General features: G+C 58.4%; 46 protein-coding genes (1 of these 46 cut by a window edge). 22 read left to right on the top strand and 24 right to left on the bottom strand.

Annotated features, from left to right (window positions below; all coding sequences use genetic code 11):
- The first annotated feature begins 587 nt into the window (after window positions 1-587).
- The 4 genes from benA (at window position 588) to D8U18_RS05105 (ending at window position 4,322) form a co-directional block, all read left to right on the top strand.
- Window positions 588-1,952 carry a benzoate 1,2-dioxygenase large subunit gene (benA, locus tag D8U18_RS05120; protein WP_056856911.1) on the top strand — a complete coding sequence of 455 codons (1,365 nt, stop codon included), beginning with the start codon at window positions 588-590 and terminating at the stop codon, window positions 1,950-1,952.
- A complete protein-coding gene (benB, locus tag D8U18_RS05115) occupies window positions 1,949-2,437 on the top strand; it encodes a benzoate 1,2-dioxygenase small subunit (RefSeq protein WP_130906583.1) in 489 nt (162 codons plus the stop codon). The genes benA and benB overlap by 4 nt, the downstream gene beginning before the upstream one ends.
- A 10-nt stretch (window positions 2,438-2,447) precedes the next feature.
- The gene (gene benC / locus D8U18_RS05110; protein ID WP_130904604.1) at window positions 2,448-3,461 is read left to right on the top strand and encodes a benzoate 1,2-dioxygenase electron transfer component BenC; all 1,014 of its coding nucleotides are present in this window, start codon (window positions 2,448-2,450) and stop codon (window positions 3,459-3,461) included.
- Between the two features lie 87 nt (window positions 3,462-3,548).
- The gene (locus D8U18_RS05105) at window positions 3,549-4,322 is read left to right on the top strand and encodes a 1,6-dihydroxycyclohexa-2,4-diene-1-carboxylate dehydrogenase (protein WP_130904603.1); all 774 of its coding nucleotides are present in this window, start codon (window positions 3,549-3,551) and stop codon (window positions 4,320-4,322) included.
- A gap of 11 nt (window positions 4,323-4,333) precedes the next feature.
- On the opposite strand, the gene D8U18_RS05100 is transcribed toward D8U18_RS05105, so the two are convergent.
- Window positions 4,334-4,696, bottom strand: a complete 363-nt coding sequence (locus D8U18_RS05100; RefSeq protein WP_056856691.1) for an NUDIX hydrolase — start codon at window positions 4,694-4,696, stop codon at window positions 4,334-4,336.
- A gap of 214 nt (window positions 4,697-4,910) precedes the next feature.
- Between D8U18_RS05100 and D8U18_RS05095 the strand changes: the two genes are divergently transcribed.
- The gene (locus D8U18_RS05095) at window positions 4,911-5,102 is read left to right on the top strand and encodes an SPOR domain-containing protein (RefSeq protein ID WP_056856690.1); all 192 of its coding nucleotides are present in this window, start codon (window positions 4,911-4,913) and stop codon (window positions 5,100-5,102) included.
- A gap of 79 nt (window positions 5,103-5,181) precedes the next feature.
- On the opposite strand, the gene D8U18_RS05090 is transcribed toward D8U18_RS05095, so the two are convergent.
- Complete coding sequence (locus D8U18_RS05090) at window positions 5,182-5,421, bottom strand: hypothetical protein (protein ID WP_056856689.1); 240 nt, start codon at window positions 5,419-5,421, stop codon at window positions 5,182-5,184.
- A 167-nt stretch (window positions 5,422-5,588) separates the two neighbouring features.
- Between D8U18_RS05090 and D8U18_RS05085 the strand changes: the two genes are divergently transcribed.
- Entirely contained in the window at window positions 5,589-5,807 is a 219-nt protein-coding gene (locus D8U18_RS05085; protein ID WP_056856688.1) for a hypothetical protein, read from the top strand.
- A gap of 86 nt (window positions 5,808-5,893) precedes the next feature.
- On the top strand, window positions 5,894-6,238 hold the full coding sequence (locus D8U18_RS05080; protein WP_056856687.1) for a hypothetical protein: 345 nt from the start codon (window positions 5,894-5,896) through the stop codon (window positions 6,236-6,238).
- A gap of 3 nt (window positions 6,239-6,241) precedes the next feature.
- Here D8U18_RS05080 and D8U18_RS05075 read toward each other — a convergent pair whose 3' ends face one another.
- Window positions 6,242-6,811: an Rrf2 family transcriptional regulator gene (locus tag D8U18_RS05075; RefSeq protein WP_130904602.1), complete on the bottom strand. Its 570-nt coding sequence runs from the start codon at window positions 6,809-6,811 to the stop codon at window positions 6,242-6,244.
- A gap of 289 nt (window positions 6,812-7,100) precedes the next feature.
- Between D8U18_RS05075 and D8U18_RS05070 the strand changes: the two genes are divergently transcribed.
- The 4 genes from D8U18_RS05070 (at window position 7,101) to D8U18_RS05055 (ending at window position 11,673) form a co-directional block, all read left to right on the top strand.
- Window positions 7,101-8,303, top strand: a complete 1,203-nt coding sequence (locus tag D8U18_RS05070; protein ID WP_131107173.1) for an NAD(P)/FAD-dependent oxidoreductase — start codon at window positions 7,101-7,103, stop codon at window positions 8,301-8,303.
- Window positions 8,304-8,440: 137 nt separating this feature from the next.
- Window positions 8,441-9,730 (top strand): FAD-binding oxidoreductase, encoded by a 1,290-nt coding sequence (locus D8U18_RS05065; RefSeq protein ID WP_131107172.1) that lies wholly within the window; start codon window positions 8,441-8,443, stop codon window positions 9,728-9,730.
- 18 nt (window positions 9,731-9,748) lie between these two features.
- Complete coding sequence (locus D8U18_RS05060) at window positions 9,749-10,303, top strand: XRE family transcriptional regulator (RefSeq protein WP_056856683.1); 555 nt, start codon at window positions 9,749-9,751, stop codon at window positions 10,301-10,303.
- 23 nt (window positions 10,304-10,326) lie between these two features.
- The gene (locus tag D8U18_RS05055) at window positions 10,327-11,673 is read left to right on the top strand and encodes a glutamine synthetase family protein (RefSeq protein ID WP_130904599.1); all 1,347 of its coding nucleotides are present in this window, start codon (window positions 10,327-10,329) and stop codon (window positions 11,671-11,673) included.
- Window positions 11,674-11,907: 234 nt separating this feature from the next.
- Here the strand turns inward: D8U18_RS05055 and tssA are convergent, their stop codons facing one another.
- The 15 genes from tssA to D8U18_RS04980 form a co-directional block, all read right to left on the bottom strand.
- On the bottom strand, window positions 11,908-13,005 hold the full coding sequence (gene tssA, locus D8U18_RS05050) for a type VI secretion system protein TssA (protein WP_056856681.1): 1,098 nt from the start codon (window positions 13,003-13,005) through the stop codon (window positions 11,908-11,910).
- A gap of 94 nt (window positions 13,006-13,099) precedes the next feature.
- Window positions 13,100-13,618 (bottom strand): type VI secretion system tube protein Hcp, encoded by a 519-nt coding sequence (locus D8U18_RS05045; protein WP_007978712.1) that lies wholly within the window; start codon window positions 13,616-13,618, stop codon window positions 13,100-13,102.
- 151 nt (window positions 13,619-13,769) lie between these two features.
- Window positions 13,770-16,250: a type VI secretion system membrane subunit TssM gene (tssM, locus tag D8U18_RS05040; RefSeq protein WP_130904597.1), complete on the bottom strand. Its 2,481-nt coding sequence runs from the start codon at window positions 16,248-16,250 to the stop codon at window positions 13,770-13,772.
- Window positions 16,247-17,173, bottom strand: a complete 927-nt coding sequence (gene tagF, locus D8U18_RS05035) for a type VI secretion system-associated protein TagF (protein WP_056856679.1) — start codon at window positions 17,171-17,173, stop codon at window positions 16,247-16,249. The genes tssM and tagF overlap by 4 nt, the downstream gene beginning before the upstream one ends.
- 31 nt (window positions 17,174-17,204) lie before the next feature.
- Window positions 17,205-21,083: a type VI secretion protein IcmF/TssM N-terminal domain-containing protein gene (locus D8U18_RS05030; protein ID WP_131107171.1), complete on the bottom strand. Its 3,879-nt coding sequence runs from the start codon at window positions 21,081-21,083 to the stop codon at window positions 17,205-17,207.
- Window positions 21,084-21,113: 30 nt separating this feature from the next.
- Entirely contained in the window at window positions 21,114-21,827 is a 714-nt protein-coding gene (icmH, locus tag D8U18_RS05025; RefSeq protein ID WP_056856677.1) for a type IVB secretion system protein IcmH/DotU, read from the bottom strand.
- Window positions 21,824-23,167, bottom strand: coding sequence for a type VI secretion system baseplate subunit TssK (tssK, locus tag D8U18_RS05020; protein WP_131107170.1), 1,344 nt, complete (start codon window positions 23,165-23,167; stop codon window positions 21,824-21,826). Before tssK ends, icmH begins: the two co-directional genes overlap by 4 nt.
- Window positions 23,164-23,919, bottom strand: a complete 756-nt coding sequence (gene tssJ, locus D8U18_RS05015) for a type VI secretion system lipoprotein TssJ (RefSeq protein WP_131107169.1) — start codon at window positions 23,917-23,919, stop codon at window positions 23,164-23,166. Before tssJ ends, tssK begins: the two co-directional genes overlap by 4 nt.
- A gap of 23 nt (window positions 23,920-23,942) precedes the next feature.
- Window positions 23,943-26,546 carry a type VI secretion system ATPase TssH gene (gene tssH / locus D8U18_RS05010; protein WP_131107168.1) on the bottom strand — a complete coding sequence of 868 codons (2,604 nt, stop codon included), beginning with the start codon at window positions 26,544-26,546 and terminating at the stop codon, window positions 23,943-23,945.
- Complete coding sequence (gene tssG, locus D8U18_RS05005; RefSeq protein ID WP_131107167.1) at window positions 26,543-27,613, bottom strand: type VI secretion system baseplate subunit TssG; 1,071 nt, start codon at window positions 27,611-27,613, stop codon at window positions 26,543-26,545. Before tssG ends, tssH begins: the two co-directional genes overlap by 4 nt.
- Window positions 27,577-29,409 (bottom strand): type VI secretion system baseplate subunit TssF, encoded by a 1,833-nt coding sequence (gene tssF, locus D8U18_RS05000; protein ID WP_131107166.1) that lies wholly within the window; start codon window positions 29,407-29,409, stop codon window positions 27,577-27,579. The genes tssG and tssF overlap by 37 nt, the downstream gene beginning before the upstream one ends.
- A complete protein-coding gene (gene tssE / locus D8U18_RS04995; protein ID WP_056856672.1) occupies window positions 29,409-29,891 on the bottom strand; it encodes a type VI secretion system baseplate subunit TssE in 483 nt (160 codons plus the stop codon). Before tssE ends, tssF begins: the two co-directional genes overlap by 1 nt.
- A 25-nt stretch (window positions 29,892-29,916) precedes the next feature.
- The gene (gene tssC / locus D8U18_RS04990) at window positions 29,917-31,419 is read right to left on the bottom strand and encodes a type VI secretion system contractile sheath large subunit (protein WP_056856671.1); all 1,503 of its coding nucleotides are present in this window, start codon (window positions 31,417-31,419) and stop codon (window positions 29,917-29,919) included.
- 10 nt (window positions 31,420-31,429) lie between these two features.
- Complete coding sequence (gene tssB / locus D8U18_RS04985) at window positions 31,430-31,963, bottom strand: type VI secretion system contractile sheath small subunit (protein ID WP_056856670.1); 534 nt, start codon at window positions 31,961-31,963, stop codon at window positions 31,430-31,432.
- A gap of 68 nt (window positions 31,964-32,031) precedes the next feature.
- A complete protein-coding gene (locus D8U18_RS04980; RefSeq protein WP_131107177.1) occupies window positions 32,032-32,784 on the bottom strand; it encodes a hypothetical protein in 753 nt (250 codons plus the stop codon).
- A 697-nt stretch (window positions 32,785-33,481) separates the two neighbouring features.
- Between D8U18_RS04980 and D8U18_RS04975 the strand changes: the two genes are divergently transcribed.
- From D8U18_RS04975 to D8U18_RS04970, 3 genes are all read left to right on the top strand, one after another.
- The gene (locus D8U18_RS04975; RefSeq protein WP_131107165.1) at window positions 33,482-35,647 is read left to right on the top strand and encodes a M48 family metallopeptidase; all 2,166 of its coding nucleotides are present in this window, start codon (window positions 33,482-33,484) and stop codon (window positions 35,645-35,647) included.
- A gap of 80 nt (window positions 35,648-35,727) precedes the next feature.
- Window positions 35,728-35,862: a hypothetical protein gene (locus D8U18_RS29210; protein ID WP_277752462.1), complete on the top strand. Its 135-nt coding sequence runs from the start codon at window positions 35,728-35,730 to the stop codon at window positions 35,860-35,862.
- A 5-nt stretch (window positions 35,863-35,867) separates the two neighbouring features.
- On the top strand, window positions 35,868-36,341 hold the full coding sequence (locus D8U18_RS04970; RefSeq protein WP_131107164.1) for a hypothetical protein: 474 nt from the start codon (window positions 35,868-35,870) through the stop codon (window positions 36,339-36,341).
- A 579-nt stretch (window positions 36,342-36,920) separates the two neighbouring features.
- On the opposite strand, the gene D8U18_RS04960 is transcribed toward D8U18_RS04970, so the two are convergent.
- From D8U18_RS04960 to D8U18_RS04950, 3 genes are all read right to left on the bottom strand, one after another.
- The gene (locus D8U18_RS04960; protein ID WP_241664290.1) at window positions 36,921-37,325 is read right to left on the bottom strand and encodes a hypothetical protein; all 405 of its coding nucleotides are present in this window, start codon (window positions 37,323-37,325) and stop codon (window positions 36,921-36,923) included.
- Between the two features lie 136 nt (window positions 37,326-37,461).
- Entirely contained in the window at window positions 37,462-37,791 is a 330-nt protein-coding gene (locus D8U18_RS04955) for a hypothetical protein (protein ID WP_131107163.1), read from the bottom strand.
- Window positions 37,792-37,799: 8 nt separating this feature from the next.
- The gene (locus tag D8U18_RS04950; protein ID WP_131107162.1) at window positions 37,800-39,260 is read right to left on the bottom strand and encodes a DUF6861 domain-containing protein; all 1,461 of its coding nucleotides are present in this window, start codon (window positions 39,258-39,260) and stop codon (window positions 37,800-37,802) included.
- Window positions 39,261-39,970: 710 nt separating this feature from the next.
- On the opposite strand from D8U18_RS04950, the gene tssI reads away from it, so the two are divergent.
- The 7 genes from tssI (at window position 39,971) to D8U18_RS04915 (ending at window position 49,613) form a co-directional block, all read left to right on the top strand.
- Window positions 39,971-41,821, top strand: a complete 1,851-nt coding sequence (tssI, locus tag D8U18_RS04945) for a type VI secretion system Vgr family protein (protein ID WP_131107161.1) — start codon at window positions 39,971-39,973, stop codon at window positions 41,819-41,821.
- Window positions 41,822-41,832: 11 nt separating this feature from the next.
- Entirely contained in the window at window positions 41,833-42,417 is a 585-nt protein-coding gene (locus tag D8U18_RS04940; RefSeq protein WP_131107160.1) for a hypothetical protein, read from the top strand.
- Between the two features lie 39 nt (window positions 42,418-42,456).
- The gene (locus D8U18_RS04935) at window positions 42,457-42,924 is read left to right on the top strand and encodes a DUF1795 domain-containing protein (RefSeq protein ID WP_131107159.1); all 468 of its coding nucleotides are present in this window, start codon (window positions 42,457-42,459) and stop codon (window positions 42,922-42,924) included.
- A 3-nt stretch (window positions 42,925-42,927) separates the two neighbouring features.
- On the top strand, window positions 42,928-47,139 hold the full coding sequence (locus D8U18_RS04930; protein WP_177434989.1) for an RHS repeat-associated core domain-containing protein: 4,212 nt from the start codon (window positions 42,928-42,930) through the stop codon (window positions 47,137-47,139).
- 14 nt (window positions 47,140-47,153) lie between these two features.
- Window positions 47,154-47,459, top strand: coding sequence for a hypothetical protein (locus D8U18_RS04925; protein WP_130907608.1), 306 nt, complete (start codon window positions 47,154-47,156; stop codon window positions 47,457-47,459).
- Between the two features lie 177 nt (window positions 47,460-47,636).
- Window positions 47,637-48,617, top strand: a complete 981-nt coding sequence (locus tag D8U18_RS04920; protein WP_131107158.1) for a YiiG family protein — start codon at window positions 47,637-47,639, stop codon at window positions 48,615-48,617.
- 108 nt (window positions 48,618-48,725) lie between these two features.
- Window positions 48,726-49,613 (top strand): hypothetical protein, encoded by an 888-nt coding sequence (locus D8U18_RS04915; RefSeq protein ID WP_131107157.1) that lies wholly within the window; start codon window positions 48,726-48,728, stop codon window positions 49,611-49,613.
- A gap of 88 nt (window positions 49,614-49,701) precedes the next feature.
- Here D8U18_RS04915 and D8U18_RS04910 read toward each other — a convergent pair whose 3' ends face one another.
- From D8U18_RS04910 to D8U18_RS04895, 3 genes are all read right to left on the bottom strand, one after another.
- Complete coding sequence (locus tag D8U18_RS04910; RefSeq protein WP_131107156.1) at window positions 49,702-50,064, bottom strand: hypothetical protein; 363 nt, start codon at window positions 50,062-50,064, stop codon at window positions 49,702-49,704.
- A 246-nt stretch (window positions 50,065-50,310) separates the two neighbouring features.
- Entirely contained in the window at window positions 50,311-50,943 is a 633-nt protein-coding gene (locus tag D8U18_RS04900; protein WP_131107155.1) for a response regulator transcription factor, read from the bottom strand.
- Between the two features lie 28 nt (window positions 50,944-50,971).
- Window positions 50,972-52,339 (bottom strand): cache domain-containing protein, encoded by a 1,368-nt coding sequence (locus D8U18_RS04895; RefSeq protein WP_056856657.1) that lies wholly within the window; start codon window positions 52,337-52,339, stop codon window positions 50,972-50,974.
- A 349-nt stretch (window positions 52,340-52,688) separates the two neighbouring features.
- On the opposite strand from D8U18_RS04895, the gene D8U18_RS04890 reads away from it, so the two are divergent.
- Window positions 52,689-53,592, top strand: the beginning of a protein-coding gene (locus tag D8U18_RS04890; protein WP_131107154.1) for a carbon starvation CstA family protein. It continues 1,154 nt past the right edge of the window; the window shows 904 of its 2,058 coding nt (coding positions 1-904); it begins with the start codon at window positions 52,689-52,691; the stop codon falls past the right edge of the window.

Raw genomic sequence — 53,592 nt, 5'->3', positions numbered from 1 at the left:
CGGTGAATTGCCTTCCGATACCCTCAAACGCCGGCATTGAGTTCACCCGATAATGTGTGGCGAGGGAGCTTGCTCGCGCTCGGCTGCGAAGCAGTCGCAAATCCGAAGGTCGCGGTTTTTCTGGTTCAGCGACGTTGCAGGTTTTGGGGCCGCTGCGCGACCCAGCGGGAGCAAGCTCCCTCGCCACAGGATTGACGTCGCGCCTGCAACTGCACAAAACGGATAATGGTCTGCTTCCTGCACCTGGGACGGTTCTGCGACAGCTATCGCAAGCAGTGCGGTGAATTGCCTTCCGATACCCTCAAACGCCGGCATTGAGTTCACCCGATAATGTGTGGCGAGGGAGCTTGCTCGCGCTCGGCTGCGAAGCAGTCGCAAATCCGAAGGTCGCGGTTTTTCTGGTTCAGCGACGTTGCAGGTTTTGGGGCCGCTGCGCGACCCAGCGGGAGCAAGCTCCCTCGCCACAGGAGTGACGTCGCGCCCCCAACTGCACAAAACGGATAAAGATCTGCATCCAGCGGATAGTCCACCCCATTGCCCCGTCCTAGCATGGCCCTGCCTGAACAATAACAATGGAGGCGGCGGCCATGACCCTGCGACCCGAATATTTGCATTCCCTGCTTGAAGACGATCCCGAGCAGGGCCTCTATCGCTGCAAACGCGAGATGTTCACCGATCCCCGGTTGTTCGATCTGGAGATGGAACACATCTTCGAAGGCAACTGGCTGTATCTGGCCCACGAAAGCCAGATCCCCAATATCAACGATTTCTACACCACCACCATGGGGCGCCAGTCGATCTTCATCGCGCGCAACAAGGACGGTGTACTCAACGCCTTCATCAACGCCTGCAGCCACCGTGGCGCGACGCTGTGCCGGCACAAGTCCGGCAACAAAAGCTCCTACACTTGCCCGTTCCATGGCTGGACCTTCAACAACTCCGGCAAGCTGCTCAAAGTCAAGGATCCGGCCAACGCCGGCTACCCGTCGAGCTTCAACTGCGAAGGCTCCCACGACCTGACCAAAGTCGCACGTTTCGAGTCCTATCGCGGTTTCCTGTTCGGCAGCCTCAAGGCCGATGTGCTGCCGCTGGTGGAGCATCTGGGCGAGTCGGCGAAGATCATCGACATGATCGTCGACCAGTCCGCCGACGGCCTGGAAGTGCTGCGCGGTTCTTCGAGCTACATCTACGAAGGCAACTGGAAACTCACCGCCGAAAACGGTGCCGATGGCTATCACGTCAGCTCGGTGCACTGGAACTACGCGGCCACCCAGAACCAGCGCAAGCAGCGCGAGGCCGGTGACGAAAACCCGACCATGAGCGCCGGCAGCTGGGCCAAGCAGGGCGGTGGTTTCTATTCCTTCGACAAGGGCCACATGTTGCTCTGGACCCGTTGGGCCAACCCCGAGGACCGTCCGCTGTACGAGCGTCGCGACGAGCTGGCGCAAGACTTCGGCAAGGCGCGCGCTGACTGGATGATCGAGAACTCGCGCAACCTGTGCCTGTACCCCAACGTCTACCTGATGGACCAGTTCAGCTCGCAGATCCGCATTGCCCGGCCGATCTCGGTCAACCGCACGGAAATCACCATTTACTGCATCGCGCCGAAGGGCGAGAGCGACCATGCCCGTTCGAGCCGGATTCGTCAGTACGAAGACTTCTTCAACGTCAGCGGCATGGCCACGCCGGACGATCTCGAGGAGTTCCGCTCCTGCCAGACCAGCTACCAGGGCAGCGTCACCACCTGGAACGACATGTCCCGGGGCGCCGAGCACTGGATCGAAGGCGCCGACGAGGCGGCAAAGGAAATCGACCTGCATCCGCTGCTCAGCGGCGTACGCACCGAGGACGAAGGCCTGTTCGTGCTGCAACACAAGTACTGGCAGCAGACCATGCTCAAGGCCCTGGCTGCCGAGCAGTCGAAACTGATCGCCGTGGAGGACGTGCAATGACCATTTCCTATGAAACGGTGCGTGATTTTCTCTATCGCGAAGCACGCTACCTCGACGACCGCCAGTGGGACGAATGGCTTGAAATGTATGCCCCCGACGCGACCTACTGGATGCCGTCCTGGGACGATAACGATGAGCTGACCGAAGATCCGCAGCGGGAAATCTCGCTGATCTGGTACGGCAACCGCACGGGCCTTGAAGATCGCATCTTCCGCATCAAGACCGAGCGTTCCAGTGCCAGCGTGCCGGACACCCGTACCTCCCACAACATCAGTAACATCGAGCTGCTCGAACATGCCGACGGACTGTGCAAGGTGCGCTTCAACTGGCACACCCTGAGCTTTCGCTACAAGACCGTCGACAGCTATTTCGGCAGCAGTTTCTACACCCTCGATGTGCGGGGTGAAAACCCGTTGATCAAGGCCAAGAAAGTGATCCTGAAGAACGACTACGTTCGCCAGGTCATCGATGTTTACCACTTGTGAGACTGCCGTCATGACCCATTCCATCGCGTTCAATTTTGAAGACGGCGTCACTCGATTCATCGACGCCAACGTTGGCGAAACCGTGGCCGATGCAGCGTACCGCCAAGGCATCAATATCCCGCTGGACTGCCGCGACGGTGCTTGCGGCACCTGCAAGTGTTTTGCCGAAGCCGGGCAATACGATTTGGGTGAGGAATACATCGAAGACGCCCTCAGCCCTGAAGAAGCCGAGCAAGGCTTTGTCCTGACGTGCCAGATGCGCGCCCAGAGTGATTGCGTGGTGCGGGTGCCGACGTCATCGGAGGTCTGCCGCACCCGTCAGGCCAGTTACGACGCGACCATCAGCGCCGTACGCCAGCTGTCCGACAGCACCATCGCGCTGTCGATCAAGGGCGAGTCATTGAGCAAACTGGCGTTCCTGCCGGGGCAGTACGTGAACCTGGGCATTCCCGGCAGCGAACAGACGCGGGCCTATTCGTTCAGTTCGTTACAGCGCGATGGCGAGGTCAGTTTCCTGATCCGCAACGTGCCGGGCGGGCTGATGAGCAGCTTCCTCACCGGCATCGCCAAGGCGGGCGACAGCATGAGCCTGGCAGGGCCCCTGGGCAGTTTCTACCTGCGCGATATCCGTCGTCCGCTGCTGTTACTGGCCGGTGGCACCGGGCTGGCGCCATTCACTGCGATGCTGGAGAGAATCGCCGAGCAGGGCAGTGATCATCCGTTGCATCTGATCTATGGCGTGACCCACGATTTCGACCTGGTGGAACTCGACCGCCTGGAAGCCTTTGCCGCACGCATCCCCAACTTCACCTTCAGCGCCTGCGTCGCCAGCCCCGAGAGCCAACATCCGCTCAAGGGCTACGTGACCCAGCACATCGAGCCCAAGCATCTGAACGAGGGTGATGTCGATGTCTACCTGTGCGGTCCGCCGCCGATGGTCGAGGCGGTCAGCCAGTTCATCCGCGAGCAAGGCATCGCGCCGGTGAACTTCTACTACGAAAAATTTGCCGCCAGCGCGGCGTGAGACTTGCGCGGGTAACTGCTTCGACAACCCATCCATGCAGGAGCGGGCCTGCTCGCGATGAGTTCGGCACCGACCGATGAGGTAAACATGAACAGATTTCACGAAAAAGTCGCGCTGATTACCGGTGCCGCGCAGGGCATTGGTAAGCGCGTGGCCGAGCGCATGGCGGCGGAAGGGGCGAAGCTGATACTGGTCGACCGTTCCGAACTGGTGTTCGAGCTGCAGCAACAATTGGCGCCGAGCAGCCAGGTCCTGGCGCTGACGGCCGACCTCGAACAATACGATGAGTGCAACCGGGTGATGCAGACCGCCGTCGAGCGTTTCGGGCGCCTGGATGTGCTGATCAACAATGTAGGCGGGACAATCTGGGCCAAGCCTTTTGAGCATTACGAAGCGTCGCAGATCGAAGCCGAGGTTCGCCGTTCGCTGTTTCCGACGTTGTGGTGCTGCCATGCCGCATTGCCGTTCATGCTGGGGCAGGGCAGCGGTGCGATCGTCAACGTTTCGTCCATCGCCACCCGCAGCATCAATCGCGTGCCATACGGCGCGGCGAAGGGCGGCGTGAATGCACTGACCGCCTGCCTGGCGTTTGAAACCGCCGGGCGCGGCGTTCGGGTCAATGCCACTGCGCCGGGCGGCACCGAAGCGCCACCGCGGGTGATTCCGCGCAACAGCGCCGAACAGAGTCCGCAGGAAAAGGTCTGGTATCAGCAGATCGTCGACCAGACAATCGACAGCAGTTTGATGAAGCGTTACGGCACGCTGGATGAGCAAGCAGGCGCGATTTTGTTTCTGGCCAGCGATGAAGCGTCTTATATCACCGGCATGGTCATGCCAGTGGGCGGTGGCGATCAGGGCTGAGAAGACACGAGTTAGAGGCGACGCTGAAACGCTTTGACGATCCTTCGCGTGGCTTCGCTGGTGTTGAGGTTCTGCACGGCATCCAGCGGGTACCAGATGCAATCGAAGATTTCATTGAGTGGCCGGGCTGCGGGGTAGCCCGGCACTGAGGCCTCGAAGACGTGGTGCCGGGTACTCTCGGTTTCCAGTTCCATCAGGTACAGCATGTCATCGGCATCTATCCCGGTTTCTTCTTGCAATTCTCGCAACGCCGCGGCAGCAGTGGTTTCACCGGGTTCGACTTTTCCCCCAGGCAGCGTCCAGCGACACCTTGGTTTGCGCACCAGCAAGATGTGTCTTTCCAGCTCGCAAATGACTGTCGCGCGTACTTTCATGGGTTCCAGACCAACTGCTGTCATGAAATTGTAACAAAACTGCAATGATCGGGCCGCTTTTGCCTTCTCTTGTTGTTGTTCTGAGCGGTGTGTGACCCGAAAAGTGCCGTTGTTTTGGCAAGCGGCTAAATCGACGTCTGGTCGTCATGACGTCCAGGGGTGGGTGTAAGGTAAGTGTGTTGACCTTGGATTCATTGTCGAGATGGAGGTGACCATGAGTGTTCCGATGTTGAACAAGATGCACATGAACGGTTACGACGTACTTAGCGTAAACAACGGCCCATGGCGGGTTTGCACCAAAGGTGATCGTCTTGGGTCATTTGCCAGCCGAGAAGAAGCATTGGCGTTTGCGGCGTCACTTCCCGGCTACCGATCAAAGTCGAACAAAAAAGCGAACAGCCAGTAAGCTGATCAAGCGTACGCAAAAGCCCCGGCACGCCGGGGCTTTTTATTGTGTCGGGGCGTTTGCCCGGTAACGGCTACTTTTATTCAGCCTTGTTGCGGGTGATGATCTTGGCCTTCACTTCCTCGGCATAGCCAGACAATCGTTGTTCATCGCCCTGGAACAGGTCGCACAGGCGCTTGACGGCCTCTGCATCGACATCGTTGCCGGTCAGGCGTAATTGCTCGGCGATGCGTAAAAGTTCTACCGCCGACCATCGCAGATCTGATGCAAGCCCTTGCAGATCACGCCGAAGCGCTTGTTCGCTCTCGTTAAGCCACATGATGTTCTCCTGAAACGCTGTGCTACGAAATTTTAGACCCATTAGCGTGACGGGGCGTTGTGTTTGTCATGCCCCGAGCGGCTTCCTTTGGTCGGGAAATTTGCGCGATCGGAAAAATTCGTTGTCGTAGTGAAGTAGCGATTTTCCTCAGGGCGGGGACAGGGCAAATGACGGCAACCGATGACTTCCGGGCGCATGCCCACGAGCTGATCGCCGATCTGGATGCGGCCACCAGCGAAATGATGAATCTCATTTCCGGCCACCAACTCAGCGGTCCGGAATGGGAGCGGGTCACGCGATGGCAGCATGAAGCCTACGAGCGCTGGATGACATATCTGAACGAGCGTTCATACCCCGACCCTGGCGAACACAAGTCCGATGGCTAAGGCGCGGCGCAGCAAATCAGCCGATAGCAAATGGCTGTCGGTGCGGGGACAGGCTACATTTCATGTTTTCAGGATAAGGATGCTTTATGCAGAGGCGGATGTTGTGGGGGGCGGCTGTGGTATTGGCGTTGTTGGGGGGATGTTCGTTACCGGCGTCGGTGGTGCCTGGGGAGCCGAATGTCAGTAAGTACAGTGAAAAAACACCCAAGGTCCTCGCCGGGTGCGTATTGCCGATTTGGCAGCAAGAAGTTTCCAACACCACGCAGTCGTCGATTTCCAATGGCTACCGGATTACCGCACCCAGCATCATTACCGCCGACGAGGTTCTGGACATCGTGAAATTCAAGGACGGTAGCCGGGTGTCCTTGTATCAAGGGCCACCCTGGGCGAAATCCGGCGCATTGCGCCAGGCAGTGCGTGACTGCCTGTAGCCTTCAGTCGCCGATGTCAGTGACCTGGATGAGTTGATCGTCGCCTGCCTGGGCACTTGCCGTGCCTTTCTTTTCACGGCGATCATTCATCCAGTCGTCTACCTGCGAATTGAACTCGGCCGGCGCTTTGCGCCCAACCTTTCTGGCGATATCCAGAATGGTTTGCTGGGCGAGGGCGTCTTCCATGCGCTTTTGCGCGGTCATCATTGCAGCGTGCACCGAGCAGTGCCCTTCAAGTGCCCAGTCGGGGGCTTCACCCTCAAAAAGCGCACAGCGACCGCGAATCTCCCGGCAATCGAAAATGGCCTTGCGCCCATCGATGGCGTTGACGATATCCAGCAGCGAGATCTCGTCGGCGGGCCGGGCCAACTTGAAGCCGCCACGCACACCCTCGGTGGCGACCACCAGTTTTGCCTTGGCCAGTTTGGTGAAGATTTTTGCCAGGTAGTCCAGAGGCACGCCTTGCAGTTCCGCAAGGTCGCGCACGCTCGCTTCACGCGTATCGCCGCGATTGCCCACCAGAAAAATCAGGCAGTGAATCCCGTACTCAACACCTGCGCTGTATAGAGACATCTCGATCTCCGACTAAATTTGTCGCAAATATTAACAGCTGATTCCCTGCCTTACAACGAACCACTGCCTCCTCACTGGCATCGACAGGCCTCCGAAGCTGTTGGTTTAAAGGAGTTTTATCGGTGTATCGATTTGATTGATTGGAACCATTTCGAAAAAATTGTTGCGGCATTCAACTCGGACAAATAGAGTCGCCGTTGTCAGGTCGAAAGCCATGCGCCGCGTTTACGAGAAACGTGTCCATCGACTCCTGATCCTTCAACAAATCTAATTGTCCCTGGAGTGATGAATGAAACAGCACATTTTGGTAATCGGCGCAGGTTTCGGTGGCATGTGGACCGCTTTGAGCGCCACGCGCCTGTTCGACATTCACGGCCACGAAGACTTTGAAGTGACCGTGCTGGCTCCCCAGGCCGAATTGCGCGTGCGCCCTCGCTTCTACGAACCGAACGCCCATCAACTGGCTGCTCCCCTCGGCGAATTGTTCGATGTCGTCGGCGTGAAGTTCATCAAGGGCGCCGCCGAGACCATCGACGTCGCGCAAAAACGTGTGGGCTACATCGACGCGGCGGGTGAAAAACAGGTCTGCATCTACGACAAACTCGTTCTGGCCACCGGCAGCCGCCTGGCATTGCCCGGCACTTCGGGTGTGGTTGAGCATGCCTTCGATGTCGATCAGATCGAGCAGGCCGTGCGCCTGGAAAACCACCTCAAGTCCCTGGTCGACCAGCCAGAAAGCCAGGCACGCAACACCGTCGTGGTGGCCGGCGGCGGTTTCACCGGCATCGAAACGGCGACTGAAATGCCCACTCGCCTGCGTGCCATCCTGGGTGACAGAGCGGACATCAACGTGATCATCGTTGACCGTGGCAATAAGGTCGGCGGTTCCATGGGGCCGCAAATCGCCGAGAAAATCGCCGAAGCCAGTGTTCAAACCGGCGTGAAGTGGCATTTGAACGCTTCGGTTGTCGCTGTCGATGAAAACGGCGTGACCTTGTCCGATGGTCAGCGCATCGATGCCAAGACCGTGGTCTGGACCACTGGGGTGCGTGCCAGTTCGCTGACCGAACAGATCCCCGCTGAGCGCGATCATCTGGGCCGTCTGCATGTCGATGCGCACCTGAAAGTCATTGGACAGGATGACATCTACGCCACCGGCGACGTTGCCTATGCGGCCACCGATGACATCGGCAACCACGCGTTGATGACGTGCCAGCACGCCATTGTGTTGGGCCGTCATGCCGGCAATAACGTCGCGGCGCAGATACTGGGGGTGGACCCGACGCCGTATCGCCAGCCCAAATACGTGACTTGTCTGGATCTGGGGGCGTGGGGGGCGGTTTATACCGAGGGCTGGGATCGTCAGGTCAAGCTGACGGGGCAGGAGGGCAAGGAGCTCAAGACGCAGATCAACACGGTTTGGATTTACCCGCCGGTGGCGGATCGTGAGGTGGCTTGGGCGGCGGCGGATCCTTTGATTCCGATTGCCTGATGGCTTGAATTTGAACTGAATCCTGCCTGGGGTTTCCTGGGTGGGATTTTTTTTTGCCCAAATCGAGCCATTGCCGGCATGAAATTAATCGTGTACTTTTTCATGAAATTACAACTATAAAATTTCATGGAGCCGGTATGTTTCAGCAGTCCACCCAACACATCGCCAGCTATTACGCCCATACCTGCGCAAATCAGTTGCCCATTCGACCGGCTCTTGAAGGCGAGCAATCCGCTGAGGTGGTGATTATCGGCGCCGGTTTCAGTGGCCTGCACAGCGCATTGCGTCTTGCCCTGGCGGGCAAGCGTGTGATTGTGCTTGAGGCCAGTCGCGTGGCGTGGGCCGCATCGGGGCGCAACGGTGGTCAGGCGATTCTCGGCTGGTCGTGCGACATGCCACCGCTGGAAGCTGCGCTGGGTTACGAGCGCGCGCGGCAGATGTGGGAGGGCATGCGCTGGGCGGCGCGGGAGTTGCGTGAACTGCCTGCGCGGCATGGGTTCGATTGTGACTATCGGCCCGGACACCTGTGGACCTCGGTGATGCCGAGACGGGTGCGCCTGCTCACCGAATGGCAGCACGAGGCCAGTCACAAATGGGGCCACGACGGCTTGCAATTCATCCCCCGTGAGCAGTTGCCCGACTGGGTTGCCAGCGAGCGCTATCAGGCGGGTCTGTTTGATCCCGAAGGCGGGCACTTGAATCCGCTGAAGCTGGCGCTTGGGCTGGCCGCTGCGATCGAGCGCGCCGGTGGGGTGATTCATGAACACAGCAAGGCTCTCGAATATCGTGAGGAGGCGGACGGATACGTAGTGACCACCGAGCGCGGCCGGATCCGTGCCGATGTGCTGGTGTTGGCCTGCAATGCCTACCTGGATCGGCTCGACCCGCAACTCTCGAGTTGTGTGCTGCCTGTCGGTACTTACCAGGTGGCCACCGCTGAACTGAGCGAAGAACAGGCCGCGGCGTTGCTGCCGAGCAATGTCTGCGTCACCGACAATCAGTTCGTGCTCGATTATTTCCGTCGCACCCCGGACAACCGGCTGCTGTTCGGCGGTGGCTGCACGTATCTGGGCGGCATGCCGAGAGACATCGCCGCAGCTACCCGACCGTGTCTGGAGCGCGTGTTTCCACAATTGAAAGGCGTAGAGCTGGAGTTCGCCTGGGGCGGTCATATCGACCTGACGCTCAAGCGCACGCCTGACATCGGCCGGCGCGGCGACCTCTATTGGTTGCAGGGCTACTCCGGGCACGGTGTGTTGCCGACCCTGGCCGGGGCGCGGGCGGTGTCCGATGCGATATTGGGCCGGCAGGAGGAACTGGCGCTGTACCAAGGCTTGACCAACGGCAGCTTTCCCGGCGGCAAGTACATGGCCGCGCCCCTGGAAGCCATCGGCAAAGCCTGGTATCGGCTGCGCGACAGCATTTGAAACGAGGGAAACCTTTAGATGGACATGCAGGAAGAAATATCGGCGCTGGCGATCCTGATTCAGGACCTGCGCAAACACAAGAAATACACCCTCAAGGAACTGGCGGACAAGATTGGCCGGTCGGTGGGTTTTCTGTCGCAGGTCGAGCGCGGCTTATCCCGCCCCACGGTCGCCGACCTGACGGCCATCAGCGAAACCCTCGGCGTGCCGACCACCTATTTCTACAGCTTGCCCAAACCCATGGCCTTGCCCTGGGTGACCCGGCCGGATGAGCGTCGCACGCTGTATTACGCCGATGGCATCACCGACATCATGGTTTCGCCAAAAATGCGCGCGTCCTTTTCGATGCTGGAAAGCCGGCTGGAGCCCGGCGCGAGCAGCGGCGACCGACACATGAAAGACAGCTCGGAGCAGGGCGGCTATGTCCTCGAAGGCGCGTTGACGTTGTGGCTGGATAACGATGAGCCGGTGACCCTGCACGCCGGTGACAGCTTTCAACTCGCCAGTCATGCCCATTGCCGTTACGGCAACCTGTCAGACCAACTCACCCGCGTACTTTGGGTTTACACCTGATAAAAACGACAAGGAACAGAATGATGGATGCTGTGTGCTCTGAACTGCTGGCCGAAGTGCGTGGGTTTCGTCAGCGCTACCCCGATGTGCGCTACGTCGACCTGATTTCCCTGGACATCCCGGGGCATTTCTACGGCAAGCGCTACCCGATAGAAATGCTCGAAAAAGTCGCCGCTGGCAGCGCGCTCAAGTTGCCGCAAAACTGCGTGTTGCTTGGGACCCAGGGCGGGTTGTTCAAGATCGGCGACTACTGCTTCAACGACGGCGACCCGGACGCGCTGCGTCGCCTGGTGCCTGGTACGCTCAAGTTGGTGGGCTGGGAAAAACAACCGCTGGGGCAAATGCTGATCACCTCCGACGGCACCGAAAAGCCGATCGTCTTCGAACCGCGCGAAGTGTTGGCGCAGGTGCTGGACCGGCTCAAACGCAAAGGCATTTTCCCGGTGGTGGCGTTCGAGTTGGAGTTCTATCTGTTCGACAGCCAGTTGCGTGATGGTTTGCCGCAGTTCGCCCGCGATCCGTTGACCGGCGATGCCGATGATCAGCCGAACATGCACATCGAACGCCTGTCGCGTTTCGCCCCGGTGCTCGACGAAATGGTCGAGAGCGCGCGGGCGCAAGGTATCGATGCCACGGTGATCACCGCCGAACTGGGGCCAGGTCAGTTTGAAATCAATTTCGGCCACTGCGATGACGGGCTGCGTGCCGCCGACTGGGCCGCCCTGTTTTGCCGCAGTACCCGTGGCGTGGCGCTCAAGCACAACTACCGCGCCAGTTTCATGGCCAAACCGTACTTGCAACATCCGGGCAGCGGCATGCATGTGCATGTGAGCCTCTACGACAAGGCCGGCAATAATCTGTTGGCGGCGAACGGACAGCGCGCGTTGCGCCATGCCGTGGCCGGTTGCCTGGATGTGTTGCCGCACTGCATGCCGATCTTCGCACCGAACCACAATGCCTTGCGTCGTCTGAGCGCTACGGTGAACGTCGCTTCGCGCGCCAGCTGGGGCTTTGAAGACCGTGATGCCTGCCTGCGGGTGCCGGACTCCGACGCGAAAAACCTGCGGATCGAACACCGCCTGGCCGGTGCCGATGCCAATCCATACCTGGTGCTTGCAGCCATTCTGGTGGGGCTGGAGCAGGGGCTGGAAGGGGAGTGCGAGCCGATTGCACCGCTGAACGAAGACCGCAGCAGTGGCATCGATTTCCCGCTGGAAATGCTCGAGGCCGTGCAGTCGATGCAGAATCACTCGCCATTGCGCGCTGGATTGGGCGCAGAGTTTGTCGATGTGTATTGCGAGAACAAGCGTCAGGATCACCTCGCGTTTCTGAACGACATCAGTGCAAGGGAGTACCGCTGGTTTCTTTAGTTAAAGAGGTTTCGAGGTTAACCTTAAAAAATATCAGGATATTTAAAGGCTTATAAACTTTAGTAACTGGCTGGTTAAATAAAATATCTTGTTACAGCGCGAAACATTGCGTAATATCCGCGCCGCGTTCACCACCACGGTTTATGCATTTTTAAGTCCCGGGCGTCCATCAGCTGCCCGGGATTTTTTTTGCCTGGTGTTTTTGCGTCTATCTAAACGGCCGTGCAGGCCAAATCAGGACTTCGCTTCCTTGGTCCCCAGTACGTCGCGAATGTTGTCCACGACATTGCTGTCCTTGATCACATCGTTCAGCCATCCTTCGAGCGGCATGTTGCCCCATTTGATCGCGCGTTCGATCAGGTAAGGGACGGGGCTCTGCGGCTCGGTCTGCTTGAAGAACTGCGCGATACCCGCCAGCAGGGTGAACGCCTCGTCGCGGGATTGCGGTGTGGTACGCAACGGTGTGACTGGAATGTCTTGCTGGGTCTGGGTCATTGCAGCTCCTGTGGGTTGTGCGCCCGCGCTATCGGAGACGGTCGGCGTGGGAGCGGCAGGGGGCGGGTTCAACTCGATACCCCGGTCCTTGAGCAGTTTTTCGGCCAATTGGCCTGCGCGGGACAGCACGTCCATGAGCCCGGCAAAACTCGGCGCTTCAGGGCCGAACAGACGATCAGCGGTGCTCTGCAATTGCTGGCACGCGTTCAGGCTGGCGGCAATTTCGCTGGCCTTGCGGCGCAAGTGATCCGAGTCAGTCAGCACCACCGAGCGCTGGAACACCTCAGCGTTGATCTTGCCTTCGTCAAGGGCGGCGCGCATCGCCTGAGGGCTTTGCAGGGCCAGGTTCTCAACGTGCCTGGATTCGTCATAACGAAGCAAACCGTACTGCTGGCCTTGGGTGATGGGCAGTCCGCCGACGACATCGGCGAGGGTCGTCTTCATCCACGACAGGCGGGCAGCGCGCTCATCGACGCCATCTTCGAGGGACGGAAAGAGATCGCCCCAGAAATTATCCAGAATGCGTTCGGCCAGCGTCAGGCCAAACGTGATGCCGTTGAAATGGTGTTTGTGCGCCAGGCCTTCGCTGAGCCAGGCGACAAGCATCAGGTCCTTGCTCTGTCGAGCCAGGCCTTGGGCAGCCAGGGTGATGGTCAGATCCCAGTCAGATGACTTCAGATCGGTTTGCCAGTCACCCTGGGTCAAATAATCGGGGTCTGCTCGCCGCGCTTCTTTCACCTGATCGAACAAGGCGGAAAAGCTCATGTCTTCGCCGCTCCCCTGATTGATGGGCGCGGTCAGTTCGGCCAGCGAAAGGTCGTTGAGAAATTCAGACATAGGAAACTCTGATCAAAATAAAAGAACACCGTACCCGCCAGGCAGGCACGGTGCTGAAAACGAGCCGCCGGGGCGGCCCGTCATTGCCACGGTTTTATGCGAAAACCTTGTTGGCAGTGCGATCCCAACCACCGGTGACGTTACCGCCGCCCTGGCCATCGGCACGGCTCTGCTGGGTGTAGGTGGTCTTGATGCGAGCGAAGTTGAAGCTGATTTCTTCGATCGGCAGGTCGCCAACCGCTTTGTCTTCGCCGTTCTGGCTGCCACCGGCGACCGCTTTGACCGAAGACACCACGACTTCTTCCAGGTTGATGGTCAGGTAGGTCACCTTGTCACCACCAGCGCGGTTCACATTCAGTTGGATCTTGGCGATGTGCGTGCCTTTGCAGCAGGCTTCGAACAGCTTGGCAGAAGCCTTGTCCACGGCTTTGCGGATGCTGAAGTCGCTCAGCGCTACACGCTCAGACGAAGCACCGCCCGACGAACTGGCCGTCGCGGAGGTGGCCTGGGTTGCGCCGTACTCGTAGCCGAGCACTTCGATCCAATCCTTGTGTTTGTCGTCCAGTACTTCACCAGGAATGCCGTCGATCTGGATGTATGCGTCAAATGCCATTTTTAGTTTCTCCTTACCTTCATTTAAAGGTTGTCACCTGCAAACAGATCACAGCCCTTCGTTTAAACCTCTTTGAAACGATCAAGAGAGGTGTGTTACGCCAGCCCGGGATTGGCCCGGGTAGCGGTTTTTCTTCATTGCACGTGGCGTCTCAATTGAGTGCCCGTACTTCGATTTCTACCCGCCGGTTAGGCTCCAGGCACTGAATCAGCTGAGCCCTTGGCTGCTGCATATCGCACCTGACCAAAGGCTTGGTGCTGCCTTCGCCGACGGCTTCCACCAGCTCGCCGGGAACGCCTTTGCCCACCAGGTAGGTCTTGATGGTTTGTGCCCGCTGCTTGGATACCTGCAGGTTGCCTTGTGGGTCGCCGAGTTGATCGGCGTGCCCGGCGATAATGATTTTGCCGATGTTGGGTGTGCTCAGAAGCTTGCCGGCGATCGCGCTGAGCTGGCTTTGACCCTCGGTCTTCAGGCTCTGGAAGTCGGCGCGGGCAAAGGCGAACAAGGTGTCCGACTCCAGCGTGATGGTCTCGATCGAGCGCAACGACTGGGTGAGCAAACTGTTGATGTAGTTGCGTGAGCTGGAGATCAGGAACGCGTTGTCGAGGATCCGTGGCACGTCCGGCTCGTGAATCTGATCGCTGTAGAAATTGATCTGCCGGCTGGCGAACTCATAGTCCTGATTCGTGGTGGCGACGGCGGCACTGCCAACCTGGCGGGCAATCGCCGGATACCAGTAATCCGGTATTTTCGCTTTCAGGAACCCAGGGTCGGCCTTGTCTCGTTGTGCGCGCGACAACATGACGTAGGTGTCCAGCGTCGACTTGCCAAATGCGGCGATGGACTGCGCCCGGTTGTCATTGGGCAACGCTTTCGACTCGACGCTGTCCACGCCTGTCACCGGCATCAACTCTTTGGCGTTGCGCTGATAGACCTTGAGCGTGGTCAGCAGATACAACGAGCGCGTCAGGTTGTCGGCCGTGGGTTTGAGCATCACGGTTTCCAGCCGATTGAAATACTGGCCGCGTACCACTGGCTCTACCTTGTGGCCTTGGTATAGCCCCAGGCGCAGGCGCAGTGGCACGCCATCGTCGTGATGCTGCGCATAGTAATGTGCGGTCCACAAACGCAGGCGATCGAGGGTTTGCCAATCGGTGTACTGCCCGCTGGCCGAGTGATCGTCGGCACTGGCCTGGGTCAGCTCTGCCGAGATGCTTTGCAGGGTGTCGCGGTTATTGACGTACGACCAGCTCAACAGGCTGCACAGCAGCACCGCGACCAGGCCAGCGCCACCGATCCATGCCGCCTTGCGCCGACGCTCGCGGTGATTGGTGGTGTATAGCGCCACCAGGTGTTGATCGGGAATGATGACTTTGCGGAACAGACTGTTGATGAACAACGGTCGTGGTTGCGCGTTGCCGTTGGCGATCTCCAGATCCTGTTCAAGCGAGAATCGCTCGGTCACCTGGCGCGCGTGTCCGCCCATTTCCGGTTGGTCGGCATCGAGGGCACTGGTGAAATAAAAGCCACGCAGCAGCTCTGCATTTTGATAAGGGTTGGCGCGCAACAACGCATCGACGAACAGCTGCAGCCGTGGCTTGAGTGCCGCCAGCTCCAGCGGGAAGCGGTACACCGCCGAATCCTGGCGGGTGATCTGGATGTCCTGCGTCACCAGTTGCTGGCTCGCCACTTGTTGCCAGTAGCCGATCAGCTCGTCCATCGCGACGCCGAAGCGCTGACCCCAATCAGCCTGCTCGTAGCCCTTGTGGGAAAAGGTCTTGCCCATGACTTCGCCGCGCGCGGTTTCGTCCAGCTGGCGATAGAAGGGCGCGAAACCCGGCACCAGGTCGCACTTGGTAAACACCAGGTAAACCGGCAGCCGCACTTCCAGCAGGGCATGGGTTTCCTGAATGCGTTCACGCAGGCGCTTGGCGATACGTTCCTGGTCTTCCAGCGAGGATTGCAGGATGTCGTGGATGCTGACGGTGACGATCAGGCCATTGAGTGGCCGGCGTTGCCGATGCTGGCGCAGCAATTGAAGGAAGGCCCGCCATTTGCCGGCCTCTTCCTGGTTGTTCATGTAGCGACCGGCCGTGTCCAGAAGGACCGCTTCGGAGCTGAAGAACCAGTCGCAATTGCGTGTGCCACCCAGACCGGCGACGCGCACGCCCTCACGCTCGGCGTAGGGAAAATTGAGCCCCGACTGGTAGAGCATGGTGCTTTTGCCCGCTGCTGGCTGCCCGACCACCAAGTACCAGGGCAGGGCATACAGTGCATCTTTGGCATTGCTGCCCCGAGGCTTGTTGCTGTGCAAACGTTCGATGCTTTGCAGCAGTCTTTCGCGCAACAGGCTCACTTCTTCGCGATCGGCCGGGCTCGCATTCAGCACGGCCTGATCGGCATCCTCTCGCAGCAATCCTTCGAGGTTGTGATGTCGGGACACGCCTCGGTAAAGCAGCAGCACATAGCCGGCCGACAGCAACAGGAACACGCCAATGCCCGTCAGCAGACTGTTGAGCGAACTGAAATCAAACGCACGCCCGATGCCCCACACCACGAAGATCGTGAGGAAAAAGCACACCCCGAGAATGTAGGGTTGATAGCGCAGGAAGTAATATTTGATCTTGTTCATACGGACTTCGAATCCAGGGCATCGACAAAACGGTCGATAACGTCACCCAGTGGGCGGTCGATTTCGGGAAAGGCGTGTTTGCGGTGGTGCTCGTCGAAGGCATCGAAAGAGGCCAGTACGTCGTAGCTTTGCGAACGCTCACTGATACCTGTCAGCACGCGATAGGCATCGCTGGTGTGGCGTGAGGCAAAACAGATCAGCCTGGGGCGCATGAAGTCGTCGGCCAGCAGACTGACCTGCGGCGCTGTGCGTTCATGGGACATTTGCGTCAGCCATGTGACCCATAAGTCGGCGGTCGGATTCTTCAGGCCTCTTTCTGCGGGCAAGGGCAGGGCGATGCCGATAGGTGTCGCGTCAGCCAGGTGCCGTCTGAAGGCCAGAAGCCGGGTCAACACGGCATTGCTGACGAACTCCGGGTAGGCACCTTCGAGCGCGGTACTGATATCGCGCAGATTGAAATTCACCAGAAACTTGTCATGCACGCGCCGGAACAACTCGAAGTCCTGTCCTTGCAATGGACGCAAGGCCTTGATGCGTTCGAACAGCACCGACGTGCTTTCACCCTGGACGGCCATGTGCAACAAGGGCCTGATCTGTCCGCTGAACAGTTCGCCGAGGGTGAACGGATTGACCAAAGGCTCGGCCTCGCTGGCCTTGAGCGTCTGGAAAATGAAAAACGGATAGCGGCGTCCGCTCGAATCCTTGGAACTGATCAGCCCGCCCAGCAACCAGTTACCGCTGCGTGCGCGATAGCTGAAAAAACATACCGGCAACGCATCGAACAGTTCGCGCCAGTCCTCGCGGTGTTGCAAGGCGGCGAGAGCGCCTTGCAACCAGCCGTCGAACTCGCAGACGTCATCGCCTGCGCCTTGCAGGCTGACGAAGTCCGGGCTCGCGGGGACTTTTCCGAAGCAGCCGATCATTGGCCGGATCCCTGATTCAAGGTTCGGCTGCTCACAACGGACGACCTTCTTTGGCGTTGAGCGCACTCAAGGCTTTGACGTTGGCCAGGTCCGTCAACTTGACGCCGCCGTAGTTGCGCACGGCGAGGCTGACCGGGCCGCTGTTGGTGTTCCAGCTGAAACGTTGCTGGATACCGTCGAGATCGCTGACCCGTGCGCTGTCGTTCATGCGCAGCAGGCCCCAACGGCCCGGGTAATCGAACACCGTGATGCGCTCGCCGGTCAGGGTCACCACATCCAGGCGTGCGCCCGGCGTGGTGGTTGTGCCCGGCCATGAGAAGCGGCTCCAGCTGGTCTTGCCGTTCCGGTAGTGCTGCACCTGGCCATCGAGGGTGAAGATGATGTCGGTCAGGTTGGCAGAGGGTTCGAGCATGATTTCGAAGCCGTTGTCGCGGTCCGACAGACTGGCGATCACCTGGCCCAACGAGCTGGCCTTGTCGATGCTGTTGACCATGTTCGGGTTGACCAGCGGCGCTGCCTTGCTGTCGCTGCCCATTCCCAGGCCTTCGCCACCGGACAGGTTGCCAATCTCGTTACGCTTGAAGTTCGGCAGCAGCCCGGATTCCGGATCGACAAAACGCTGCAGGTCCTTGACCGATGCTTCGTTGCGGCTGCCGGCGGCAATCGGATAACGGTGGGCCATCACCTGTTCCCATGGCTTGGCAATCTGCTGTGCCCAGGCTTTGGCAATCTGTTGGCCGGCCGGGTCGCGCAGGGTTTCCCAGGCAAACTGGATCGGCAGGCTGAACAAACCCTGCAACGCAGTGGACAGGCCGCCCTGACTGGTGTCGACAGTGGTCTCGACGTAGTTGCGCACGTTGGTCACTTCGCTTGGCAGCCCTTCGAGGGTTTCGCTGATCAGCTGCTTGCTGCTTTTGCCGACGTCCTGGGAGCGCTGGATGTTGTTCATCCGCACCTTGAGTTTGCGCAAGGCCGCCAGGTATCGATCCATGATCGTACTGTCGGCGCCTTCGGCGTTTTGCACGGCAAACACACGTGACACAGGCTCGAAGCGTTTCGCCAGACTGCCGTCGTCAACCGCCGGCAAAGGCGATATCAGCGTGCTTGGCGAGGCATTCTTGCCATCGAGAATACCGCTGACGCTGCTCCAGAATCCGTCGTCAGGCTTGATGCCTGCTGGCAGGGTTTCCCGCGGGGCAGGGACATCCCACTGGGTGTTGTCGTTGACCGCCGCCAGGAGAATTTTCACCGGCGAATTCTGCACATCGCTGAGCAGTGACAGTTGTTGGGTCGCATTGGCCATGTCAGTGAAATGGCGAACGCCGACGCTGTCGATCAGGGTGTACCAGGCCTGTGTGTAGTCGCGCTTGTAGCGCGTCATGAACTCACGGATGAAATTGGCTTTCTGCACGATGCTGTCGGCGCCTTCGCCGTCGAGCACCCAGTCCGATTCATTCTGCAGATTGCCCGACACCAGTTTGATCAGCTCCGGCTTGACGAATTGCTCCCAGCCCTGACGGGTGAAAATCGCCGGCACCGCTTCTGTGCCGTAGAGCAACTGTCGGCCTGGCAAGGGCACCAGATCGCTCAAGCCGACCGCCGGGAACTGGCGACTGGATTCCAATTGCAGGCGCAGGTATTCGCGGTCCACCAGCGAACTGGAAATCATGAAGGACTTCAGGCTGTTGCGGGTCTCACTGATGAGCTGTTCGTTGCGTGACAAGGTCGGCGCCTGACCGGTCTTGAGCAGCTGCACATACACCGGCGCGTTGTCCTGGATCACCGCGCTGCTGACCGCGTTGTCGCTGCTGGCCGTGTTGGCCCAGGCGACCGGTAATGCAGCACTCACGAATTCGGGATCCGGATGCGTGGCGGGTTGGGTCAGCATCAGGTAGAGCTTGAGTGCGTTGTAAGACTCGATGATCGACGCAACCTGGCGCTCATCCAGCCGTCCCAACATTTCTTCGGACAGTGAAAGCCCGCCGGTAGTCGCCGACAGTTCAGCGGCATCGCTCGCTGTGGCAGGGTTGCGCAGCGCTGTCAGGGCTTCGCCGCGAGCCTTGTTTGCAATACCCCGGGCGGCGCCATTGAGGCGGCCGGCGACATCACCGGTGCTGCGCGGCAGGTTGTTCAGGCGGGTCGGCAGTTTCTGCCCCTGCGCACGGGCTTTGGCTGAGCCGGTTTTGGAAGTCGCAGGGGCAAAGTTGTTCTGCGGGTCCATGGTTTTTGCAAACTCATTGAACGCGCGCATCTGCAATTGCAATTGCAGGGTGATCGGTTCCAGCGCCTGAGTGCGCAGTTGCTGCAAGTAGGCGGTTTGTGCAACGCGGTAGACATCGTCACCCCGGTACAGGCCGGCGCCGAGTTGCAGCGGCACGCCTTTGGCTCGGTGCTTCTCGATGGCGGTGAGTTGCTCGCGCAGCAGTTCCAGGCCGTGGCCCGACGCGAGCAGTCGCGTGCTGTCCGGCGATTGTTGCAGTTCGGTCAGTTGTTCGCGCAGTGTCGCCAGCCACTGACGGTTGTTCTGGAACGACAGGGTTTGCCAGCCGATGAACGCGAGTCCCGCCAGTACCGCCAGACCCAGCAGGGCAGGGCTGGCGGACTTGTTCTTGCCGAATCGCGACTGGTAGAGGGTCAAGTCGCGGTCCGGGAAAATCACCCGACGGAACGTATCGGTGATGAAGTAGCTGCGGTCGCTGATTTTCCGGCTGCTGCCTTGCGCCTGTTTGTCGTGCTCGGGGGCGGGCTGCAAGGCGAACGACTCAGCCAGATCATCTTCATACACCTGGCTCAGTTGCTGGTCGGTCTGCAGGGCACTGGTGAAATAGAGTCCGCGCAGCAACAGTGGCGCACCACTGCGACGGGTTTCGGCGAAATGCTGGAGAAATTGCTCGAGCACGCCCGACAGCTCGGCGAAATAGTTCGGGAAGTTCAGCAAAGCGCTGTTGGCATCGGCGCCCAACGCAATCATCTGGGCATCGACGTGGCGACGGATATGGCTGTGCAGGTTGGCCAGCTTGGCATCCAGCACCGGACGCAGGCCCTGGTTGCGGATCTCCGACAAACCGAAGGTCATGCCCAGCGGTTGTTGTCGTTCGTTCAGGTCCAGGCCTTCAAACGCCTGGCTGAACCCCGGCAGCTGATCAGTCTTGCTCAGCATCAGGTAAATCGGCGGGTTGGCCTCCAGGCAATCGTTGTATTCCTCGATGCGCGAGACCAGTTGTGCGGCGAGCTCGTTGCGCTCGGCAGCACTGCACGCCAGCAGTTCCGGCAGGCTCACCACCAACACCAGACCATTGACCGCGGCCTTGCTGCGTTGTTTTTTCAGCATGCGCAGGAAAGCGGCGAATTCGCTGGCCGACGGGTCGTCCCGCAGATAACGGCCGGCCGTATCGATCATCACGGCCTCAGGGCTGAAATACCAATCGCAGTGTTGCGTACCGCTTTCGGTGTCGTTGGCACTGCTGGCAATGTTCGCCGACAGCCCCGAGCGGGTCAGCAATGAGGTCTTGCCCGCGGCCGACATGCCGATGACCAGGTACCACGGCAAATCGTAAAGCGCCGACGAACCGCCGCCGCCAGCCGAACGATCAGCGCGCAGCATGGCGATGGCGTGCTTGAGCCGCTCGCGCAGCACTTGCTGATCTCGGAACTCACCGGTGGAATTGAGCGACCGGTCGACTTCGATCTGCACCAGGTTTTCGAGGTTGTGTTCAGCCCGGATACGCTTGTACTGACGCAGCACAATGATCAGCAGGTAAAAGGCGCTGACGATCGCCATCGTCTCCAGCGCATAACCGCGCAGCCAACTCACCCGCGGGGCCACGAACCAGCTGACCGCCAAGCTGATCAGCCACAGGACGGGGATGAGAAACCAAAAACTTTTCAACAAACGCAATAATGTCTTCATGTCTTCCTGACTCGGTTACCTGACCTGTGCTCAGGCACTGAACAGCTGGCTGATTTGTTCGGACAGCGCGGCGACTTCTTTGCCCAGCAGCCAGTCCAGCGTCAGGTAAACACCTGCGCAGACCAGCGCAATCAGCGCCAGGTAGAGCCAAAGCGGAACTTCATGACGCAGCATCTGCGAAACCTGGTCTGGCAGTGCCCAGTCGGGCGAGAGTGCCTTGGGCGTCTTGCGAAACCGCGCGATGTCCTGGCCCAGGGTATTTGCCAGGTAACGCAATTGGTCCTTTTGCCCGATGCTGAATTTGCCTTCGAAACCCAATGCCAGGCACAGGTGGTAAACCTCGAGTACATCGAGGTTCTGTTTGACGTCGCCGCGCAACGAATCGATTTTTTCGAAGAAACCTTCACCGGCCAGGTGCACGCCGAAGTAGCGGAATTGCAACGGCTGCAATTCAAAGTGGCGGCGCAACTCGTTGTCGCCGGAGCGCAGCACGCTTTCATCGAGGAACGCACACAGCGCGTACTGGGTGTCTTTGACCTGTTCAACGCTGTAGTCGGCACTGCGCGCTTCACGCTCCAGTGTTTTGAAGAAAGCGTCGACGCTCGCTTCAAAGGCGCTGACCGAGGTCACTTGCCGACCCTTGCGCACGATCAGCGCCATGCTGATGAAATCCTGCACCAGGTCTTTGAGCGTCGGTTTTTCGCTGGCAGCCGCAACGGCGCCTTGCAGTACGGCTTCGGTCATTTGAGTACCGCCATCAGTTCAAGCTTGAGGTTGGTGAACGCGCTGGGCGCATAGAAAGAAATGGCCTGGGCACTCATCATGCGTTCGTAGACCCGGCCATGGGGCTCGATGGAGAAATAGTGATTGTCCAGTCGCACCGGGATCGCATTGGGCAGGCGCGTCGAGTGGTTGAGCGTGACGCCCGGCATGGCGCTGTTGACCACCACTTCGATGTCCTCCGGCGAGCCGACCTTGAACGCCCGCGGCACCAGTTCCAACAGGCTTGCGCCTGGCATGTCGGCATGCACGGAAATGTAGAAATCCGCCTCTGCCAGCCGTGGATCGTGCAACTGCCCTTGCCAGTACGAGGGCTTGGTCTGCGTCAGGTTGATCACCACGCACTGGTTCGGCACGACGTTGTCGAGCAGCACGCGAATCATTTCGTCGAGCTTGACCAGCGAGGCCGCCGGGTCGTGGTGGTCGTACTCGGGAATGTCGTTGAGCTGCGTATCCAGCGAAAACGTCAACAGGCCGCCGGCGAGTTCGGCCAGGAACAGGTACAAACGTTCGGGATGCAAACGCGGGTGCGCGAGCAAATGCGCCAGGCTCGGGTGGGCGCGGTTCACCGTGTTCAGCAGCCAGAACAGGGTCACGTCGCTGGAACCGAACTCGGCGATCTGGTCCGCGCGCTCGCGACGGCGACCGGACAACGCCTTGCTCTTGGATTGCAATGCACCGAGCAGACGCTTGCCCAGCCCGACCAGGGTGTCGTGGGTGCCCAGGTGCAGCGTCGGGTGCACAAAATGCCCGTCGAGGTTGAAGCCGCCGATGTTGTTGCGTGACAGCCGGGCAATCGGGCACCAAGTGTAGCCATCAAGGTTGTCGCCGTCGATCAGCATCACCACGTTCAGGCGCAGGCTGGTGATTTCGTTTTCCAGGTCGCCTTCGTTGAGGTCCGGCAGGGTGTCGAACTGCTTGCGAAAGCGTCGTCCGGTCTTTTGTTCCTGGCCGTCTTCAACGTAATTCAGGCCGAAGGGCTCTGGCAGTTTCAGCGCGGCGTAGACCTTCAGGTCGGTTCCCTTGAGCAGGTCTTTCAAGTCACGGGCCGCGGGCAACGGATCATGCTGCGGCGCGTCGAACAGGCTGCCGTCGGGAAACACCAGCTTCAGCCGTTTGAGCTGCAAGGAACCGGTGGCGAGGGCTTCCTCGTCCACTTCCAGCAACTGCACGCCCCAGTGAAAGGGCGTATTGCGCAGCGTCGCCTGCGCCAGCTGATGCTGGTGGAACTCATCCTGATACTGGAAATGTTGTGGCAAAAGGAACATGCCTTCGGACCACATCACCCGGCTTTGCTTACTCATTGAGCGCCTTCCAAAAATGAATTCAATTTCGAGTCCAGCGCTTTTTGCGCGGAACCGGCCGCTTTGTCCTGGGCCTTTTCGATCACGACGTCCTGAACCCGTTCGGCCAGCGTCGGCTGGACCTGCTGGTCGGGCAGGGTGTAGGCCTTGGCGAGCTGCTCTTCGGTCTTGGGTTTGTTCAGCACGTCGACGCCGCTGACGGCGGACACCGTGTTGTTGTCCACCAGCACCCGCAGGCCATCGGAAGAGAACCAGATGCCGTCCTTGCGCAACGAATTGGCGTCAAACGCGACCTTCCAGCGGCTGTTTTCCTCCGAGCGGAAAAAAGCCGCGACGCCGACATAACCTGCGGCTTTGTTCAGTGGCCACTTGTCGACCTGACCCATACCCGGCAGCAAAGTGATTTCACGGTTCTCGATCAGGGTATTGCCGAGGGCTTTTTGCGGGTCGTCCCACAACGAATCCGCGTCAACCGATGAAAAGCGCTCCAGAGAAGTCAGCTGGTAGACCCGCAGCACCACCGAAAGCGGTTTGCCGGAGGCGTCGGGGTTGAGCTGGTTGCCGCCGTCGGACGTCAGGATGACTTTTTCGCTGTCATCGAACAGCATGTCGCCGGCCCACGTGTCGTCGACCCGCTTGCCGACCCGGTCGGTGACGCCACACGCCGTCAGCGCCAGCATCACCGCCACCGCCGTCAGGCATTTAGCCAATGCCGTTTTCGCGGGCTGCTTCCCTGTTTGTCTGTTATCCATGACCGCTACCTGTAAATGCTCGATCAGCACAGGCGATAGGCGAAGTCGCCGTCGCTGCCCAATTCGATGTTCAAACTCTGGATCGGTTTGTCCTGCGCCATTCGCTCCAGTACCCGCTGCGCGAGTTCCGGCATCAGGGTCTTGGACAAAATGTTGTCGATGTTGCGGGCGCCGCTGTCGACTTCCGTGCAGCGCGAGGCAATGGCTTTGACCAGCGCCTCGTCATAGCTCAGGACGGCCTGATGATTGCGCTCGAAGCGCTGGCGAATGCGCTCCAGCTTGAGTGCGACGATGCGCTCCAGAATCGCGTCCTTGACCGGGTAGTACGGGACGATGGTCAGGCGGCCGAGGAAGGCTGGCTTGAATACCTGATTCAGCTCGTCACGCAGTCCTTCGACGATGGCTTCGGGCGTCGGTTGCGGCTGGGCATTGAGGCACCACTGCATGATGCGGTCGGTGCCGGTGTTGGACGTGAGGATGATCACGGTATTGCGGAAGTTGATCTCGCGACCCTCACCGTCATCCAGCACGCCTTTGTCGAACACCTGGAAAAACAGTTCGAGCACGTCCGGGTGGGCCTTTTCCACTTCATCGAGCAGCACCACGCTGTACGGCTTGCGCCGCACGGCTTCGGTCAACACACCACCCTCGCCATAACCGACATAACCCGGCGGCGAGCCCTTGAGGCTGGAAACCGTGTGGGCTTCCTGGTACTCGGACATATTGATAGTGATGACGTTACGCTCACCGCCGTACAAGGTATCCGCCAGCGCCAGTGCGGTTTCGGTCTTGCCGACGCCGCTCGGGCCGAGTAACAGGAACACGCCGATCGGTTTGTTCGGGTCTTCCATGCGGGCGCGGGAAATCTTGATGCGTTTGCCGATTTCATGCAGCGCGTGGTCTTGTCCGAGTACCCGCTCAGCCAGCAGTGCAGGCAGGCGCTGCACGGTTTCGATTTCGTCGCGCAGCATCTTGCCCAGGGGAATGCCGGTCCAGCCGGAAATCACTTCACCGATGGTGCCGCCATCCACCAGGGCATGCACCAGCGGTTGCTCGCCCTGGACGCTGGCCAGTTCGGCGCGTACGGCGGCAATCTCAATGGCATCGGGTGATTGATTCTCGGGGTGGCTGAGGGCACCGAGTTGCTCCAACAGTTGCAGCTCGCGTTGCCATTGTTGTTCGAGGGCGTCGCGGGTCTGCTGCTCATTCTGCAACTCGGCATTGAGGGCGGTCAGGCGTCGGGCGTGGTCGCTGCCTTTGGCGGCTTCCTGTTCAAGGACCGAAATTTCCGCCTGCAAGTTGTCGATCTGACGCTTGCAGTCTTCCAGCGGTCCCGGCTGCGCCGATTGCCCCAAGGCAACCCGTGCGCAAGCGGTGTCCAGCACACTGACGGCTTTGTCCGGCAACTGGCGCCCGGTGATGTAGCGATTGGACAGGCGCACGGCCTGCACCAGTGCTTCGTCCATCACCGTGACGGTGTGGTGCTCCTGCATCTTCGCCAGCAAGCCGCGCAGCATGTGGATCGCCTTGTCTTCGTCCGGCTCTTCGACCTTCACCACCTGGAAGCGGCGGGCGAGGGCGGCATCCTTCTCGAAGTACTTCTTGTACTCGGCCCAGGTGGTCGCCGCGATGGTGCGCAGTTCGCCGCGAGCCAGGGCTGGCTTGAGCAGGTTGGCGGCATCGTTCTGCCCGGCCTGACCGCCCGAGCCGATCAGGGTGTGGGCTTCGTCGATGAACAGAATGATCGGATGCAGGCTGCGCTTGGTTTCTTCGATGACCGACTTGAGACGGTTTTCGAATTCGCCCTTCACGCCGGCACCGGCCTGCAACAGGCCCAGATCCAGGGTGTGGATGGCGACGCCCTTGAGTACCGACGGCACGTCACCTTGAATGATGCGCAGCGCCAGGCCTTCGACCACGGCGGTTTTGCCGACGCCGGCTTCACCGGTCAGGATCGGATTGTTCTGGCGGCGGCGGGTCAGGATGTCGACCATCTGCCGCACTTCGAACTCCCGGCCCAGCACCGGGTCGATCCGGCCTTCGCGAGCGCTTTGCGTGAGATTGATGGTGTACTGATCGAGGGCCGGCGTCTTGCCGTTGCCTTTAACCGGGCTGCTGCTCACACCGCCAGTGGTGTCCAGTGGTTTGGCCTGTTGCGACTCGGCGCTGCCTTCTACCAACGCGTTGAGATTCACGCGCAGATCGTCGGCGTTGATCTTCTCCAGCTCGGCTGCACCCGCGATCACCACCCGGCGCAGCTCGTCGTCATCGAGCAAGGCCTGCAGCAGATGACCGGTGCGGATCTGTGCCTGGCCGAACTCGATGGACGCCAGGACCCACGCCTGCTCGATCATGCGAGTCAGGTGCGGGGACAGTGCCGGGGTGCGTGAATTGCCTTTTTTGAAAGTCCCCAGTGCCGTCACCAATTGCGCCTGCAAGCGCTCGGGCACCACATCGTAATGACGCAGGATCGCCGGCAGGTCGTTATCGCTGCTGTCGAGCAACTGCAACAACAGATGCTCGACTTCAACGTCGTAGTGGTGTTCCGACAGACAAAGCGCCGCGGCGCTTTCGGTGGCGGTGCGGCTGGTGTCGTTCAGCTTGGCGAACAGGGACTTCAGGTTCACAGGGAGACCCCATCAAAAGGAATGTGGAAGAGCGCGCAACGGGAGGGTTCTACGTCGACGCCTGGTCGTTTGAGCCAGCCGAGCCGGCCCAGTGAGACGTTGCCCTGGCGACCAAGGCGGGCGACGGGTACGGCTTGGGTCTTGAGCTTGGGCGCCAGTTGGAAGTCGAGTTCCGCACCGACATAGAAACGCACCAGTTCGAGCAATTTCTGGTAGTCGACGGCGCCTGGCTGCAAGCGTTGATAGTCGGCCAGTTCCAGTGGTGCGGTTTCGATGCGCACGCACGACTGGTAATCCCAGACCCGGTTGCCGGCGACGGCGCTTTGCCCAAGCACGGCGTTCTTGCGGCCCAATTGCGTGCATTGGCTGGCATCGAGCTTCAGCCAGCGACCGGCGAACGGCTTGACCTTGAACGGCAGCGAAAAATAGAAGCTGAGCATCACTTCCAGGTTCAACGCATTGCGTGGTTTCTGGGCGAACAGGGCGGAGAAATAGCTGAACAGTTCGCGGCGCAGGGGCGAGCCTTGTTTGTCGAATTTCTGTTTCTGCGCCTCCGGGCCGAAGCCCACCAGGTTGAGCAGATAGCGGTCGAAATCCGAGCTGCCGTTGCGTTCGTACTCGATGTAAAACTTGTACTTTTGCCAGGCCTCGTAAAACAGCGTGGTCATGCGGTGCGAAAAGATGTCGAGGAAGGCGTGCGCCGCGTCATCTCGATACTGGATGTGTCGCTCGATCAACAGCTCGGTGTACGGGCGTGGCAACACACCCGACGGCCCCACCAGTCCCATGAAGGTGACTTGCACCTCGGACAGCGGCAGGCCAGCCACGGACACCTTGCCTTCGCGCTCAAACTGCAAGTCGCTGACTTCACTGGCCGGGAAGTTGAGCGACAGCTGCGAGCGAAAACGCAAAGGGTCTTCGTGCGGACGGGTTTGCAGGTCCATGCGCCCGGTTCTGCTGTAATGCAGGCGAAGCAAGCGCACCAATTGGAAAAACTCGAATCGGTGCGGCTCAGCCCGTGCCTGGTCAATCAGACCAGAGGTTGATCGCCGGTTCGCGGTGGCCATTGGACGACTCTCTTTTCGCGCTGCAAGGTGCGAAGGGTTAATTGGGTAAAACTGTTCATGGAGCAGTACTGACCAAAGAAGTGGTCGAGCACCATGCCGAACAAAAACACACCGCTGCCGGTGTATTGGCTTTCATCGAAATTGAGGGTGATACCGACGCCGCGAACGAAGTTCGGCCGCGGGTGGCCGATGCGTGCGACCACCGGTTCGCTGCTCACCGAGACGATGCCGTTGATCTGTTTGCGAATGGCCGACACGTTGCGGTAGTTGTAGAGCGACAGTAGCTCCAGCAGCACTTCGCGGCCGCGGGACACCAGTGACATGTGGTTCAGCGACAGGTGCGAAATCAGTCGCCAGATCACCCCGTTGCCCAGCGGTACACGGGCAGTGGCGGTGGGTTTGCGCAGGCAGCGGATGTCCTTGATCACCGAGTTGCCGGGGATATTGAAATCGCCGCGCTCGCCACCGAAAGGCAGCATCAGGGGCAAGTCGCGGTTGCTGCAGGTCAGGCGGATGCTCAACGTATCGTTATTGGCCTCCAGCAAACCCAATTCGCGATCCACCACGCGGATAAACACGTTCGAGCCATCGCGCTGGCCGGACTGCACGGCGCGGCGCCGGGCAATCCAGAAACTTTGGCCGGAACCTTGATCGCCACGGGGTTCGAAAAACGGATGGCAAGTGCCAACCTGATCGATACCGCCGACCTTGCGCACGCGCCGTACGCGATCGATCGACACCACTTCGGCCGAGCTTTGCAGGCGCACATCCGGCGTCACCGCGTACTCGTGCTGAGCGTGGGTCAACTTGATCGGCTCAGCCTGCTGGCGGAACAGGTTGATGATCGGCGTGCAGTTGAGCTTGAAGTTATTGCGCCCGATATTTTGCGTCAGACGCGCCAGGCGATCGCTGAGGTCGTAGTCGGAAAAGTAGAAGTTGACCTCGACTTTCTCGATCTCCTTGCCCGCCAGAATGCGCGCGAACCCAGACAGGTCGAAGAACATGAACTTGTCGGGGAAGGTGAAGTATTCGTGCAGCAAGCGATAACCGAGGAACGAGCGCTCCGAGTAATCCACCAACCCTTCGTCCAGACCGTAACCGACAGCTTTCAGCGCGTTGGCCGGCAAGACCACCTCGCGGCTGCGCCCCTGATCCTCGAAGCTCAAAGTGGCCTTGGCCAGGTTGTTGAACAGCAGTTCGTACAGTTGCAGCATCAACGTGCTTTCGCCGTCGAGGAAAAACCGCAGGCTGTCGAGCTCCATCTTGCCGAACATCACATCGGAGGTCGCTGTCAGGCCGATGCGCAAGCGGGCGACCAGATCGGCGCTGTGGCCGTTGAATGCCGAGCGCTCCATCTCGATGAACGACGCCTGTTGCACCGCTACTGGCCACAGCTCGACCGGGTAGCAGGTGCGGAATTTACACACCACGCCATCGATCGGGTTGGCACTGAGCTCGGTATGCCGGGGCACACGGAACGCTTCGGTGACCTTTTCCTGTTTGCCCAGGTTGAACTCGACGATCGACATCGACGGGGTAGGGCGCAGGTAATGCGGGTACAGCACTTCGAGAAACGATTCGACGATTTCCGGCAGCTCATCGTCGAGTTTTTTGTGCACCCGCGCAGAGAGAAACGAGAACGCTTCGATCAAGCGCTCGGTGTGCGGGTCTTCGCAGTTATCGCCCTCGATGAGCAACCGCGAAGCGATTTTCGGATACTGGCTCGCAAACTCCTGGCCCAAAAAGCGCAGGTGCGACAGTTCCTTTTCGTAATAGGGCAGCAGATCGTCGAGCATCAGTTGAGGTTCTGCACTTTGTATTCCTGGGTGTTGACCTGCAGCACCGCGTCGAAGGACACCTGACGGGTGATGTCTTGCAGGCGCAGGACCGCGTCCACGCGAAAGGTCAGCATGCGTTGGCCGGTCTGTTGTGCGAGCAGCTGGACTTTGACGCTGCGAAATCGCCGGTCGCCGACCGTGATCGCCTTCTCCAGCTGCCGCTGGATCAACAGGCGATCTTTCGGATCAAGTACGCTGCGACTGGTGAAATCCGGCATGCCGTAGTCGAGGATGGTGCCGCCCAGATTGACGAAACCGTCCAGCTCGCTGGCGACCAGGGACTGGCGGGTGTTGACCAGAATCTCCAGGTCGCGAACGATGCTGGCCTTGTAATCGGCCAGCGAACACAAGCGTTGCGATGACGCTTCGATGGACTGATGCGGACGATCGTCCAGCAATCGGTCCAGCAGTGATGGCAACAGCTTGTGTTGACTCGTCATATCGCCTTCCTGGCAAAGTGTTCGATCAGCCGCGGGTCGATTGCGGCAATTCAGCAACCAGACGCAACGATGCAGTCAGTTCGTCCAGTTGATAGTGCGGGCGCAGGTACGTCACAGCCTTGTAGACGCCCGGCTTGCCCGGCACCTCGAACACTTCGGCACGCGCTTCGCGCAATGGGAACTTGGCCTTGGCTTCCTGGCTCGCGGTGTCGTCCAGCAACACGTAGCTGGAAAGCCACTTGTTGAGGAACAGTTCGACGTCCTTGCGCGAGGCGAAGCTGCCGATCTTGTCGCGCATGATCGCCTTCATGTAGTGCGCGATGCGCGAAGTGGCGAAGATGTACTGCAACTGTGCGGAAAGCCGGGCGTTGGCGTTGGCGATATCGGTGTTGTACTGCTTCTGCTTCTGCGCCGACTGGGTGCCGAAGAACGCGGCGTAGTCGGTGCCTTTGCAGTGCACCAGCGGAATGAAACCGAGGTCCGACAGCTCTTTCTCGCGGCGGTCGGTGATGGCGATCTCGGTCGGACACTTGAGGGCGATTTCACCGTCATCGGTCTTGAATGTGTGGGTCGGCAAACCTTCAACCAGACCACCACCCTCGACACCACGAATTGCCACGCACCAGCCGTAACGGGAGAACGCATCAGTGACCCGAGTGCCCAGTGCGTAGGCGGCGTTCATCCACAGGTACTTGTTGTGGTCGCGTCCGTCGACGCTTTCGACGAAGTTGAATTCCTCGACCGGCGTGGTATCCGGGCCATACGGCAGGCGACCGAGCACGTGGGGCAGGGTCAGGCCGACATAGCGCGAGTCTTCGGAGGCGCGGAACGACTTCCACTTGGCGTATTCGACGGTGTCGAAAATCTTCGCCAGATCCCGTGGCCCGGACATGTCGGTAAACGAATCCCAGCCGAACAGTTCAGGCGAGGCTGCCGAGATGAACGGCGCGTGGGCGGCTGCGGCGACGTGGGAAATCTCTTCGAGCAGGTACATGTCTTCCGGGCTGCGGTTGAACTCGTAGTCACCCAGCAGCATGCCGAACGGTGCACCGCCGAAGGTGCCGTACTCTTCTTCGTAGATCTTCTTGAACAGCGCGCTCTGGTCGAATTCAGAAGCGGCCTTGAGATCACGCACCAGGTCTTTCTTCGACGCGTTGAGCAAGTGAATCTTCAGCGTGGTGCTGGTTTCGGTCTGGTCGACCTGATACTTCAGGCCACGCCAGGACGCTTCCAGCTGCTGGAATTCACTGGCGTGCATGATCTCGTTCATCTGCTCGGAAAGCATCGCGTCGATCTCGGCGATACGCGCATCGAGCACGGCGATCAGGTCCTTGCTCGGCGTCATTTCGCCTTCAAGGATCTGGTTGACCAACTCGCCAATCAGGTCGCGGGTTCGGGTGCGCTCGGTCTCGGAGCGGGCCACGCGGCTTTGCGAAATGATGCTGTCGAGCAGCGAGGATTGCGCGGTGAAGTTTTCCACTTCAACCAGTTCGCTGTCCTGTTGAGTCACGGTTTGCTTGTCGTTCATCGTCAGGCTCCTACGCTTTGCCGTCGGTGGCTGGAACGGCGGCTTCGCGACCGAATTCCTTGCCCAGGGTTTTCAACTTCTCGGTGTTCTGCAGCACGTCCATCAACAGCTCTTCGAGCTTGTCGTTACCGCCCATCTTGTTGCGCAGGTCCGCCAGCTTGTTGCGCACGTCCAGCAGCTTGCGCAGCGGCTCGACCTGCTTGACCACGTTCTGCGGTTCGAAATCTTCAAGGGCGTTGAAGTTGAGCTCGACGCCCAGCTGCGTACCGTTTTTCGCCAGCGTGTTGTCGACGCGGTAGGTCAGGCGCGGCTTGATGCCCTTGAGCACACCGTTGAAATTGTCGCGGTCGATGAAAATGAACTTGCGGTCCTTGAGCTTCGGCAGCGGCTCCAGCGGGTTGCCGGAGAAATCGCCCAGCACACCGACGACAAAGGGCAGCTCTTTCTTTTCCTGAGCGTCACCGATATCCACGTCATAGGTGATATGGACCCGAGGCGCGCGGACGCGGTCGAGTTTGTGCTGGGTACTTTCCTTCTTCGCCATCGTGATCTCCTGTGCGAACAATTCGCTGCAAGTCGTGTGCGTGTCGGTTCAATGGGTGGCCGAGCGCGTTACATTCCTTCGATCGTCAGCAGCAGGCGCTGACGGATTTCATCGTTCATGTCCATGATGTTTTCAAAGCCCACCAACTCTTCGAAGCTGGTGTTGCCAGCGATCTGGGTGCTGCTGCGGATCACGGCCTCGTCGGGCAACTGCGAGCGAACCGGCGAGCTGATCACGCAGAAGGGCAGGTCGCCGAATTCCTTCAAGCGTTCGAACGTGACGGGAAAGCGCAAGCCTTCGAGCAGGCGGCTGATGCCGGGCGACTTGCTCAGGCAGTAGAACAGCACCAGGTAATGCACCACGAAGCGGTACAAATCGGCGCTGCTGCGATTGGGGTCTTTGATGATGGCGCGGAAGCGGGCCAGGTCGAACGAACTGAAGCCGACCACCCAGCGCACGGGGCTGGTGATGCGAATGCTTTGACCGTTTGCGCTCAGCACCTTGTCGTACTCCAGCGCAAACAATTGCGGGGTGGTACTGAGCAGGTTGAGGGGGACTTCGAGCTCATTGACCAGTTGGAACGGAGCGACCGAGCCGATGCGGTCGTAGAGCTCCTTGAGCTCCTTGAAATGGTGCTGGGTCTCGCGCCCGCTGCTGCGTTGCGCACCCTGCAGGTACTCACCGAAAAACGTCTGGGGACGAATCAGCAAAGCCAGGGTCGCCAGATAATCCGCGGCCTGCGCCTTCAGCGCATCGGAAATGGCCCGGGTCTGGCTTCGCAGCTTGATCAATGCTTCAACATCAAAAAACGCTTGAGTCATCGGTACATCGTCCTTGAACACTCCACGCCTCCCTGGCTTAAAAAAACCGGTGCATGTCGAGTGGTTTGATTTCCCATGGACATCCGTCCACGAGAGGTAATTGCTGATGTCGGTCATCAAAAAAACACACTGCCGGAACCAACCGGGAGTGTGATGCTGGCATATGGATATTGAGTTGCCAGTAACGCCGTGTATGGCAACACGTCGTATCGAAAAGTTCATTCGGCGGCGGATTTTTTCTCGTTTTTGTTACACACCGCAATGATGCCTTCTTGCCACTATTTGCTGGATGTGTCTGTCAGACAGTTCCGAAAGCCAGTCAATTCAATGGTTTCAGAGGGGTTGTGGATCCAATTTTTAATCGAAAATATTTTAAAAAAGGTGAAGCGGTTCACCTAATGCCCACTTGAGGGTGTGTAGAAGACAAGATTGCAGTACGAGTGTCATGTAGCCGCCAACGAAGTGATGGCATCTCAGAGAATTCGGATATACAAGGCGTCCCTTCCATTGCTGAACGAGTGATCGGGCAATTTGGCGTTACATGTCGTCGATATTTCTGTATAACGCGCCGGGTACGAGTGCACCCCGTAACTTTCATGTCGGGCCGTGCAATAGCGTGAGGGCTTTCGGGCCTTTGTTAAATGGAATTTATGCTCGCCACGGATGTCAGGCGACGCGACTATTGAGGCCCTGTCTCATGAGAACGTTGAAACTCATTGCCGTACTTATTCTCCTGCCGCTTTTTCTTGGTTTGTTTGGCGTCTGGGAGTTGCAACGCAGTACGGAGAGCATTCGGGACTTCGCCGAAGCCAAAGCCGAGTTGGGCGAGATGCGTCCCGAAATCGAAGCGATGGTCGCCAAGCCGTTCTCACGCTCGGCCAAGGTCGATATCAACGGTGAACGCATGGGTGTTCACCAGGCTTTGTCGCTCATTACCCAAGCCGAGCATGAACTGACCATCCTGCAACCGGTGGCAGCCGTGATGAACAACCTGGCCAAGGGTGTCATCGCCCTCGGCCTGCTGGCCTCGCTGGTCGGTGTGCTGGGACTGCTGGGTCTGCGTTGGGCCGGTGCCCGCGCGAGTCATTCCCGTGAACGATTGCTGCACACCTTCAGCCGAGTGAGCCGCCTGTTGCCGTACCTGCTGCTGGGGCACATCGTCGCCATGGGTGCGGCGGTAGCGGCCATACTCGGTTTCGAAGGCCTGGGGCTGTGGCACATGGGGAAAATGGCCGCCGGTGAATTCAAGCTGATGCTGATCGTGCTGATGCTGATGCTCGGTTTCCTGTATTCGATCTGGCAGATGGGCAAGCAGCTGCCGGTCATGCTGCACATGTTCCAGTCCACGCCGATGAGCGTGCTGGGCCAGGTGGTTACACCGGAACAGGCGCCGGCGTTGTGGGTCTTTGTTCGCGAACTGGCGGACCAGCTCGGCGCGCTCGCACCCGAGCACATCGTGCTGGGCATGAACGAAGGCTTTTACGTCACCTCCAGCGACGTCAACCTGCTCCCGTCAGGCACCACGCTCAAGGGGCGCACCTTGCACGTGCCGATGATGTACCTGGGCTTGCTCGATTCGCCAGAAACCGGCGCGGTCATCGGCCACGAACTGGCGCACTTCGCCGGTGCCGATACCGAGTACAGCCTGCGCTTCGTACCGATCTACGAGGGTATCGGCCGCAGTCTCGGAGTGATTGCCGAAACCATGCTGCAAAGCGATGTGTTGCAACGCACGACGCTGTGGCCGGCCTTCATGCTCGGTGAGTATTTCATGGAGCGTTTCGATCATGCGGTGAGCCACTGGAGCCGCGTGCGGGAGCTGGCGGCGGACGCGGCAGGTGCGCAGTTGACGGGGAATATCGCCATCGCTTCGGCGTTGGTGCGCATCTCTGCCATCGACCCCTTGTTGCAGCAGGGTGTCTCGACCCATGTGGTCCGCGCGACCAACCCCATCGCCGAACACGTCCTGACCCGAGACTTGCCAGGCAGCGTGCTGCAGGAACTGGCCGCGCAGCCGCTGACCCTGCCCGAGGAGGAAATGGCAGCCAGCCTGCCTCATCCGTCGGACACTCACCCCTCCAACCGCGAGCGGCTGGCGTCCCTGCAAGTCACGGTCGAAGAGGCCGTCAGCCGCGGCACCCGCCCGATCATCGCGGCACAAGCCAGCGCCGCGATGGATCACTATTTCGCCGATCCCCAGGCATTGCGTGCGCGCATCACCCAGGACTTTCTCGGCTACTACGTGGAGCAGGATGCAGCGGTTGTGCAGGAGTTGCGCAGCCACGCCGGTAATGCCACGGAGGAAGTCCGGCTGCATGAAGGCGCACGATTGCGCGGGTGGATTACCCTGGGTTGCTTCTCGGTCTTTTTGCTGCTGGGCTTGGGCTTGCTGGTCTTGCCGTGGCTGTTGCCGCAGGCTTTGGGGAGTAACAAATCGATGATACTGGTCGCTGGTGGGGTGCTCGTTGTATTGATGGCATGCCTGCTGCCGTTCTCGTTGCGCTTGCTCAAGCGGGCGAACAAGACCGCGTTGCTGCTGACGCCCGAGCACTTCGTTTTTGCCAACCTGAAGGCACCACTGCCGATCCGGCACGTTGCTGATTTTGGCCTGCAAATGGGGCAGGGGCTGCACCTGAATTTGCTGCTGGAAGACGATGCCCCCATGCCTGAGTTGGCCTCGCGCTCGTTCTTTTCGCCTGATGCCAAGCTCGACAAGAAAAAGCGCTGGGTTCAATTACAGTTGATTCAGTTCTGCCGGGATGACAAAAAGCTCAAGAATGAACAATTGGCGGAACTGATAGGGACGTACCTCAATGCCGGTACTGCACGGCACTTGCTGCAGCAGCGATTCGAGCAGGCCTGAAGGCTTTCAGCATCGGCAAGCGTGGGGTTCCGGGTTCAATGGCTCCCTGCGCAAAGCTGATGAAGATCTGAACGCAGCCCTTGCAATTCGTTGTTTTGTTTTACCACGTGGCAAGCATTCCGGGCCGGCATTACCGAACGGCCGGCGCAGACATGATCGTCATGTTCTACGAGCCGATTGAAGGCTTGGTGCTATTCACCTTCGATTACAGTTGAATCCCATGAATAAACCCGAACTGCAAACGCTTGTAGTCAGAGTTAAAAAGTATCTCGCGATTATCTTTTTGCTCTGCCTTGTAGGCGTTTCCATCTATGCGTACCTGCACAAACCGGAGTTTCCTTCTGAGATAGTCCTGAAGCAAGACTTCATTCCGGGGCAGTCAATCTACATCGTTCAAGATGCCAGGGATGCAGATGAGCCCAAAAGCCTGAGGTTCTACGTCAACAATGGCGACGGCAGGAATAATGAGACGATGAAGGTGCTCCTCGCAAAGACCCCGCCCTTCCTGGTCTCGGACACTGACTTGAAAGACGTGGTAATCCAGCGTGTCTCCAACGGCCTGCATATCAAACTCAAAGGCGCAGTCTCGAATTACCAGAGCAACCTTTACCTTGAAGACGGCGACACTTACACCACCTACCGTGTAAGCCTTGAACAAGTCGAAACGCGACCGCCCTTGGCGAGCGGTCGGTAAGCTTGCTTCAGCAGGGCAATCACTGCGCAGACAACCGCGATCGCCAGCGCCGGCCACTGCATCGGCAAATCGATGATACTGGTTGCTGGCGGGGCTGGTCGTATTGATGGCGTGCCTGCTGCCATTCTCGTTGCGCATGCTCAGGTGGGCGAACAAGACGGCGTTGTTGCGGACGCCCGAGCACTTGGTATTTGCGAACCTGAAGGCGCCATTGCCGATCCGGCACATCGCCGATTTTGGACTGGCAGGCGTGGGGTGCGAAGTTCAATGGCACCCTGCGCAGAGCTCGACCGAGTAGCTGAGGCCATTCCTGTTACCACTGATCAATACCCAGTATTTAATGCTATGTACAAGGAAGACCTTCCGGTGGCAATCCGTTAGGCAGCTGAATCTTCAGGCCGCGTGCAATCTGAATGTCTATAAATCTGGAATTCTGGACAGCCGTTGTATCTCAGGGCGGTGATGGCTAGCGCATTGTCGATGTAGTCGAGGACGGTTATCGGCGTTTTCAAGAGGCGGTCCCTCTCGGTATCAGCGTTTTGATTGCTGCGTGACGCCAATTGAAATGCACGGGGGGTGTTAGCTCTTGCAGTCGCCCGGTTTTAGTGTGATTTCAGTAATCGGATGTGCGTTCGAACTGGCGTACTGATAGGTAATTTTGTTGCCAAGTGCCAAAACCAATAGATAAGCAGTTTGGCTGCACAAGCTGTTGTTGATTTGCTGGGTCAGGTAGCTCTGATAATAAATCTGCTCGCCCGGGCGACCTTCGTACCCGGCAAGCGTCATTTTATAAAGGATCGTATGGTCCGCAAAGGTTATGTCGTCAATGCGTGTTGCCGTGTCCAGCATGATGGGCAGGCTTTTCTGCTGTTGCTGGACGACTTCTGCGAGGACGGCGTCGGCATCTTGGGCATGGAGAGGGGGTGTAACAAGAAGTGCAGTTGCAAGGGCTATAGGACGGAAATTTAAATAGTAGGGCTTCAACTGCATTCTCCTTGAATGATATTGAATTTCGAGTAGCCGCGGCTTTGGCAATCCATTCGAGAGCACCGTGGGTTTCATTGCTTGTAGCGGCCTTTTTCAAGGTCTATGACTTTGAAAAGCTACGGCATTTTTGTGCTTATGTAGGTTTCGGATTACTGTTCTTTTTTTCTTCCATCTGGGCTTTTAGTCGACGTAGCGTAGGGGATTCTCCTCCGGTCAGTTCGATTTTAAACTCCGCAAAAGCGTGCTCAAGCTCTGCATATTGCTGCAACCCCTCTTCAGTGAACAAATAGCGTCCAGGGATATCCCGCCATTCCATAGGTGTGCGGATTTGACCACGCTCGGCCAACTCCATCAGAGAGGCCAGTTCTAGATCCAATTTAGCTGCAGCAGGGTCTTTTGCCTTTAATGCATCGATGGCAGCCCGTAGCTTCAGGGTCTTTTCTTTCAGTTTTTCGATATCCATAGGAGGCTCTAGTTAGCTGTGGTTCCGATCAACTTTGGTGTTCCCCACTCGCCACGGTTAGGTGTCAGATATTGGAATGATTCACCGGTTCTCTGGATTGCACCGCTCAATTCTGATGTAGGGGCGACTTTACTGACAAAAACCTCGGTTGGCTTCAATGGTGCCATCTCGTAGATCGAATAGGTGGTTGATTCGCTGCTCAACGGCAATCCGAACGAATCAGCCAATGTCCTCCCGGAGTTCGCGGCAGCCTGTAGCTCCTCATGAGTGGTAAAGAACGGCGAGTAAGGTGAAACGCCTTGACCTTCGGGAACGATTTTCACAAGGGGCGAATCCATTAATCTTACTTCGGGGATGGTAGAGCCGGAAGCTACCTGGTCGAACGCCCGTGAGTAGATGGTTGTTGCGTCAGCATCAGGGGCAGCCGCTTGCAGTTTGCCCAGCAGTTTTTCTCCGTCGGGTGTATTCAGGAAGCTTTCGATTTGCTCGTTCGACAGGCCCTTGGTCTGGAAGGTTTTGACCTTCTTGATCTGATCCTCCACCGAAACGAAGTCAGGGTCCTGCTTGGCGTAATATTCACGCATTGTCTCTGGCTCTGCCTTCTGAAGGGGCGCCGGCTCCTTCACCCGCAACTCATCCCGAGCCAGCAACTTCTGCTCATTCCTTGCCAGCCAGGCCGCCAACTGCTTGTTCGATATCTCCGCCTGAAGCTTCGCGCTGCGGGTCGCGATGTTTTCCATGCTGTTCATCACACCGGCTTTCATCTGGCCCCGGGTCAGGTAGGTGACGATGGCGGTGAGCAACAGGAGTACAAGCTGCTCCTGCCCGCGAGCCAGTTGTCGTGCCGCGCGTTCGACGCGTTCCTGGACCAGTGCCGCGGAGCCGCCGCTGGGGTCTAGGCCGGACGGCTTGAGGCCTTCTTCGGCGTGCCAGGCCGTGGCGATGCCTTCCTGCAAGGTCGAGAGGCAGGCGGGCAGGCCCTGGTAAAAATATTCGGCGATGGCGGACAGGCCCAGGCCCATGAGAATCAGGTTGCCGACCTGCAAGCCGATACCGGCCCCGGCAGCGGCTCCGGGGGCCGCGCCGATTCCAAAGGCGAAGGCCCCCGCTGCGCCGCCGGCCACGGTGCCGATCGCCACGCTGCCGCCGAGAATCATCGAGACTTCTTTGACCAGTTGCAGCAGCACCGGCAGGATCTGCTCGATTTCAATCGAGGCCCACTTGCGCTTGAGGTCCATCTGGATGATCGGGTAGGAGAGGGTCATCGCCTGATGCACCGCATCGATGCGACGACCGCCCATGTAGCCGTAGGCCTGGCTCGCGCCATTGCTGACACGCCGGGTGAAGCCGTTCCAGTTGTCGTGCACGCTCTGCAAGCCGTCATTGACGCCCTGGTTCAGCTCGTTGAATTTCTGGTCGAGGTTGCGTTCGACATCGGCCCAGCTGGGCACGTTGGCTAAAAGATCCATTTACTCGTCACTGTCCTTGGGGGAAAGGCGCTTCCTTGTTGCTGCGGTCGAGCTGTCGAATATCCGACTTCACATCATTGCCAAAGTGATGGCTATCAGCCGCACTTCAGACTGCGGGGCGGCTGGAAAATTTCAACATGGATCCCATTTTTGTTATTCGCGTTACATTCGGCAATGATGGCAATAAGGCATTAGTCGCCAACAAGTGGCCGCTAACTTCCCGTCCATCCTTGATATATCAGCGTTTCTGGACGGCCAGCGTGGTGATAATTATTTTTCAGGGATTATTCTGAACTGGGTTCCAGGTGCATGGAAGTGCGCGCATATATGGCGTGCGGGTTGACACAGTGCATGACATGGGTGTCTCCTTCCCGCGTTCGAGCATCGGTGATGCCTGCAAAAGTGTGACAAATTTCTCAAATATTTTACTAGTGATGGCACTTTCATACTGTCTTGCGGTCGCAGTTTCTGACGCCTGTTTCGTGTGAGGAATTTCACTCGGCGTTTAAACAAGCCCGATGAAAATGAAGAGCTTTTGCCGGCAGTCGCTTACAAGACTTGTAAATTGCCACAGTCCGAATACATGGGGCGGCGAGGTGTTCGCCCTGATCGATGATGTGGCAGACAGGATTTTGACCCTCATATCTGATTCGTTATGCGCAGTGGTTGAGAGAGGGCGGTAGCTTTCCACTGTTTTCAAGGAGATACACATGTTGATGGACCTTGCCGCAATGCTTTCCCCGCAGAATCGGCGTCTGTTCAAGTTCAAGAACCTCGCCAACCCCGAACAGCAATTGTTGCTTGAGTCCTTCAAGGGGACTGAAGGTCTGTCGCGTGCATACAACTTCGAGTTGCTGCTGGTGTGCCAGGACTCCGACGTCGAGTTGAAGTCGATGATGGGGCAGCACGTGGTTCTGGAAATCGAACTGGCAGACACCACGCCTCGTTATCTGGCAGGCTACCTTACGCGTTTTGCCAGTATCGGTAGCGACGGTGGCATGGCCCGCTATACCGCGACGCTGAACCCCTGGTTCTCCATGCTGAAGAACCGTTTCGACACGCGCATTTTCCAGGGTTGTACAGTCGAAGATGTCGTCACCCAGGTGTTTGCCTTGTGCACCGCGTTTTCCCGGCACGAGTTCCGCCTGAGCAAGCCGCTCAAGCATTACACCTACATCACCCAGTACCGCGAATCCGACTTCAACTTCGTCCAGCGCCTGTTGGAAGAAGAGGGGATGTTTTACTACTTCGAGCACACCGCCGAAGGCCACACCATGATCATCTGCGACGACTCCACTACGTTGGTGCCGTTGCCTGAGCAGCCGCAGATCCGTTTCCACACGGCATCGGTCACCGAGACCGCCGACTCCATCACCCAATGGAGCGGCAACCGCCAGTTGCAGTCGGGGAAGATCGCGGTCCAGACCTTCGATTATCGTCAGCCGTCCAACCGCTTGCCGGTCGCTATGAAGAGCCTGAACAAGCAGGGCGATGTCGACGAATTCGAAATCTATGACTTCCCCGGTCAATACACCCACGGCACCTACGACGAAGGCGAAGCGCTGCTGCGGTTGCGGGTCGAAGCGCTTGAGCTCAAGGGCAAGAGTTTTCATGGCGCCAGTAACTGCCGCGCGATGAAGCCCGGTTATACCTTTGAACTGCTGCAGCATTACGATCACGATCAAGGCCCTGCCGATGAGCGTCAGTTCCTGTTGATGAGCGTCGATAGCGAAGGCCACAACAACTACCTCAACGGGCACCCGGCGAGCTACTACAACACCTTCTCCTGCGTGCGCAAAAAGATCGTCTTCCGCCCTCAACTCACCACCCCGCGCCCGACCATCTCGGGTCCGCAAACCGCGATCATCGTCGGCCCGCCGGGGGAGGAAATCTTCACCGACGAACTCGGCCGCGTGAAGGTGCAGTTTCACTGGGACCGCAAGGGCGAGCACAACGACAAGAGTTCCTGCTGGGTCCGCGTTGCCCAGTCCGGTGCCAGCGGCGGCTTCGGCAGCATCCAGATTCCCCGAGTAGGCGATGAAGTCGTGGTGGTGTTCCTCGACGGCAACCCCGACCGCCCGCTGGTCATGGGCAGCCTCTACAACAGCCAGAACACGCCGCCGTGGTCGCTGCCGGCGAACAAGACCCAAAGCGGTTTCCTGACCCGGTCGATGAAGGGCGATGGCGGTACGGCGAACTTCTTCCGCTTCGAAGACAAGTCCGGTGCCGAGCAGATCATCATGCATGCCGAGCGCAACATGGACACCGAGATCGAGGTCGACGAGACCCACAGTGTCGGCAGCAACCGCACGATCACGGTCGGTGGCACGCACACTGAAACGATCAAGAAAGACACGGTGATGAATGTCCAGGAAGGCTCGCTGACGATTCAGGTCGATAACCAGTTCATCCAGGTCAACGCCAAGCAACACATCATTCTTCAGGTGGGCGGTAGCAGTATCAAACTGACCCCCGAAGGTATCGAAATAAAAGGCGATGCCATCGATATTCTTGGCAAGAACACCTATGTCCACGGTGACCGTGTCGATATCAACAAATGAGAAATCAGACCATGGTCAGGACCAGTATCTACGACCGTATTTCCGAGAAACGGATCGCGGCCGAAACACTTGCGCGGCAGCAGTTGCAGGAGGCTGCCGAGGCTTCGCCCGCTGTCATCGAGCCTGAGCCGGTAGCGGTGGTACCGCTTCAATTGGCGCGCAATGAATTGAAAGTCGCGGGGCTGAATCTGGTAATGCCGCAAGGCTTCAACTTCCGCGACATCGATACAACGCTTGAAAAGCATGGTCATCCCGTCACGTTCAGTGCCAAGCGTCGTCCTGCACCTGAAGGGCTGACGCTGCAACGTTCGGTGCAGTTGTATGTGGAGAACCTGCGCAAAAACCACCCCGACGTCACCATCGTGCGGCAGAGCGATTGCCTGCTGGCAGGCAGTCCGGCGATTACCCTGGATTATATATTCACGGCGGGACAGGAGCGTCGCCACGGCAGAACGACCAGCGCAGTCATCCATCCCGCCAATGGTAGCGAGCGCCAATGGTTGAGCATGTCGACGATGATCAATCCCGCTCATGCAGAACTTGCCGATTGGCTGATCGAGTTCGAGACGATGCTCGAAAACATCAGCGCTGACTAAGCCTTTTCCTCTTTCACCTATTCACGGAACGCACGCCCAATGGACTATCAGCTTCAGGAAGGATCCATCACTTTGCCGGAAGGTTTTCAGGACCGCACGGTAAACATGTTTGTGCTCGGCAATAGCATTCCTGCGCCGCTGAACATCACACTGTCGCGCGACAACATGCTGCCGGCAGAGGATCTGAAGGCTTATATCGAGCGCCAGGTAAAACTCATTGCCGCCAAACTGCGCGGCTATACCTTGCTCAGCAAGAAGCCGGCAGCGCTGTCCGGGGAGCAACCGTTCTCCGGCATCCAGGTGGATGCTTACTACATGAACGATGGTCGACCGGTTTACCAACGGCAGGCAGCGTTCGAAATCGAACCCGGTCGCATCCTTGTGTTTTCCACGACCAGCCAGGCTGATTTCAGCGTCACACAAAACCAGAATTGGCTGCAGCTGCTGGCAAGTTTCAAACCGCGCCAGGCCGATACGGTGTCCACCGACAGCGCCGAACAGGAGTAACCCATGTTCGAAGCTGCGCGTTGGGGCGATGAAATTGAACACACCAGTGCGCTCGGCGGTTTTCTCGCCGGCGCAGTGATCGGGCTTGCGATTGCGACGGCTGCCGCATTCATGATCTGCACGGCGGGGCTCGGCGGAATTCTGCTGGGAATTGCCGTAGGACTGGCTGCCAGTTTCGTCCCCATGATTGGCGAAAGCATAGGGTCGGCAATGAGTTCGCCCGCCGGGGGGATCAAGCTTGAAGGCTGCTCGACAGATGTGTTCATCAACAGCCGCAATGCCGCCCACGCAAAGTTGAGCATGGGCACGTGCGATAAACACCCTGCGCCGGTCATGGTTGCCGAAGGCTCTTCCAACGTTTTCATCAACAATGTGGCGGCTTCGCGCAAGGGTGACAAACTGACCTGTGGCGCGAAGATCTCCAGCGGCTCGAACAATGTGTTCATCGGCGGCGGGACAGAGCGCTATCTGGATGTCGACGAAGAAGTACCCGGCTGGCTGCGGGTCACCGTCGACGTGCTGATGATTGTTGCCTCGATGGGCCGCGCAGTAGGTCCGATCTTCAGATTGGGCATGGCGCAAGGTCTGAAGGCTGCCGGGCCTTGCGCATTGAAGTTTGGAGCGACCGTGGCGGCCAGCTATCTGGCCGGGCGCTTTGTCATCGGTCCGGCCGTTGAGCGCGCAATCGGCGGTTTGAGCGGCAACCCCGTCGACCTTACCAGCGGGCGCAAGCTATTGCCCGAGTCCGGAGAAACCGACTTTGCGCTCCCGGGGCTCATGCCGATTGAATGGTCTCGCTTCTATGCCAGCGATCTGACCGTCGACAGCGTGCTCGGCAGAGGTTGGGTCTTGCCTTGGGAGCAAAGCCTGCGCAGAAGCGGCAGCTTCGTCTACCTCACGGATAATCAGGGGCGTAGCGTGCCCTTTGTGGATGTGGAGCCAGGTGATCGCATCTATAACCCCTATGAGCAGCTCCACCTGGTCCGCACCGAAGGCGGCCACTACCTGCTGCAAACCCTGGACAACCTGTTCTTCTACTTCGGCGAGGTGCCGGACGACAACAGCGATGTCCCGCTGCAACGCCTGGAAAATGCCCTCGGGCATTACCTGCATTTCACCCGCACGGCAGAAGGCCGGCTGACCGACATCAGCGCCACGGGTGGTGTTCGGGTGCACCTGCACTATGACAACCCGCTGGGGCGCCTGACCGACGTCAAGCGCGTCGTCGACAACCAGGCGGTTGAAACCCTGGTGCAGTACCGCTATGACGACAACGGCCAACTCATCGAAGTGATCAATCGCAACAGCGATTCGATGCGCCGTTTCAGCTACGCCGATGGTGTGATGGCCAGCCACAGCAACGCCCTGGGCCTGAGCTGTCATTACCGCTGGGAAACCATTGAAGGCCAACTGCGTGTGGTGGAGCACTGGACCAGCGATGGCGAACACTTTCACTACCGCTACGACTTCAAGCACCGCACCTCGTGGGCCACTGACGCACTGGGGCGCGAGCTCCAGGTCCAATACAACGAAGATCGCCGCGTGATTGCCAGTCGCGACTTCGGCGGTGAGCAGTACACCATCGACCTCGACGAAGCGGGCAACATGACCGGTCTCAAGCTGCCGGATGGAAACCGGTTAGGGTTCAAGTACGACAACTTTTCGCGTTTGCTTGAAGAAACCGACCCATTGGGCCGCCAGATCAAATACAAGTACCACCTCGGTACTACGCTGGTCACAGAAACGACCTTCCTGGACGGCAGTGTCTGGCGGGCCCGCTACGACGCCAAGGGCAACCTCATCGCCGAAGTCGACGCCCTCGGCCACACCACCGAATACCTGAACGGCGACGATGGCCTGCCACACACCATCATCGACGCGACCCACAAGTCCAAATACCTGTGGTGGAACACCCTGGCCCAAGTCGAGCGCTTCCAGGATTGCTCGGGTAAAACCACCACATACCGATTCGACGAGCGCCAGCACCTGGTCGCCGTCACCGACGCGCTGGGTCAGACCACCACGCTGGAACGCAAACCCGACGGCGAAGTGCTGCGCATCCATCACCCGGACGGCAGCGGCGAATCGTTCACCTACAACGCCCTCGGCCAGGTGCTGACGCACACCGACGGCAAAGGCCAGACCACGCGTCTGCTACGCACCGCCCGGGGCCTGCCGAGCAGCCGCCAGGACGCCAAGGGCCAGCGCATCCGCTACGAATACGACGCGGCGATTCGCCTGACCGCGTTGATCAACGAAAACAACGCGGCGTACCAGTTCGCCTACGATGCGTCCGACCGGCTGATCGAAGAAAAGCGCATCGACAACCTGACCCGGCGCTTCAGCTACAACCTGGGCGGGCATCTGACCCAGGTCGACGAAACCGGCTACGGCGAACGCGGCGAGCGGCCACAACGCCGCACCGAATTCGAGCGCGACAGCATTGGCCGGCTGCTGGCCAAACTCAATGCCGATGCCCGTCAGGATTACGCGTACGACGACGCTGATCGCCTGCTGTCGATCCAGCGCCTGCCGACCGCGCAGGGCAAGCAACTCGGCGTCAGCGAAGAAACGCTGGAATTCTCCTACGACCTGCTCGGCCGCCTGATCCAGGAGACCACAGCGCAAGGCGCCTTGTCCTACGAGTACGACCCACTGGGCAACCTCACCACCCTGATGTTGCCCACCGGCCAACACCTCAATCACCTGTACTACGGCAGTGGCCACCTGCACCAACTCAACCTCGACGGCCAGCTCATCAGCGACATCGAGCGCGACGACCTGCACCGCGAAGTCCTGCGCACCCAGGGCGCGCTCACCAGTTGCTTCGGCTACGACGCAATGGGCCGCAAGAGCTGGCAGTTCGCCTCGCGCCTGCCGGCGGAAAAACTCTCGCGCACCCACAACCCCGGAATTCAGCCTGACCTGCTGGTGGAACACGCCTACAACCCGATCCACCGCCGCCATCAATACGACCCGGCTGGCGAACTGACCCGCACCCTCGACAAACTGCGCGGCGAGATCAAGTACGAATATGAAGCCAACGGCCAACTGCACAGCCGCGACACCGGCCAGTTGATCGACAGCGAAGAATTCCGCTACGACGCCGCGGCGAACCGGCTGAACTTCAACACCAGCCAGTTCGACCACGTCAAAGACAACCGTCTCAAGCGCTGGCGAGATCAGGAATATGCCTACGATGCGTGGGGCAACCTGATTGAGAAACGCAGCGGGATGAACCGGCTGCAGACGTTCACGTATGACTGCGAAAACCGCCTCGTCAAAGCTGAGACGATGGTCAACGGCAAGCTGGAAAGTACCGGTGCGTATCGTTACGACAGCCTTGGGCGGCGGGTTGCCAAGGTGTCAGAGGTCGATGGCGTCACCGAGCAGAAACACTTCTTATGGCAAGGCCTGCGGATGCTGCGGGAGGATAGTCCGGGGCGGAGCAGTCTGTACCTGTATGAGCCGGGCAGCTATGCGCCGCTGGCGCGTGTCGACCAGGCGGAGGGTGAAGAGCAGCAGCTTTACTACTTCCATACCGACCAGATTGGTACGCCGCTGGAGATGACTGACCGGGAAGGGCAGATCGTCTGGCAGGCGACGTACAAGGCGTGGGGCTCGCTGGAGCGATTGGACGTCAACGAAGTCGAGCAGAATCTGCGGTTTCAGGGGCAGTATTTCGACGACGAGACGGGGCTGCATTACAACACGTTTCGGTATTACGATCCGGAGGTGGGGCGGTTTGTTACGCAGGATCCGATTGGGTTAATGGGGGGGGATAATCTATATCAATATGCGATTAATGCAGTACGTTGGATAGATCCACTTGGCTGGTACAATGGAGAAGGCGTACGTGACTTAGGTAAATACCATGCTAGTCACGAACATACCCTGATGAAATCTGAGTTCAAAATGACAGATGTTGAGCACTTCAGTCGTGCCAATCAATCAGTATATGAACGCGTTAAAGTTGACTATGAATTTAAAAAGACGTTGCAGTCGAAGTATCCTGGCGTTGTGGAGCATGTTCAGCCTCGGGTAGATGGTTCGTTCCGTGGCAGTTCTCCTCCGGGTATGACCTGGCATCATGGAGACAAGCCCGGATCGCTTCAGTTGGTTGATAGGCTAGATCATCAAACATATCACAAAATATACCATCCAGATGGCAAGGGTGGGCGGAATAAATGGGGCGGTGGTACCGCCTGTCGATAATAAAGAGAGTTTTTATGAAAGAATATAAAGGTTTTTCTGATCTTATTCTGAAACTAGAGCATCTACCTGCTGTTGGGTGGATCTTCGTAGACTCTACAGTTGATAGAGCATCGAAGGATGCTGTAAGTTCGGCAATTTTTTATGTGGCAGAAAATGATCTGGAGGAAATTGCGTGCGAAAAGTCTAAGCGTACGTTTGTCGAGTGTCCTACTTTGCTGGATATTAAGGGTGTCGCGGATCGAAGTAAAATAAAGCCTGATTTGAATAAGTATTTGGAGGCGACACTTTACTATCTTGAGAATGATGACTTTCAAGGCTAGTTGGTCGTTAAGTTAGTGGTCTGTTAGTTTTACAGGTCTTTGCGCACTTTACTGTGGCGGTTTTTAACTACTAAGAGTGGTTGAAAGGAGCATGAGGCTGGAGGGTGTGCATAAGCTGTACTGAAAGGTGGTTTTGGCGGGGGTAGATAGGTTTTTTTATGGATAGGGAGAAGTAACATGTATTCAAGGAATATGCTGACAGGGATGTTGATGTTGGTAGGGATTTTCCTGAGCGGATGTGACAAATCCGGCAACACCCAAGACGTTGCGACCCACAATCAGGAGCATTTGGAGGAGCGGAACTCAAGCCAGGCAGAGATAGAAAAATACAATATTTATGTCGAGGCAGCGAACAGGGGCGGGGATTTCGTCACCACACTAGAGAAGCGTAGGGCCGAATATTCTGAAACCCTCGCGTCAGGAAAGAAACTGACGAGTTATTACATCTTCAACAGTTATGATATCAGCATTCTGCAAGATAACCTTAACAAAGCATTGGAACTCTCTTACCCGATGCCAGAACTGGATGAACCTGCGAAAGGCATGCTTGTAGCGCTCGCAAAATTGCAGCCTGTCCACACAGAACTCGCCAACTATGCCAATTCCAAGGGATACCTTGCCGATGACGGAAAAAAAGCCAGGGAAATGGAGCCATTGCTGGATGCAGCCTTGGAAGCCGTTGTCGTTGAGCAGGCGAAGTTTTATGCCGGTATTAACAAGCTCGACGAAATAAACACCCAGACAGTCTTTGATAGCGCCGAGAAAGACAGCCTGGGTTATTACCGTGCAGGCATCGTGCTTTACGCCAAGCAATCCGTTCGATTGTCTGGCGATTTTTTCCAGTCATCTGGTGCGCAGGAAGCTACCAAACATTTTGAAGACAGCCTGAATAAGACTGCCCAAATGATCGATGGTTGGGACAAGAAGGGCAAGGCCCAGACACCAGCTCTCAAATGCAGTGTCTTGCTCAGTGATTTGAATCGTTTTGTTGGTAAAGGGCGTGAAGCGATCAACACGGCGAGAAGCGGTGGCTACAAGCCTGATGAGCAACGACAAATGATGTGGAAAATGAATAATCCCATCGAGCGAGATGCCAAGACTTTTGGGCAATCCTTTGACTCTGTGATCAATGGGCTGAACCGTACAACCTGTATCTGAAGGTTTGCAATGGAGTCGACAGTGTTCGCAGGCAACGCCTCTTAATGAAGGATAGTCGTCTGGATTACGTTGTTTTTTACAATCAACCACTAGGGAAGTAACCATCTCATGCAGCAATCACCCACACCCGCTTCAACGGTGACAGGTCAACTGATCTCCACCTTCCGTCACGGCAAAGGCTTTCTGGTGTTCTTGCTGTTGCTCGCAATCGTCCTGTTCTGTATGGCGGGATTTGTGTTGTACCTGGGTACCATACTGCCGGTGGCCAGTTCCGGGGCGAACACCAGTCGTGGTTCCAGCCCGCAGTTGTTGATCTATTCAGTCAGTGGCCTGTTGGTCGTCACCTCGGCGGTCTTGTTCGGGCTATATCCGTGGCAGAAGAAGTTGCGCGGAACCCATTATGAGGTTTACGAGCACGGCATTGTTGCTGTCAGTGGAAAGCAGCAACAATATACGGCGTTTACTGAAATAGAAGACCTTTACCTGTTCAGTTCTGGGCAAACCGTACTCACTGGCCTGATCACCAACCTGGCGTATAGGCGTAACGAAAGTGAGCCGTTTCATCGCGTCATCGAGTCGTTGAAAGGCTTTCAGGAATTCCAGCAACTGATGCGTGAGTTGCATGTTCGCGAGTGTCTGCCGGTTATGATGAACAAACTTGAGTCTAACGGCGCAGTGACCTTCAAGTATGTGCCGACCGGGCAGGTCTGGCGCAAGCGAGTCTCGGGGGACTTCCTGAATGTCGTCACTCAAACAATTATTGTGACACGCGAGTTTCTGGAAGTTGACGGACGTAAAGTCCCGGTGTCGGCCCTTGCTTCAGTCAATTTGAACGCCTGGAGTGAGAAGGTCACTCTGAAAGACGAGGCGGGGAATCAGATTCTATCAACGGTGTGCACCGGCATCATGAGTCATGACCTGTTCCTCACGACGCTGGATGTGCTGCTTGATGCTCAACGGGCAAGCAGCGGTGAGACTGTTGAGAGTCTGGCCTGAGAATCCCAGAGCACCGTCAGGCTGAGCAATACAAAAAAAACCGGCTGATCAGGCCGGTTTTTTTGAGGGCGGTGGTAGGGCAACGTATTCAGGCAGTGCGATTCTGGATCAGACGATCCGAACCACCTTCAGCGACGCGGTTTTGCAGCAGTTTATCAGAGCCACCTTCAGCGACGCGGTTCTGCAGCAGTTTGTCAGAGCCGCCTTCAGCGACGCGGTTCTGCAGCAGTTTGTCAGAGCCACCTTTAGCGACGCGGTTCTGCAGCAGTTTGTCGGAACCGCCTTCAGCAACGCGGTCCTCCATCAACTTGTCGGAACCATCGGCTGCCACACGGTTTTCGATCAGGCGATCAGAACCTCCTTCAGCGACCACAGGTTGAGCAGAAGATGCGGCGAAAGCGTTAACTGCGAAAACCGAGAAAGCGATGCTGAGGAGGGTCTGGCGTTTCATGATCGTGTGCTCCGGGGTGCTTATGGGTTGGTATGGAGCAGATGTTACGCCGTGGATTTTTTATGAGAACTTCATTGAGTCAATGGTGACTATCGATGCAGTCAATGGATGATTCGGTGCTCCTTGTAGGAGCGGGCTTGCTCGCGAAAGCGTTGTGTCAGTCGATAACATTGCTAGCAATGCCGACGTCTTCGCGAGCAAGCCCGCTCCCACAGGTTTTTGCAGTGGCCACAGGGGGGCGGGGTGTCAGTGGGAAATCAGTCCGTGATCGAGGGCGTATTTGACCAGCGCCGCAGGCTTGTCGATGTTGAGTTTGCGGCGAATGCTCAGGCGATGGGTTTCCACCGTGCGCACGCTGATGTCCAGTTCCCGGGCCATTTCCTTGTTGTTCAAGCCCTGGGCCATTTTGGCGAGCACCTGGCTTTCCCTCGGCGTCAGCTCGTTATCGGTGTTCTTGTCGGCGATCAAGCGCTGGGCGATTTCGGCGCTGTAGAAGGTTCCGCCGCTGGTGATGGCTTCGATGGCGGCGATGATTTCCCGGGACGGCGCGTTCTTCAGCACATAGCCACTGGCGCCGGAGCGCACTGACTCACTGACGTATTCGTAGTTGTTGTACATGCTCAGCACCAGCACCTTGAGCGACGGATACTGGCTGCGCAACACGCGGGTCAGCTCCAGGCCGTTCATGTCGGGCAGGCTGATGTCGACCAACAGCAAGTCCGGCCGGCAGCGGCCGACCATTTCGATGGCCTGCGCGCCGTTTTCCGCCTCGCCAACCAATTCCAGGGGCGACATGACGGCCAGCAGCGCCTTGATGCCGTCGCGGACCAGGGAGTGATCGTCGACCAGGGCGACGCGGATCGGGGAGGGCAGGTTCATGCGAGGCTCACTTTTGTTTTGAGGGGCATCAGCGTTTGCCGGTGGGCAGTTGCATCGGCAGCAGGACATCCAATTCGCTGCGTCCCGAGGTCGAGATCAGTTCGAAGCGCCCACCAAAATGTTCGACGCGTTCACGGATGTTGCGCAGGCCGATGCCGGTGTGACGGCGTTCGACCTGAGCGACGTTGAAACCTACGCCGTCGTCGACCACGGTCAACCGAACGGATTGTTCACAGCCGCGCAGGGTAATGGCAACGTTTTTTGCCCCGGCATGACGTTCGATATTGGTCAGGCCTTCCTGCACGATGCGAAACAGCGCGACGTCGGCGCCATCCACCAATTGGCAGTCGAACTCATTGTCGTCGTAGCTCACCGTGAGACCACTGCGTTGCGCGAACTCAGCGGCCAATTGGCCGATTGCGGCGGACAGGCCAAGCGTATCGAGCAAGGATGAACGCAGGTCATGGGACAGGCTGCGCACCTCGCCAATCGCCTCGCCCAATCGTTCAGTGGCGTTTCTTAACGTGCCCAGGCCTTTGTCGTGCGCCTGAGCGTTCTCCAGCAGATGGCTGGCCAGTTCGAACTGAAACTTGATCGAAACCAGCACCTGACTGATGCCGTCGTGCAGCTCGCGGGACACCCGTGAGCGTTCTTCCTCCTGGAGGCTGACGATGCGCTGGGTCAGGCGCTGCAATTTCTTGTCCGCCAGACGGTGTTCACTGACATTGAGCGTCATGCCCGTGGCGAACACGAACAGCACCGCAACGAGGGCGACCACGGCGATCGCCATCATGGTCTTGCGAATGCCCATGGCCACTTCGTCGCGCGCCTGTTGAGTGGCACGCTCGACGTCTTCGAGGTAGATGCCGGTGCCGAGCATCCAGCCCCAGCGATCGAGCATCACGACGTAGGCAAGTTTGTCGGTCACTTGACCCGAGGAAGGTTTGTTCCAGGCATAGCGTTGAAAGCCTTCACCCGATTGCGCGCTTTTGAGCAAGGCCTGGATGACGGGCAGGCCATGGGGGTCTTTCATGTCCCACAGGTATTTGCCGACCAGCTCCGACTGCCGCGCGTGCATCAGGCTGCGGCCCTCGTGGTCGTAGACGAAGAAGTAGCCGTTGATGCCAAAGCTGAGTTTGCGCAACTCTTCGAGCACTTTTTGCTGGGCCTGGGCGTCACCGTGGCCGTCATCGTAAAGCGGCTCGATCAGGCTTTTCGCCATTTCCACGTAGTTTTTCAGTTCGGCGCGTTTGCTGGCCAGAATGCTGTCTTCGATCAACTGAGCCTGTTGATCACCCAGTTGCCGGTTCAGGGAAATCACCAGCGCGCAGATGACGGCAATGGCCAGCACCAGCGGCAGAATCCCGAGGGCGACGATCTTGTGTTTGAGTTGCATGCTGACTCCTGCGCGCGAAGGCTCGGGATCATATGCCAAACATACGCCTGGCCAGTAGCGTTGCAGGACGGAATGACTGATGGCCCAAGTCCTGTAGGAGCAAAGCTTGCTCGCGATGGCGGTGTGTCTTTCAATAATCTTGGTGACTGTTACACCGCCATCGCGAGCAAGCTTCGCTCCTGCAGGGGGTTGCATCAGCATGTTCTACGTAGAACTACGTAGAGGCCACGTACGTAGTAACGCGGATTTATTTGTGGACGGCATGCGCGGATATTGGGCCAGCTCCGCACAGCGGACACAATTATAAAAATTACCGCCGCAGTTCACTGGCTGTGGCAGGAGACACGCTATGCCCCGTCTGGCTAAACACCTTGCCTGGTTTGCCGTGGCTGTCCTGGGAGCGATTGCGCTGAGTGTCGTGGCCTTGCGCCGCGGCGAAGCGATCAACGCCCTGTGGATCGTAGTCGCAGCCGTTGCCATCTATCTCGTTGCTTACCGCTATTACGGTCTGTTCATCGCCAACAAAGTGATGCAACTGGACCCCAATCGCGCCACTCCCGCCGTACTCAATAACGATGGTCTGGACTATGTGCCGACCAACAAACACATCCTTTTCGGTCACCACTTTGCGGCCATTGCTGGCGCGGGACCGCTGGTCGGTCCGGTGCTGGCGGCGCAGATGGGCTATCTGCCTGGCACGCTGTGGCTGATCGCCGGCGTGGTGTTGGCCGGTGCCGTTCAGGACTTCATGGTCCTGTTCATGTCCACCCGCCGCAACGGTCGTTCGCTGGGTGACATGGTCCGTGAAGAAATGGGCCGCATCCCCGGCACCATCGCGCTGTTCGGCTGCTTCCTGATCATGATCATCATCCTCGCGGTGCTGGCGCTGATCGTGGTCAAGGCCCTGGCCGAGAGCCCGTGGGGCATTTTCACGGTGATGGCGACCATCCCGATCGCGATGTTCATGGGCATTTACATGCGCTACATCCGCCCGGGCCGCATCGGTGAGATCTCTATCATCGGCGTGCTGTTGCTGCTGGGTTCGATCTGGCTTGGTGGCGAGATCGCCGCTGACCCGGTGTGGGCCAAGGCCTTTACCTTCACGGGAATCCAGATCACCTGGATGCTGATCGGCTACGGTTTTGTCGCGGCAGTGTTGCCGGTATGGCTGATCCTGGCGCCGCGCGACTACCTGTCGACCTTCCTGAAAATCGGCACCATCGTTGCCCTGGCCATCGGTATTCTGGTGACCA

It is taken from the genome of Pseudomonas sp. Sample_10, from assembly GCF_004321495.1.
GTDB lineage: Bacteria > Pseudomonadota > Gammaproteobacteria > Pseudomonadales > Pseudomonadaceae > Aquipseudomonas.
The sequence above is the reverse complement of the archived record's forward strand: the minus strand, read 5'-3'. Positions and strand labels throughout refer to the sequence as shown.

Coding starts and splice junctions, on each gene's coding strand:
- benA (WP_056856911.1), top strand. CDS start 588: ATGACCCTGCGACCCGAATATTTGCATTCCCTGCTTGAAGACGATCCC.
- benB (WP_130906583.1), top strand. CDS start 1,949: ATGACCATTTCCTATGAAACGGTGCGTGATTTTCTCTATCGCGAAGCA.
- benC (WP_130904604.1), top strand. CDS start 2,448: ATGACCCATTCCATCGCGTTCAATTTTGAAGACGGCGTCACTCGATTC.
- D8U18_RS05105 (WP_130904603.1), top strand. CDS start 3,549: ATGAACAGATTTCACGAAAAAGTCGCGCTGATTACCGGTGCCGCGCAG.
- D8U18_RS05100 (WP_056856691.1), bottom strand. CDS start 4,696: ATGAAAGTACGCGCGACAGTCATTTGCGAGCTGGAAAGACACATCTTG.
- D8U18_RS05095 (WP_056856690.1), top strand. CDS start 4,911: ATGAGTGTTCCGATGTTGAACAAGATGCACATGAACGGTTACGACGTA.
- D8U18_RS05090 (WP_056856689.1), bottom strand. CDS start 5,421: ATGTGGCTTAACGAGAGCGAACAAGCGCTTCGGCGTGATCTGCAAGGG.
- D8U18_RS05085 (WP_056856688.1), top strand. CDS start 5,589: ATGACGGCAACCGATGACTTCCGGGCGCATGCCCACGAGCTGATCGCC.
- D8U18_RS05080 (WP_056856687.1), top strand. CDS start 5,894: ATGCAGAGGCGGATGTTGTGGGGGGCGGCTGTGGTATTGGCGTTGTTG.
- D8U18_RS05075 (WP_130904602.1), bottom strand. CDS start 6,811: ATGTCTCTATACAGCGCAGGTGTTGAGTACGGGATTCACTGCCTGATT.
- D8U18_RS05070 (WP_131107173.1), top strand. CDS start 7,101: ATGAAACAGCACATTTTGGTAATCGGCGCAGGTTTCGGTGGCATGTGG.
- D8U18_RS05065 (WP_131107172.1), top strand. CDS start 8,441: ATGTTTCAGCAGTCCACCCAACACATCGCCAGCTATTACGCCCATACC.
- D8U18_RS05060 (WP_056856683.1), top strand. CDS start 9,749: ATGGACATGCAGGAAGAAATATCGGCGCTGGCGATCCTGATTCAGGAC.
- D8U18_RS05055 (WP_130904599.1), top strand. CDS start 10,327: ATGGATGCTGTGTGCTCTGAACTGCTGGCCGAAGTGCGTGGGTTTCGT.
- tssA (WP_056856681.1), bottom strand. CDS start 13,005: ATGTCTGAATTTCTCAACGACCTTTCGCTGGCCGAACTGACCGCGCCC.
- D8U18_RS05045 (WP_007978712.1), bottom strand. CDS start 13,618: ATGGCATTTGACGCATACATCCAGATCGACGGCATTCCTGGTGAAGTA.
- tssM (WP_130904597.1), bottom strand. CDS start 16,250: ATGAACAAGATCAAATATTACTTCCTGCGCTATCAACCCTACATTCTC.
- tagF (WP_056856679.1), bottom strand. CDS start 17,173: ATGATCGGCTGCTTCGGAAAAGTCCCCGCGAGCCCGGACTTCGTCAGC.
- D8U18_RS05030 (WP_131107171.1), bottom strand. CDS start 21,083: ATGAAGACATTATTGCGTTTGTTGAAAAGTTTTTGGTTTCTCATCCCC.
- icmH (WP_056856677.1), bottom strand. CDS start 21,827: ATGACCGAAGCCGTACTGCAAGGCGCCGTTGCGGCTGCCAGCGAAAAA.
- tssK (WP_131107170.1), bottom strand. CDS start 23,167: ATGAGTAAGCAAAGCCGGGTGATGTGGTCCGAAGGCATGTTCCTTTTG.
- tssJ (WP_131107169.1), bottom strand. CDS start 23,919: ATGGATAACAGACAAACAGGGAAGCAGCCCGCGAAAACGGCATTGGCT.
- tssG (WP_131107167.1), bottom strand. CDS start 27,613: ATGGCCACCGCGAACCGGCGATCAACCTCTGGTCTGATTGACCAGGCA.
- tssF (WP_131107166.1), bottom strand. CDS start 29,409: ATGCTCGACGATCTGCTGCCCTATTACGAAAAGGAACTGTCGCACCTG.
- tssE (WP_056856672.1), bottom strand. CDS start 29,891: ATGACGAGTCAACACAAGCTGTTGCCATCACTGCTGGACCGATTGCTG.
- tssC (WP_056856671.1), bottom strand. CDS start 31,419: ATGAACGACAAGCAAACCGTGACTCAACAGGACAGCGAACTGGTTGAA.
- tssB (WP_056856670.1), bottom strand. CDS start 31,963: ATGGCGAAGAAGGAAAGTACCCAGCACAAACTCGACCGCGTCCGCGCG.
- D8U18_RS04980 (WP_131107177.1), bottom strand. CDS start 32,784: ATGACTCAAGCGTTTTTTGATGTTGAAGCATTGATCAAGCTGCGAAGC.
- D8U18_RS04975 (WP_131107165.1), top strand. CDS start 33,482: ATGAGAACGTTGAAACTCATTGCCGTACTTATTCTCCTGCCGCTTTTT.
- D8U18_RS04970 (WP_131107164.1), top strand. CDS start 35,868: ATGAATAAACCCGAACTGCAAACGCTTGTAGTCAGAGTTAAAAAGTAT.
- D8U18_RS04955 (WP_131107163.1), bottom strand. CDS start 37,791: ATGGATATCGAAAAACTGAAAGAAAAGACCCTGAAGCTACGGGCTGCC.
- D8U18_RS04950 (WP_131107162.1), bottom strand. CDS start 39,260: ATGGATCTTTTAGCCAACGTGCCCAGCTGGGCCGATGTCGAACGCAAC.
- tssI (WP_131107161.1), top strand. CDS start 39,971: ATGTTGATGGACCTTGCCGCAATGCTTTCCCCGCAGAATCGGCGTCTG.
- D8U18_RS04940 (WP_131107160.1), top strand. CDS start 41,833: ATGGTCAGGACCAGTATCTACGACCGTATTTCCGAGAAACGGATCGCG.
- D8U18_RS04935 (WP_131107159.1), top strand. CDS start 42,457: ATGGACTATCAGCTTCAGGAAGGATCCATCACTTTGCCGGAAGGTTTT.
- D8U18_RS04930 (WP_177434989.1), top strand. CDS start 42,928: ATGTTCGAAGCTGCGCGTTGGGGCGATGAAATTGAACACACCAGTGCG.
- D8U18_RS04925 (WP_130907608.1), top strand. CDS start 47,154: ATGAAAGAATATAAAGGTTTTTCTGATCTTATTCTGAAACTAGAGCAT.
- D8U18_RS04920 (WP_131107158.1), top strand. CDS start 47,637: ATGTATTCAAGGAATATGCTGACAGGGATGTTGATGTTGGTAGGGATT.
- D8U18_RS04915 (WP_131107157.1), top strand. CDS start 48,726: ATGCAGCAATCACCCACACCCGCTTCAACGGTGACAGGTCAACTGATC.
- D8U18_RS04910 (WP_131107156.1), bottom strand. CDS start 50,064: ATGAAACGCCAGACCCTCCTCAGCATCGCTTTCTCGGTTTTCGCAGTT.
- D8U18_RS04900 (WP_131107155.1), bottom strand. CDS start 50,943: ATGAACCTGCCCTCCCCGATCCGCGTCGCCCTGGTCGACGATCACTCC.
- D8U18_RS04895 (WP_056856657.1), bottom strand. CDS start 52,339: ATGCAACTCAAACACAAGATCGTCGCCCTCGGGATTCTGCCGCTGGTG.